We start from the raw sequence: 55,510 nt of genomic DNA, 5'->3' as shown, positions 1-55,510 counted from the left end.
GGCCGGGTCGAGGGGGTACGTACGGTTGGCGGGCCAGGGCAGCCGGGCGCGGGCCTCGCGCATGACGTCGTCCTGGTCGGCGCCGCGGACCATGTCGGTGTCGGTCCAACTGAGGTAGCCGACGCCGACCTTGACGCCCTTGTGCCCGACCTCGGCGCGCAGGCAGTGGGCGAAGCTCTCGACGCCCGCCTTGCTGGCGCAGTACGCGGTCATCATCGGCGCGGGGGTGATGGCGGCGAGGGAGGCGATCTGCAGCAGGTAGCCCTTCGACTGGAGCAGGGCCGGCAAGAAGGCCCGCGCGGTGGTGACGCTGCCGAGCAGATTCACCTGTACGACGCGCTCGAAGTCCCGTGCGTCGCTCTCCAGGAAAGGGCCGCCCGTGGCGACGCCCGCGTTGGCGACGACGACGTCCACCGCTCCGAACCGCTCGACCACCTCGGCGGCGACCGAGGCCATGGCATCGTGGTCGGTGACGTCCGCCGTCCAGTACGCGGCCTGCGGGCCGATCCCCTCGGCGACGGCCTTGAGCTCGTCCGGCTCCAGGCCCACCAGCGCGAGCCTGGCCCCCCGCGCGGCGAGTTTGCCGGCGAGGAGTGCGCCGACGCCGCGGGCGGCGCCGGTGACGACGACGACCTGGCCGTTCAGTGATCTGCTCATGCGGTCGTCTCCTCCGCCTTGGCGGTCTCGGCGGTCTGGGCCGTCTTGGCGGTCAGGTGGTCGCGGACGAGGGTCCGTACGACGGCGGCGAACGCGGCCGGGGCCTCGATGGGCGTCATGTGGCCCCGTCCGTCCAGCTCGGTCAGGCCGACGCAGTTGGCGAGCCGGGTGACCATGTCGTGGCCGTGGGCAGGCGGGGTGAGCTTGTCGGCGGTGCCGACGAGGACGGCGGTGGGGGCACGGAGGGCGGCGATGCCGGCGTCGAGGTTCAGCTCGGACAGCACCCGTCCCCAGGCCGACCGGGGGCGGCGGGCGCAGGCGTGCACGATGCGGGCTGTCGCGGCGACCTGCTCCCGGGTCGAACTCTTCGCCATCACGCCGTACTTGAAGGCCGCCCGGGTCAGCGCCGTCTGCGGCCCCAGCGGCAGCGCCGACAGCAGCAGGAACCGCTGGAAGGCCCGGCGCACCCGCGCCGAACGCACTCTCGGCGGCAACACGTTCGCCACCTCGAGCAACCGCCCGCTGCCGGTGTTGGCGAGCAGCACGGCGGCCGTACGGTCCTGGATCGCGGGCCGGTCGCCGCCCGCCATCACCGTCATGCCGCCCATGGAGTGGCCGACCAGCACGGCCTGTTCGTCCTCGCCGAGGAAGGTGTCGACCACCGCCGCGAGGTCGTCGGCCAGCGCCTCCGTGCTGTAGCCGCCGCGCCCGGGGGTCTCGCTGCGGCCGTGGCCGCGCTGGTCGTACGCCACGACCCGGAACTCTCCGGCGAGTTCATGGATGACCGGGGCCCAGAAGGAGGTCTTGCAGGTCCAGCCGTGGATGAGCACGACGGTCGGCGCGCCCTCCGGACCGTACTCCTCGACATTGATCCGGGTGCCGTCCGCCGACCGTACGAAGTCCGTACGGCGCGCTGCCGGAAGGTCGTAGACGGTGGTCGTCGCGGTCACGAGGCCACCTCCGCCGGGGACGCCGGGGCGGCCGGGGACGCGGGGGCGCTCGCGGGTGCCGTGCGCAGCAATTCGTACTCCTCCAGTTTCAGCCGCCGCGTCGCGCGCCGGAATTCCGCCGTCGTGCCGGGCCAGGCCGTGGTGTTGCGGCCGTTCGAGTCCAGGTACCAGCTCTTGCAGCCACCGGTCGTCCACACCGTGCGGGCCATGCGGCGCTGCATCTCGGTATTCCAGGACCGTACGGCGGCCGGCTTCGCGTCGAGGGCGTACGCGCCCGTGGTGTCGAGCGCCCGCAGATATTCGGCGACGTAGTTCAGCGAGGCCTCGATCATGAGGATCATCGAGCTGTTGCCGAGCCCCGAGTTCGGACCGATGATCAGCAGAAGGTTGGGGAAGCCGTCGACCGTGCAGCCGCGCAGCGCCGCCATCCCGTCCTTCCAGTGCTCGGCCAGCGAGCGGCCGTCGGCGCCGATGACACGGTCGCCGATCGGCATGTCGGTGACATGGAAGCCGGTGCCGAAGACGATCGCGTCGACCTCGCGCTCGGTGCCGTCGGCCATGACGATGGTCGAGCCGCGCACCTCCTTCAGGCCGGAGGCGACCAGCTCGGTGTTGGGCTGGGCGAGCGCGGGATAGTAGTCGTTGGACAGCAGGATCCGCTTGCACCCGATCGTGTAGTCGGGCGTCAGCTTGGCCCGCAGCTCCGGGTCCTTGATCGACCGGCGCATATTGCTCTTCGCGAGCTGCTCGGCCGCCTTCATCAGCTTCGGCCGCTTCACGAACGCCCCGACCTGGTACTCCCGTACGAGCCACAGCAGCCCGCGCCGCGCCTTCGCCGTTGCCGGGATCTGGTGGTGCAGCCACTGCTCGGCCTTGTTGATCCCCCGGTCCATCTTGGGCATCACCCACGGCGGCGTGCGCTGCACGACGGTCAGCGACTTCACGTCGGGCTGGATCGACGGCACGATCTGGATCGCCGACGCCCCGGTGCCGACCATGGCCACGCGCTTGCCCTTGAGGTCGTAGTCGTGATCCCAGCGGGAGGAGTGGAAGACGGCGCCGGGGAAGCTGTCCAGGCCGTGGATGTCGGGCAGCTTGGGGTCGGAGAGCGGCCCGGTGGCGGAGATGACGAGGTCGGCGGTCAGCTCGCCCTGCGCCGTGCGCAACCGCCAGAGCCGCGCCTCGTCGTCCCAGCGGGCCTGCTGGACCTCGGAGTTGAAGCGGATGTGCGGCCGAAGCCCGAAGGTGTCGGTGACCCGCTCCAGGTAGTCGCGGATGTGCTGCTGGCCGGAGAAGGCGCGCGGCCACTGAGCGTTCGGCGCGAAGGAGAAGGAGTAGAGGTGCGACGGCACATCGCACGCGCACCCCGGGTAGCTGTTGTCCCGCCATGTGCCGCCGACCGCGTCCGCCCGCTCCAGTACGACGAAGTCCGTCACGCCTTCGCGGCGCAGCCGCACCGCCGCACCCAGTCCGCCGAACCCCGACCCGATCACCGCCACCCGCACGTGTTCGCTGCGCTCGTCCATCCCGCCGCTCCCATGACGACTCCGCCAGTAATCACTGGCACGATTGGAGCGTAAGCCAACCCGGTTACCAGCGGTAGAGCTCGCGCGAAAGTCGAACACGTAGGCTTCGACTGTGGCGAAGGACGACGTAACCGAACAGCCCGCGGCCCGCGAATACCGCATGGAAGAGCTGGCCCAGGCGGCCGGCGTACCCGTGCGAACCGTGCGCTTCTACCGCGAGCGCAAGCTGCTCCCGCCGCCCCGCCGCGAGGGCCGCATCGCCTGGTACGACGACCACCACCTCGCCCGGCTCCGCACCATCACCGGCCTCCTCGACCGCGGCCACACCCTCGGCGGCATCGCCGAGCTGATGGCCGCCGCCGAGAGAGGCCGCAACGTCGCCGAGGTCCTCGGCCTGGACGCCGTCACCCCCTGGTCGGAGGAGAGCCGGGTCCGGCTCACCCCGGAAGCGCTCGCCGACTACTACGCGGACCAGGCCACCGCGGACAACCTCGCGACCGCCCTCGGCATCGGCTACATCGCGGTCGACGGCGACGACGTCGTCCACGTCAGCCGCCGCCTCCTGGAGGCCTCCTCCGCCCTCGTCAAGGAGGGCATCCCCCTCGCCGACGTCCTCGCCGCCGGCCGCGAGATGCGCGGCCGCCTCGACTCCCTCGCCGACCTCTTCGTCGACCTCGCCCGCGTCCACGTCCTCCCCGGCGCGGATCTTGCCGACGCCATCGCCCGCCTCCGGCCCCTCGTCAAGGACATCGTCGAAGCGGAGCTGGCGCTGGCCATGGACCGCCGCATGCGCGAAGAGCTCGCCAAAGCCGCCGCCGACGGCTGACCGCACCCCGCCCCTGGGCTGCGCCCCTGGACCCCACTGGGGGCTCCGCCCCCAGGTCCTCAAAGGCCGGACGCCCTGCGCCAACTTGCCTGACCACAGCGGTCTTTACGGGCTCCCTCGCATAGAGTGATCCCCGTTACGTACGCACCGCTGTTCCGGAGGGACAACCGAGATGGCAGCCGAAGGCGTGAGCACCACCGACATCCCCGGCGTGGATCCGACCAAGCCCAGCATCGCCCGCACGTACGACTATCTGCTCGGCGGCAAGGACAACTACGAGGTGGACCGGGCGCTCGCGGACCACTTCATCAAGGACCTTCCCGGGTCGCAGGCCATCGCCCACGACAACCGGGGCGTCCTGGTCCGCGCGGTGCGCGAGATCGTCGCCGGCACGCCCGTCCGGCAGTTCATCGACATGGGCAGCGGGCTCCCGACCTCGGACAACGTCCACCAGGTCGCCCAACGCCACGCGCCGGAGTCCCGGGTCGTCTACGTCGACAACGACCCCGTCGTCCTGGCCCACGGCCGCGCGCTGCTGGCGGAGAACGAGAACACCACGGTCTTCCAGGCCGACCTCCGCGACCCCGAGGCGATCTACGAGAGCCCGGACACCCGCGCGCTCATCGACTTCGAGCAGCCGGTCGCCATCATCCTCAGCGCGATCCTCCACCACCTCAACGACGACGAGGACCCGGCCGCACTCGTCCGCTACTGGTACGACCGCATCCCCTCCGGGAGTTACGTCTTCATCAGCCACTTCCGCAGCGAGAACGATCCCCGCAGCGCCCACATGCAGGAGGTCCTCCAGTCCTCCCTCGGCCGTGGCCGCTGGCGCACCGACGAGCAGATCACCGCCCTCTTCGGCGACCTCACCCTCCTGCCCCCCGGCCTCGTCCCCGCCGCCGAATGGCGTCCCACCGACGCTCCCCACGAACTCACCGTCTGGGAACGCCTCATCGCCGCCGGGCTATCCGTCAAGCCCTGACGCCCGCGGCTGCCTCGTCCAGCTTCGTACGCTGCTCTGCCGTCAGCTCCAGGTCCACCGCGGCCAGGCTCTCGTCGAGCTGGGCCACCGAGGAGGCGCCGACCAGTGGAATGACGGGGACTTCGCCGCCGATCAGCCAGGCCAGCACCACCTGGTTGGCCGTCGCCCCGGTCTCCTTGGCCACCTCCCGCAGGGCCGCCAGGCGCAGGGGCGTGCCCGCGTGGTCGAAGTCGGGGCCGAGCGGCTTGTCGGCGCGTACGTACGCGCCGCTCAGCAGCGGCGTGTACGTGACCAGCGCGAGCCCCGGGTCATCCGAGTCGGGACCGCCGGAACGGTCGTCGGGGTCGACCAGGACCCCTCGATGCTCGCCGAGGCCCGGCACCGCCTGGCCGCCGAGCACCCTCAGGCCGAGCTCCGCGAAGGCGACGCCCATGCGCTGCCGGTGGAGGACGGCACCGTCGACCGGGCGCGCGTCGACCGGGTTCTGATGCATGTGGCCGACCCCGGACGCGTGCTCGGCGAACTGCGGCGCGTGGCCCGTCCCAGCGCTGTGATCGGCTTGGCCGAACCCGACTGGGACCCCCTGGTCATCGACGCCGAGGACCTCGACACCAGCCGGGCCTTCACCCGCTACACGACGACCAGGGCCGTACGGAATGCCACCATCGGCCGCCGACTGGCGCGCCTGGCCGAGCAGTCCGGGTTCGCGGTCCGGGCTGTCGAGGCGACGACCCCGGTCTTCCGCGACACGCACCTCGCCGACCGGATCCTCGGCCTGGGCCGCAACACCCGCAAGGCCATCGGCCGGCGACATGGACGACCGCCTCGGCCGGGCGTGGTTCGCTTCCCTGTCCAGCGGCCCCTTCCTCGCCTCCTTCAGCCTCTTCACGGTCGTCGCCCACCTCCCGGGGTGAAGCCGGGAGGTGGGCGGGGGCGGTACGCCTCAGGAGTGGTCGCCGCTGCGGCGACGGCGTACGAGGACGAGACCGACGCCGGCCGCGGTGGCGAGGAAGGCGCCGCCGATGAGGGCTTCGGATGTGTTGAAGCCGCCGGCGGAGCCGCCGAGGCCGCCCGGGATGGCGCCGGTGGGCGGGGGGGTGGTACCGGGAATCAGGGAGGGCGAGTCGTAGGGGGAAGGGGAGGAGAAGGGGGAGGGGGAGGTGTAGGCGGAAGAAGAGCCGTAGGGGGAAGGCGAGACGGGGGCGGCGGCGGAGGTGCCGCCCGCGATGGTGAGGGAGGTGTGGCCGGACTGGCCGTGGCAGGTGAAGTTGACGGTGTACTGGGCGCCGGCCCTGGCGGCGGAGGCCACACGGACGAGCTTGGGGTGGCCCGAGACGAGCTCGACGGTGTTGAAGACACCGGAGGAGGCGGTCACGGAGGGGACGTCGCATCCGGAGGAGCTGAGTTTGACGAGCCCGCCGGCCTTGACGGTGCCGGGGCTGACGGCGTATCTGAAGGAGGTGATGTTGTTGCCGGAGGGCGAGACGGCGGAGACGGCCGAGACGAAGGAGACGGCGGAGACGGCGGGCGAAGCGGCGAGGCCGAGGGCGGCCATGGCTATGAGAGCGACGGAAGCCGAGCGGACGGGACGCGAGCGGTGGCGGGAACACATGTGAGGAACCTCCAGTTATCGGGCCGAGTGCCCGTCACATGTGACGTTATGTCGGCTTTATGCCGATCGCGATCGGTCGCCGTTCAAATGGGTGAGGCCACAGGAAAGTTGCCGACCAGTTAACTGATGTTCGGTCAGCGCTCCTCCCGCAGGGCGAAAGTGTCTGCATGGACACATCACGTTGGAGACGAGGCGTCGCGGCCGCAGCGGTCGTCGCCGCGATCGGCACCGCCGGAGTCGCCCTCCCGGCGACACCCGCCGTGGCGGACAGCAGTTCGGCGAGCAGTGCGGCCAGCACGGCCACGTACGACACCTGGGTGCAGGACGTCAGCGCGATCACCGACACCGCGCAGTCCTACATCGCGCAGCGCACCGCGAGCGCGTTCAGCAACGAGAAGCTCGCCATCGTGCTGGACATCGACAACACCTCGCTCGCCACGTACTTCAAGGGCGGCTATCCGACCCCGGCGACGCCGGGCGTGCTGAAGCTCGCGCAGTACGCGCACGCGCACGGGGTGAGCGTCTTCTTCGTCACCGCCCGGCCGGACTTCATCGAGCTGGCGACCGAATACAACCTCGACGAGGTGGGCTATCCGGTCGACGGGCTGTACGGCAGGTCGCTGATCGACCTCTTCGGCGAGGTGAGCGCCTTCAAGACGGCGCAGCGGGCGAAGATCGAGGCCAAGGGCTACACGATCATCGCGAACGTCGGCAACAACACCACCGACCTGACCGGCGGCCACGCCGAGCAGACGTACAAGCTGCCCGACTACGACGGGCTGCTCGACTAGGCACAGTCCCGGAGCTAGAGCGCTGCCCGGTTGCCCGTGTCCACCGCCTGGGTGGACGTGACCGCCCGGGCGGCGTCGGTCGTGACCTCGTCCGCCGTGAGGACGTAGCCGGTGGTGGCGTCGGTGGTGGAGCGGGCGAAGACGACGCCGTAGATCCTGCCGCTCTTCGTGAGCAGGGGCCCGCCGGAGTTGCCCGGGCGGACGGTGGAGCGGATCTGGTAGATGTCGCGGGTGACGGTGCCGTCGCCGTAGATGTCCTGGCCGTTGGCACGGATGCGGCCGGCGACGGTGGCGGCGCGGAGGTCGAGACCGCCGTTCTCGGGGTAGCCGGCGACCACGGCGCCGTCGCCGCGTGAGGCGGTGCCGGCGAAGTTCAGGGTGGGGGCGTGGAGGCCCGGGACGTCGAGGACGGCGACGTCCTTCTTGGGGTCGAACAGGACGACCTTGGCGGTGTACGTGCGGCCGGTGCCGCCGGTCTGGACGGTGGGCGCGTCCACTCCCGCCACGACGTGGGCGTTGGTCATGACGTGCTCGTCGGCGTAGACGAAGCCGCTGCCCTCCTGGCCCTGGTGGCGGCCCTCGACGTCGGCGATGCCCTCGATCTTGACGGTGCTGTCCTTGGCGGAGACCGTGGCGGCGGCCGTGACGTTGTCGCCGGAGGGCTGGGGGACGCCGTTGACGGGCTCGGACTCGAAGGGGTTGAAGACCTGCGGGAAGCCCGCCGCCGCGAGGGCTCCCGTAGCACGGCTGAACCAGGTCGGGGCCTGCGAGGGCATCGCGTCCTGGACGGCACCGAGGACCGCCGAGCCCCGGATGGCCTGGTTGAGGGTCACCGAGGCGGAGGAGACCAGCACGGTCGCCACGACCCAGGAGACCAGCAGCACGGCGACGACATTGGCGGCGGCGCCACCGATCCCGTCCACCCAGCGGGCCGGGCCCCAGTTCAGCCCTGCGCGCAGTTTCCAGGCGAGCCCGGCGGCGACGGCGTGCCCGGCGGCGGCCGGGAGGAGGACGGTGAGCAGGGCGACGAAGGTGGCCTGCGAGGTACCGGACTTCACATGCTCCAGGACGTACGGCAGGAGCCATACGCCGACCACCGCGCCGCCGAGGAAGCCGGCGAGGCATACGAAGCCGGCGACGAGGCCGCGGCGGTACCCGGTGATGGCGTAGGCCAGCACCGCGAGGAGGAGCAGCAGGTCGAGCAGGTTCAACGGAGGACCCTTTCCGGTACGCCCGCCACGGAAAACGCACATTAACCGACAATCGGTTCCCTTTTGTGATGCACGGCACTCGACACGGCTACACCGGCGACGCCGGCGCGCGACACGAAAGCGTCGAGGCCCGGTGGCCGATTCCATGATCGGAATCGGCCACCGGGCCTCATGTCCGCTCCGTACCCCGTCCCCACGGGTCGGTGCGGGCTACCACATGCCGCTCACATGTGGACTGCGGGTGCCGCGTCCGGGTCCGTCTGCGGGACGCCGCGCCGGTACAGCAGCACCGTAATCAGGGCGCCGGCGGCGAAGAAGCCTGCCGACCACCAGTAGGCGGTGGAGTAGCTCTCCAGGGCCGCGTTGGCCTGGACGAGCTTGTTGGTCGGGTCCTTGCCGACGCGGTAGTTCGTCGCGGCGCTGGCGGCAAGGGTGTTGAGCAGGGCGGTACCGATGGAGCCGCCGATCTGCTGCATGGTGTTGACGGAGGCGGAGGCGACTCCGGCGTCGTCGGGCGCCACACCGGCCGTGGCCAGGCTCATCGCGGGAGCCATGATCAGGCCGATACCGAAGCCGATGACGAGCAGCGGGGGCAGGACGTTCGCGGCGTAGGTGCTGCTCAGATCGAGGCCCGTGATCCAGACCAGGCCGACCGCCCCGAGGAGCATGCCCAGCGAAACAACGATCTTGGGGCTGATCCTCGTGAGCAGGAAGTTCGTGGAAGCGGTCGCGCTGACCATGAGCGCACCGACCATCGGGAGGAAGGCAAGGCCCGTCTGGATCGCGGAGAAGCCGAGGCTGAGCTGCAGGTAGTAGGTGAGGAACAGGAACACACCGAACATCCCGGCGCTGGCGATCAGCATGGCCGCGAAGGACGCGCCACGGTTCCGGTCGAGGAGCACGCGCAGCGGCAGCAGCGGGTGCGAGGCCTTGGTCTGCCACCAGGTGAAGACGGTCAGGAGCACCGCACCGGCGGCGAGGAAGCCCCAGGACAGCGGGGAGCTCCAGTCGTGGGACTCGGCGTTGGAGAATCCGTACACGATGCTGAAGAGGCCGGTGGTGACCAGGACCGTACCGGGCAGGTCGAGCTTGGCACTCGGGTCGCGAGGCGTGCGCTTGAGCAGCAGCGTGCCGCCGATGATGGCGAAGACGGCCAGGAAGAGGTTGACGTAGAGGGTCCAGCGCCAGTTCAGGTACTCGGTGAGGACGCCACCGAGCAGCAGGCCGATGGCCGCGCCGGAGCCGGCGATGGCGCCGAAGATACCGAAGGCCTTGGCGCGTTCCTTGGCGTCGGTGAACGTCGTGGTCAGCAGCGAGAGCGCGGCGGGCGCGAGCAGGGCGCCGAACAGGCCCTGGAGGGCGCGGCCCGCGACCAGCATCTCGAAGTTGGTGGCGGCGCCGGCCACGGCCGAGGCGATCGCGAAACCGCTCACGCCCACCAGGAAGGCGGGCTTGCGGCCGAAGAGGTCGGCGATCCGGCCGCCGAGCAGCAGGAGGCTGCCGAAGGCGAGCGAGTAGGCGGTGACGATCCAGGTGCGGTTGCCGTCGGAGAAGCCGAGGTCGGCCTGGGCGGACGGCAGGGCGATGTTCACGATGGTGGCGTCGAGCACGACCATCAGCTGGGCGAGGCCGATGATCGCGAGGATCCACCAGCGATGGCGGGAGCCGGTCTCGGAGGCAGGTGAGCCGGCCTGCCCGGTAGCCGCTGTGGCCTCTGCGGAGGCTGTCTGGGACATGGGGACGTACTCCAGTCGTGAGCTGAGAGCTGGGATGGGAGGCTGAAACGATTTCTGCGATACGAAACCGTTTCGTACGTGGGTAAGCCTAGGCCAGTCCTGAACGAAACGCAAGCGTTTCGATCGCGCCGCCCGGCCCGCCTCCCTAGAGTTGAGGAGGACCGAGGGAGGTACCCCGTGGGACAGCAGCAGAGCGGCAGCCCCGAGCACGCGATCCTGGCCCGGATCAGCGCGATGGTCGCCGACGAGAAAACCCTGCGAGACCTGCTCGCCGCCGGCGAGATCGACGGCGAGACCGAGCAGCAGCGGCTCGCTGCCCTGGAGCGCGAACTCGACCAGTGCTGGGACCTGTTGCGGCAGCGCCGCGCCAAGGCGGAGGTCGGCGAGGACCCCGGGGAGGCGCGGGTGCGGCCGTCCGACACGGTGGAGGGCTATCAGTCATGAAGCCGGAAGTGACCGACGCGCCCGACGCGAAGCGCTACGAGGCGCGCGTCGACGGCAAGTTGGCCGGCGTCGCCACGTACATCCGTACGCCTGAGGTGATCGCCTTCCTGCACACCGAGGTCGAGCCGGAGTACGAGGGCCAGGGGATCGGCTCGGCGATCGCGCGCACCGCGCTGGACGAGGCCCGGTCGCGGGGGCAGCGGGTGCTGGCGGCGTGTCCCTTCATCGCGGGCTGGATCGCCCACCACCCGGACTACCAGGACCTGGAGTACCAGCCGCGCAGCACGGTCAGCGACTGACGGTCAGCGACCGACCCCGAGGGCGGGGAGGACGATGGCGTCTATGTACGCGTGCAGGAAGTCGGGGTCGACCGGTTTGTCGTCGAGCAGCGGCCGCCCTAGGAACGCGCCGATCATCACGTAGAAGATGAAGTCCATCGCCTTCCGGTCGGCCGCGACCTCGCCGCGCTCGACCGCCCGGGCCATCATGCGGCGGAAGGCGGCGGTCTCCGGATCGACCAGGGCGTCGCGCAGCGCCTGGTGGAGATCGGGGTTCTGCGCCGAGGCGTGCGCCAGTGCGCGCATCACGGCGGTGTCACCATCGCCGTGGTCGGCGGCGCCCCGGGCCAGCTCGTGCAGGTCCGTGACGATGGAACCGGTGTCGATGTCCTCGGCATGCACCGGCTTGCAGGCGCGCAGCGCGGTGGCGACCAGCTCCGGCTTGCCCTTCCACTGACGGTAGAGGGTGGCCTTGCTGGAGTGCGTACGGGCCGCGACGGCGTCCATGGTCAGGGCTTCGTAGCCGACCTCGCGGAGCAGATCGATGACGGCGGTGTAGAGCTCCTGCTCCCGCTCCGGGGTCAGGCGGGTGCGGCGCGCGGTGGCCGGGGCTTGGGTGGTCATGCTCACCCCTTCGTCATCGAAACGATTGCGTACACCTAAGAGAATAGACCGCCGCCTGCCGGAACCCAAGTGTCCCGACAGACGGCAGTCGCATGTCCCGACAGGTGGCGGTCGCGCCGAAGGCTTAGCCGAGACCGGCCGTCAGCGTGATCGTCGTACCCGTAAGCGCCTGGCTGACCGGGCAGTTCGCCTTGGCATCCTCGGCGGCCTTGACGAAGTCGGCCTCGTCCAGACCCGGCACCTGGCCCTGTACGGTCAGGTGGATGCCGGTGATGCCCTCGCCGGGCTGGAAGGTGACCTCGGCCTCGGTGCGGAGGCTGGTCGGCGGGGTGCCGGCCTGGGCGAGGCCGTGCGACAGGGCCATGGAGAAGCAGCTCGAGTGCGCGGCCGCGATCAGCTCCTCGGGGCTGGTCTTGCCGTTGGCCTCCTGCGAGCGGGAGGCCCACGTCACCGGGTACTCCCCGACTCCGGACGAGTCCAGGGTGACGACGCCCTTGCCTTCGAGCAGACTGCCTTCCCAGGCGGTGTGCGCAATGCGCTTGGTAGCCATGATGGATTGACTCCTCGTGTGTGCGGTCCTGCGTCCTGGCGCCAAGGGTCCAGTCTCGCTCAGTGGGCCCCGGTTCGCGATCGTTACGCGCCCGTTGCCACCCGGCGCGATTACCGCAGGCGTCAAACCTGTGTCACTCACACGGGTGGCCGTTGACGCGGATCGCCACAGACGGCCGTCGCCCCGCCTACTTTCGAGGCTCCAGACAGCGTCACAAACGCGTCAACACAAGGATGTGAGCCAGGTGGTGGAGGCTGTGCGGACGCCCATCCGCGCTTCGTGGCAGCGATGTCTCGCCCGTGGCCTCACCCCTGACCGGCTGGAGCTCCCGTACACCGACGAGCTCGACCTCACCGGCGACTTCGCCCGCGCCGCCCGACCGCCCCTCGACCGGTTGGAGGCGGCACTGTCCGGCACCCGGGTCAATGTCGCGCTCACCGACGACGCGGGCGTCATCCTGGACCGCCGGGCCGCACAGTCGTCCTTCCTCCACGCCCTGGAGAAGGTCGGATTCGCCCCTGGCTTCAGCTACCACGAGCGCGACGCGGGCACCAACGGCATGGGCACCGCCCTGGAGGAGCGGCGGCCGGTCCGGGTCGTCGGTCGCGAGCACTTCTGCGACCTGCTGAGCCACCTCACCTGCGTGGGCATCCCCGTACGCCACCCGGTCAGCGGCCGCATCCAGGGCGTCCTGGACCTCACCAGCGAGGCCGCCGACGCCCATCCCCTGATGACCGGCCTGGCCCACGAGGCCGCCCTCGCCATCGAACAGTCCCTCCTCGACCAGTGCTCCGACCGCGAACGCGCCCTGCTGCACGCCTTCCTGCGCGCGGACCGCCGCTTCCGCACCCCGGCCCTCCTCCTCGACGGCGACGGCACCCTCCAGCGGCTCGGCGTCCCGGCCGTCGTCACCGGGCGCGACGAGATCCTGCTCACCGACGCCGCCGCCGGGCTGATCTCCGACGGCCGCCGCGCCGCGCTCGAAGTGCCGCTGTCCTACGGGCGTACGGCGATGCTGCTCTGCCGCCCGGTCGCCACCGCGTACGGCGAGTCCGGCGCCGTCGTCGAGGTGAGCCTGCCGTACGAGGCCGGACCGCACAGCATCGCGATCGGCTCGGCCACGCCCGGGGAAGGGGACGCGGGCGGCTCCAGCAGCGACGACGCCGGGCAGCTGCTCGTCGGCGAGCCCGGGGTCAGCAAGCTCGCGGTGGCCGCTCGGCGCCGGCTGGAGCTGCTCTGCGATGTCGGGGCGCTGATCGGCACCACGCTCGACGTGACCCGCACCGCCGAGGAGCTGGCCGAGGCCGCCGTGCCGCGCTTCGCCGACCGGGCGACGGTGGACCTCTTCGAGCCGGTGCTGCGCGGTGAGCAGCCCGGCGTGGCGGGCATAGGCCTGATGCACGCGGCGCCACCGACGTCCGCCGGGGGTACCGTCCGCTTCCACCCGGCCGCCCCGCAGGCCCGCGCCCTCGCCCTGGGCGCCCCCGTCCTGGCCGACGGAGACCGGCTGATCGCCGTACCGCTGCGGGCCCGCGAGACACTGCTCGGGGTCGCGAGCTTCGAACGGAACGTCAGCGCCGGGGAGTTCGGGCCCTTCGAGGAGGACGACCTCGCGCTGGCCCAGGAGCTGGGCGCCCGGACCGCCGTCGCCATCGACAACGCCCGGCTCTTCACCCGCGAACACCACCTCGCCCTGGAGCTGCAGCGCAGCCTGCTCCCACAGGCCCTGCCCGAGCAGCACGCCGTCGAGGCCGCGTACCGCTATCAGCCCGCCCGAGGTCAGGTCGGCGGCGACTGGTTCGACGTCATCCCGCTGTCCGGCGCCCGCGTCGCCCTCGTCGTCGGCGACGTGGCGGGGCACGGTCTGCACGCCGCCGCCGCGATGGGCCGGCTGCGTACCGCCGTCCACAACTTCTCCGCGCTCGACCTGCCGCCCGACGAGCTCCTCGGCCAGCTCGACGACCTCGCCGACCGTCTCGACGGCGGCCCGGGGGGCGTCGGCAGCCTCGTCGGCGCCACCTGTTTGTACGCGGTATACGATCCCGTCTCGCGCCGCTGCACCATGGCCCGCGCGGGGCATCCATCGCCGGCCCTGGTCCTGCCCGACGGCCGCGTCGAGATCCCCGACCTGCCCGCCGGGCCACCGCTCGGGGCGGGCGGACTGTCCTTCGAAACCGCCGAGTTCGAGCTTCCGGAGGGCAGCGACCTCGTCCTGTTCACCGACGGCCTCATCGGCGGCGCCGACGGCCGCGACCCCGACACCGGCATGCGCGTCCTCCAGCACGTGCTCAGCGGCGCCGGCCGGACCTCGCCGCGTACGGCCCGTACGGCCGACGAGCTCTGCGCCGCCGTCGAGAAAGCCCTGCTCCCCTCGCCCTCCGTCGCCTCCGACGACGTCGCCCTGCTCGTCGCCCGCACCCGTACGCTCGACGCCCGCCGCGTCGCCTGCTGGGACGTCCCCGACGACCCCGCCGCCGTCTCCGACCTGCGCGCCGCCATCATCCGCCGGCTCACCGACTGGGGCCTGGAAGACCTGGCCTTCACCACCGAGCTCATCGCCAGCGAACTCATCACCAACGCAATCCGGCACGCCGACGGCCCCGTCCAGGCCCGCCTCCTACGCGACCGCGCCCTCGTCTTCGAAGTCTCCGACGGCAGCGGCACCTCCCCCCGCCTCCGCCGCGCCGCCACCACCGACGAAGGCGGCCGCGGCATCTTCCTCGTCGCCCAACTCAGCGCCCGCTGGGGCACCCGCCACACCGCCCGCGGCAAAGTCATCTGGACGGAACAGCCCATTCCGGGCTGCACGGCGTGACAGGCAGACCCGTGCCCCCGGCCAATCGCGCCGCTCGGCCCCGGGGGGGCCGGGGCGCCGCCGCGCTCCTGCTGGGTGGGTGGCTGGGGCCGCGTTGGCGCCTGCCGGCGGGTGGCCGGGCCCCTTTCTTTTCTGCGCCTCTCGCGCCGCTCGGCCCCGGGTGCCTCTCGGGCTTCGAGCCGCTGCGCCGGACTCTCCCCCAGCCGCCAGGCTGGGGGAGAGTCCGGTTTCGGGAAGGGGCGGGGTGGGGGAAGACCCGGGCCGCCCGGCGTCAGCTGAGCGCGCGGGCTTCCGCGACGGGCGCCCCCGGGCCCAGTGGGGCCGAGGCACCCGCAGGGATCCGTACCGTGAAGACGGTCCGCCCCGGCACGCTCTCCGCCGCGATGATGCCGCCGTGGGCCTCGACGATCGCGGCGGCGATCGCGAGCCCGAGCCCCGACCCGGCCCCGGACCCCGCGCCCAGGCCAACGCCGCGCGAGCGAGACGCGTCGCCCCTGCTGAACCGCTCGAAGACCGCGGGAAGCAGCTCCGCCGGAATGCCGGGCCCGTCGTCCTCGACCCGCACCACACACTCGGCACCGACTTCCGCGACCTCGGCCACGATCGCGGTGCCGGGCGGCGTGTGCGTACGGGCGTTGGCCAGCAGATTGGCGACGGCCTGACGGATCCTCGCCTCGTCGCCCATGACGACGGCAGGCCCGGAGGGCAACCGCACGTGCCAGCGGTGCCCGTCGCCCTCCGCCGCGCGGGCGTCCCAGACGGCCTCGGCGACGAGCGACGTCAGGTCGACCTCGCCGGACTCCAGCGGACGCCCCTCGTCGAGCCGTGCAAGCAGCAGCAGGTCCTCGACCAGCCCCGTCATACGCGAGGCCTCCGAGGCGACCCGCTGCCAGGCGCGCGCGAGGTCGATGGCCGAGCCGCCGCGGTTGGCGAGCTCGGCATAGCCGGCGATGGAGGCGAGCGGCGTGCGCAGTTCGTGGCTGGCGTCGGCGAGGAAGCGCCGCATGCGGGCCTCGCTCTGCTGCCGTACGGCCAGCGACGCCTCGACGTGCTCGATCATGCGGTTGAGGGCGGCCCCGACCTGGCCGGCCTCGCTGCCCGGGTCAGTATCGGGCTCCGGCACCCGGGTGAGAGCGGCGACCTCGCCGCGGCCCAGCGGGGAGCGGGAGACCTCGACGGCGGTGGCGGCGACCCGGCCCAGCGGCCGCAGTTGGCGCCGGATGACCACGGCACAGGCGCACCCGGCGACCACGAGGGCCGCCGCCGCGGCGACCGCCTCGGCGGCGACGAGCTTGTCGATGAAGTCATGCTCGGCGGCGAGCGGCAGCCCCGTGAGGACGGGCACGCTGGTGTCGGCGAGGCGGACCACGCGGTAGGCGCCCAGGCCCGGGATCGTACGGGTGCGGACGGCGCCGTCGGCCGGGACGGCTGCCAGTGCGGCGGTCTGCGCGGCGGTCAGCGTCTGCAGGCCGGTTTCCGTGACGACCTCGGCCGCGCTGATCGTGCCGTTGGAGCGGTAGCGGGCGGCGAGGGTGCCGACGGCCTGGCCGCGCTTGTCGAGGAAGCCCAGATCCGTGTCGTCGTCGGCAACGGAGCGGTTCTGCATACCGCCCTGACTGCGCGCGGCGGCGTTCCCGACCCGCGAGTCGAGGCCGTCCATCACCAAGCGGCGCCCGGCCAGGATCGTGGTCAGGGCCATCGCCGCGCACACCACGACGAGGGTCGCGCTGATCAGGACGAGCAGCCGGACCCGTAGGGACGAGATGCGCAGTCTCACGTCCGCTCCTCGGGGCATTTGACGGCGCAGCCGACCCCGCGCACCGTGTGGATCATCGGAACGAAGGTGTCGCTCCACACCGTGCCCAGGATCTGCGCCTTGCTCAGCACCTGGCGCGGGTTGCTCATCGGATACCGCACCGGGGCTGCCGCGCCGATACGCCGCGGCAGCGCGCTGAACGGCTGCCGGCCGGCCTCGGAGGCGGCCGGAGGCAGCAGCTCCGTGATTCCGTTCTCGTCATTGATGACGAGAACGCGTACGGACTCAGCAAGTGCGGGCATTTCGCCATCCTGGATGAGGAGTTTGGGCGTGCGCTTCGGGCCCGCTGTGTGTTTGCTGAGGGTATGGAGCAATCGGAAACCGCTATGGACACCCACGACGTCTATGACGTCTACGACGTCATCGTGATCGGCGGCGGCCCGACCGGCGAGAACCTCGCCGACCGGACCCGGGCCGCCGGACTGACCACGGCCCTCGTGGAGAGCGAGCTGGTCGGCGGCGAGTGCTCGTACTGGGCGTGTATGCCCAGCAAGGCACTGCTGCGGCCCGCCGCGGCCCTGGCGGAGGCGGCCTCGGTGGCCGGCTCACGGGAGTCGGTCGCCGACCGCCGTCTCGACGCGGCGGCGGTGCTCGCCCGGCGCGACGAGTTCGCCTCGCACTGGAAGGACGCCGGCCAGGTGAAGTGGCTGGAATCCGTCGGCGTCGACCTCGTACGAGGCCGGGGCCGGCTCGACGGTCCCCGCCGCGTCGCCGTGGAGACCCCCGAGGGCGGCTGCCGGGTGCTCACCGCCCGGCACGCGGTCGCGGTCTGCACCGGCACCCGCGCCTTGCTGCCCGACCTGCCGGGCCTCGACACCGCCCACCCCTGGACCAGCCGCGACGCCACCAGCTCCCCCGAAGTGCCGGGCCGGCTCGTGGTCGTCGGCGGTGGTGTCGTCGGCGTCGAGATGGCCACCGCCTGGCGCGCACTCGGCTCCGAGGTCACCCTCCTGGTGCGGGGCGACGGACTGCTCCCCCGCTGGGAGCCCTTCGCCGGCGAGTTGGTGGCCGGGGGCCTGCGGGAGGCCGGCGTCGATGTCCGTACCGGCGTCTCCGTCACCGGCGTGAGCCGGGCCTCGGAGTTCGACCCGGTGACGGCCGACCTGTCGGACGGCTCCCAACTCACCGCCGACGAGATCCTCTTCGCCACCGGGCGCGCCCCCAGCACGGATGATCTGGGCCTGGAGACGGTGGGCCTGCGGCCCGGCTCCTGGCTCGACGTCGACGACACCTGCGCCGTCACCGGCGTCCCCGGCGGCTGGCTCTACTGCGCCGGAGACACCAACCACCGCGCCCTCCTCACCCACCAGGGCAAATACCAGGGCCGCATCGCCGGTGCCGTCATCGCCGCCCGTGCCTCCGGCGCTCCCCTCGACACCGCCCCCTGGGGCGCCCACTCCGCCACCGCCGACATCGCCGCCGTCCCCCAGGTCGTCTTCACCCAGCCCGAAGCCGCGTCGGTCGGCCTCACCGCCGACGCGGCTGCCCGTGCCGGGCAGGCCGTACGCGTCGTCGACTACGACCTCGGCAGGGTCGCCGGCGCGTCCCTGTACGCCGACAACTACCGCGGCCACGCCCGCGCCATCATCGACCCCGACCGCGACGTCCTTCTCGGACTCACCCTCGTCGGCCCCGCCGTCGGCGAGCTCCTCCACGCCGCCACCATCGCCATCACCGGCCAAGTCCCCATCCCCCGCCTCTGGCACGCCGTCCCCGCGTACCCCACCATCAGCGAGATCTGGCTCCGCCTCCTGGAGACCTACCGCGGCTGACCCCGCCATGCCGGCAGGGGGCTCTCCCCCACCCCGCCCGAAACCAGGGGAAAGGTAACGCACAGGGAGTTCACGCGGCCGGGTATCCTTCCCCCCACGTTGTCCAGCCGCACCTCCCGAGAAGCGGAGGTGCCGTCATGTGCCGAGCATGTACGTGTCACGAAGAACACGGATGCCCGGTGTGCCGTGGCTGGGGAGAGGTCATCGAGCTGGATGACGACCGGCTGGTACCCGGGTCGGGCGGACCCAGGTACCGACCGTGTCCACGGTGCGGGCCGGCGCCCCTGGTGGTGAAGGCGCCGACCCAACGCGTGGCCTAGACGCTGGGAGGTGCCCCCACCCCCAGACTCCGTCTGGGAGGTGCCCCCATCTCGCTTCGCTCCCCACTGGGGGAGGGTCCAGAGGGCGGAGCTAACGCGCCGCCCCCGCGCTAACGCCTCTCACCCCTCCGCGTTGAGGTGGGGCATCACCCGGTCCAGCCAGCGCGGGATCCACCAGGCCCAGCGTCCGAGCAGCGTCATCACCGCCGGCACCAGCAGCAGTCGTACGATCGTCGCGTCGATGAGCACACTCACCGCCAGCGCCAGCCCCAGCATCTTGACGACGATGTTGTCGCTGAGGATGAAGGCCGCGAAGACGCTCGCCATGATCAGCGCCGCGCAGCTGATCACCCGGGCCGTGATCTCCAACGCGTGCGCGACGCTGCCCGTGCTGTCGTGCGTACGCAGCCACGCCTCCTGCACCCGGGCCAGCAGGAAGACCTCGTAGTCCATGCTCAGACCGAAGACGATGGCGAACATCATCATCGGTACGTAGCTCTCGATCGGCACCTTCCCCGACACCCCCAGCCCGGGTCCGCCCCAGCCCCACTGGAAGACCGCGACCACGACACCGTAGGACGCCCCGATCGAGAGCAGATTGAGTACGGCTGCCTTCACAGCGACGAGCAGCCCCCGGAAGACGACCAGGATGATGATGAAGGCCAGCGCGACCACCACCGCGATGATCAGCGGCAGCCGGCTGGAGACGATGTCGAGGAAGTCGATCTGCGCGGCCGTCGTCCCGGTCACAAAGCCCTTGGCCGCCGTGCCGGACACCGCCTGCGGCAGCACGTCGTCCTTGAGGTGGTTGACCAGGTCCGTCGTGCTCTCGTCCTGCGGCGCGCCCTTGGGGATGACCGTGGAGGTGAGTACGTCGCCGTCGCCGGTGGCTTGGAGGGGGCTGACGCCGGCGACGTCGGCGAGCCCTTTGAGGGCCTTGGTCACGTTGCCGGACAGCGCGGACCGGTCGGCCGCGGGCACCTTGCTCTGGTCGATGACGACGGTCAACGGCCCGTTGGAGCCGGGCCCGAAGCCCTGCGACATCAGGTCGTACGCGCGCCGGTCGGTGAAGCTCGTCGGGTCGGCGCCGTCCCCGATGTGCCCGAGCCGCATCGAGAACAGCGGAATGGCCAGCACCACCACCGCGAACACCCCGCCCGCCAGGAACCGCCACGGCCGGCGCGCGACGCGCAGCGCGTACCGGTGCCAGGTGCCCTGCACCTCCTCCCCCGGCGCGGCGTCGGTCTCCGCGACCGGTCTGCGTACGTGGTAGCGGTCGACCCACCGCCCGATCAGGCCGAGCAGCGCCGGCGCCAGTGTGAGCGCGCCCACCACCGCCGTGATCACGGTGACCGCGGCAGCGAGGCCCAGCTTGCTGATGAACGTCACCCCGGACACCGACAGCCCGGCCAGCGCGATGATGACCGTGCAGCCCGACACCACGACGGCCCGGCCACTGGTGGCCACCGCCCGGCCCGCGGCGACCGCCGGGGCGTCGCCGTCCATGAGCAGCTGGCGGTGCCGGGTGAGCAGGAACAGGGCGTAGTCGATGCCCACGCCGAGGCCGATCATCGTGGCGAGCGTCGGCGACACGCTCGCGAAGGTCAGGGCCGCCGCCAGCAGACTCAGCAGACTGAGCCCGATGACGACGCTGACCAGCGCCGTCAGCAGCGGAAGCCCTGCCGCGATCACACTCCCGAAGCCGATCAGCAGCACGATGACCGCCACCACGAAACCGATCGCCTCGCTCCTCAGGTCCGAGGCCTTCGGCCGCGCCAGCTCACCCAGCGTGCCGCCGTACTCGACCTCCACCCCGGCCTTCCGCAGCGGCGCCACCGCATCATGGACCTGGTCGATGTAGGCCGGGCCGAGGGTGGAGGGGTTGGCGTCGAACCGTACGGTGCTGTACCCGGTCTTCCCGTCCGACGACAGCGCCCCGGAGTTGCTCCGCAGTGGATTGGTCGCGCCCAGCACGTGCGGCAGCTTCTGCAGCGCCCCGACCGCCTGGTCGACCTGGTCCTTCACGTCCGTCAGCGGCGCCTTGGGGTCGTGCATGACGATCTGCGCGCTCTGGCCGCCCGTGTTCGGCGAGTGCTCCTTGTGTACGTTGAAGCCCGTGTTGGACTGCGTACCCGGCAGCGTGAAGTCGTCGGAGTACGTTCCGCCGAACGCCTGCTGCGCCCCCTGAAGCCCGCCCAGCGCCACGAGCCACAGCACGATCACCACGACTCCGTGCCGGGCGCACCACTCGCCGAGGCGCCGCAGCCACCCCTGTCCGTCGGAGCTCATAATTCTGACGGTATGTCACACACTCCGCCCGCGCCCCGCGCTGCTCCGCCGGACGGGTAGGGTGCGCACCCATGGCCACCTGGCAGCGCACCCTCGACCGCGCGGGCATCACCGACCCCCGACTCCGCGACGACTACACCCGCGCCCGCCGCGCCGTCGCCGCGTTCGAGCGCGGCCCGTACGTCGCCGTACGCCTGCTGCTCCCCGACTCCGTCGTCCCGCACGTCATCGCCGCCACACCGTCGGGCCCACTGCCGAGCGCCGACGGCTCGGCGCCGTGTTGTTGCCCTTGAAGCGCTCACAGACGGCGAGCTCTGCTCGTGTCGCCGACGATCGTCACGCCCGAAATCCTCGCCGTGTCGGTGACGGGCTTGGAGGCGGTGGCGGACGGCCGGGCGGTGGCCGCGCCGCCCTTACACGCGGCCCAGCGCAGCCAGCGCCTCCCGCACCTGCCCGGCAGGATCCTCGCCCACCGGCCGCAGAACGACCGTGCCCGCCCCCGCATCCCACAGGCTCCGGATCCGCTCCGCCGCCGTCGCGACCGGGCCCGCCGCCAGGAACACCTCGTGGGCCGGGACCTTCAGCCAGCCCATGTACTCCTCGACGATCGGCGCCGTGGCCGCCGCGACTCGCTCCGGGTCGTCCCCGACGCACAGATGGGTAAAGACGACCACCTCATGCGCCGCTGCCCCAGCCTCACCCGCCCCCTTCCGGATGTGCCTGAGCGCAGCCTCAACCTCCCGCGGCCCTTGCCCCTCCGCGATGACCGTCCCGTCCGCCACCCGCCCCGACAGCTCCAGCGACCGGGGCCGTACGACCCCTGCCACCACTGGCGGAGCCGCCGCCGGCGGGTGCACCAGCCGTACGCCGTCGATGTGTACGACCTGCCCCTCCACCGTCAGGGTCTCCCCGCGCAGCAGCGCCTTGACGGCGCCGATCGTCTCCTCAAGCAGCGCCAGCTTGCGCGGCGTGGCCGCCCCCACCTGCGCCATCCACTGCGGCGCCCCGTGCCCGATGCCCGCGATCAGCCGCCCGGGGAACACCCGCTCCAGCATGGCCAGTTCCATCGCCAGCAACGCCGGGTTCCGCAACGGCGCCGGGGCGATCCCGATCCCCACCCGCAGCCGTTCCGTGGCCGCCAGCACGAGCGCCGCCGACGACATCGCCCCCGCCCACGCCAGGTCCTCCACCACCCACAGGTCGTCCACGCCGAGGTCCTCAACCTCCCGGGCGAACGGGGTGAGTTCCTCCGGCTGCCGGTCCCTGTCGAACATCACGCCGATACGGCCCTGCTGTGAACGATCACTCGACATGCCGTCAGCCTAGACCGAGACCGGCGTGCTGTCCCTAGCCCCCGAGAACGCCTCCGCCATTGGCGCGCGGCTCCGGAAAGGCACGCGACATCCCTTGATTTTGCCAAATTTTTTCCGTGCTTGCCATCAGTTCACTAGTGGAATTCTCCGAGGCGTTCATAGGATCGGCCAGCCGCAGGTGGGGGGAACGCACTTTCGGGCACCGGCCTTCCGTCCGCGACGTATGGATGACGCTGTGTCCTGCCTTCGAACGAGCACTGCTCCCCGTCTCCGCGCGACTTCGTTCTTTCATTGCAAGGAGACCCGAGTGTTCTCTGCCAAAAATCGTGGCAGGCACGGCAGACGGATGCGCATAGCCATCCCTGCCGCCGCCACCACGCTGGCCGTTGGTGTCATCGGCGCGTTTCTGACCACCTCTGCCAACGCCTCGCCGGCGCCGCTTCCGGCTCCCGGCAATACCGCAAGCGTCAGCGCCCCCTCGCAGGCGCAGCTGACGGCCCGTATCGACGGCGCGCTGAAGACCGACCCGCAGACGGCCGGGTCCGCGAGCACATCGATGTCGGCGAACAGCACAAATCCGAACGTCATCGGCGGTACCGACACCTCCATCTCCACGGCTCCGTGGATGGCGCAGCTCTGGTACTACGACGACAAGGGCACGACCGACACGAGCGACGACGTCGGCTTCTTCTGCGGCGGCACCGTGGTGTCGCCCACGAAGATCCTCACCGCCGCGCACTGCGTCAAGGGCGCCAACTGGAAGACATACGGGGCCGTCGTGACCGGCACCGACCAGCTGCCGACGACAAACTCGGACGGCACCACCAACCTGCACGGCGGCACCGTCAGTGGCGTGTGGCGGCAGTGGAACCATTCGTCCTTCAACGCGACCACCGTCGCCAACGACATCGCGGTCCTGACGCTGGCGAGCCCGGTCACCGCGAAGCCGCTCAAGCTCACCACCTCAAATGACACCGCGTCGTACACGGCCGGCACCACGGCCACCGTCTACGGCTGGGGCCGCACCAGCTCCACCAGTCAGGACATCTCGCAGACCCTGCAGTCGGCGACGCTGCCGATCAACTCCAACACCACCTGCGGCAGTTACTTCGGCAGTGACTTCATCGCCGGTGACATGGTCTGCGCGGGCCATCCGGCCACCGGCTCGGACACCGGCACCGTGACGCCGTGCAACGGCGACTCCGGCGGTCCGCTGGTCGTCGGCGGGAAGATCGTGGGCGTGGTCTCCTGGGGTGTCCAGGACTGTGTCTCCTCCGGCGCGTACAGCGTGTTCACCAAGGTGAGCACCTATGTCGGTGCGACCGAACCCCGGATCGACGACACGAACCTCAGCGCCGACAGCAAGGCCGACCTGTTCGTACGGCGCAGCTCGGACGGCACGGGCTACGAGTACGACTCCAAGGGCACGTCCTTCGCCGCCCGCCAGTCCCTCGGTAAGTGGAGCGGTCTGAACGTCATCCTGCAGGCGGACCTCAACCGGGACGACTACCAGGACTTCGTGGTACGCCGCAGTTCCGACGGGGCCATCCTGTGGGGGCACTACGTCCCCTCCAGCAATACCTTCACCTGGACGCAGATCTTCTCCAACTGGAAGACCCGCACCCGCATCGCCGCACCCGGCGACGTGACCGGTGACGCAATCCCCGACCTGCTCTCGGTGGACTCCGGCGGCGTGTTGTGGATCTACCCGGGCAAGGGCAACGGCACCTTCTCGGCTCGCATCGAGGTCGGCACGGGCTGGAACCAGTACAACTCCTTCAGCGCCCACGGCGACTTCACGGGTGACGGCAAGGCCGACCTGATCGTCCGCAAGAGCAGCAACTCGTACATGTACCTCTACAAGGGCACGGGCAAGGCTGGTTCCGGGGCGTTCTCCAGCCGTATCCACGTCCGCACCTGGTCCGGCTACAACGCGTTCGACGCGGTGGGCGACATCACCGGCGACGGCAAGGCCGACTTCGTCACCCGCACGCCGGGCGGCACCCTGTACCTGTACCCGGGCACAGGAAAAGCCACATCGGACATCTTCGGCAGTCGCATCACGATCGGCACGGGCTGGCAGCAGTACGGCATCTTCGGCTGACAGAACAGGCGACAGCGTCGCCACAAGCTCTCAGCACAGGGGTCCCCGCGCACCGGCAGGCACGGTGCGCGGGGACCCGCGGCATGCGGATCACCCCGCGTTACGCGAAGCAAGCTCGGCCCGGAGCTTCACGAGGATCCGCGCGGCGTGCTGGAGGCCGGCGGCTTCGCAGCGGCGGATGGCGGGGGTGAGGCGGGCGGTGGCGGCTTGGGGGGAGTCGAGGCCGTTGGCTTCGATGAGGGCGGCGACGCGGACTGCTTCGGCGCGGGGGGATTCGCCTTGGGGGCCGCCTTGGTCGTGGGCGGCGATGGCGCGTTCCATCTCGGCGAGAGCGTCGGGGAAGCGTTCGGCGGCGGCGAGGGCGCGGGCACGCTGGTAGTGCGTGGAACCGGCCTCGTACCAGTGGGCGAAGCCCTCCTCGTCCTCGGGGACGGCGGCGAGCACCTCGTCGGCCTCGGAGAGGTGGCCGAGGGCGGTGTCGAGGCCGTCGAGGCCGTCGTTGGCGATGACGAGGGCCGCGAACTGGCGCATCATCTCGCCGACGGGGCCGGGGTTGGGGGCCTTGGTGTGCGAGGCGACAGCACGGTCGTACGCAGTGCGGGCCGCGTCCCAGCGGTCCGTACGGGCCAGGGCGACGGCGGCTTCGGCGGCGGCGAGGGTGTGGGTGAACTGCTCGTCCCAGTCGGCGGAGGCGTCGGCGAGCAGCAGGAACTGCTCGGCGGAGGCCCGGTGTTCGTCCAACTCGCGCAGGCCGCGGGCAAGGTTGAGCCGGGCCTGGGCGACGAGCCGCTCGTCGACCGACGAGGCGGCGTCGTCCATGACCAAAGATTCGAGCACGGCCACGGCGTCGGCCTGCTGCCCGGAACGGCCGAGGACGTCGGCGAGTTCGAGGCGGATCTCAGCGGCGCCGTTGTCGTTTGCCTCCCTGTCGAAGCAGGCGGCCGCCTCGGACAGGTGGCGGACGGCGCCCGCCAGATCGTCGGTGTGGGAGGAGGCGTGGCCGAGCAGCGCGTGGGTGCGGGCGACGGGGAAGTGGGCGTCGCCGTACCGGGCGGCCCGGGCCATCGCCTGGCGCAGGTACTCGACGGCCTCCTCGCTGCGGTGCTGCTGCATCAGGACCTGGCCCAGCAGTGCTTCGGCCCGCTGGGCCCGCCACGGTGTGTCGTCGGCCTCAATGATGTCGAGGGCGGCGCGCAGTTCCGCCTCCGCCTCCTCGAGGTCGCCGATGCGGGCGGCGAGATCGGCGATGTACGTGTGTGCGGTGGCGGCCTGCTGGGGGACGTCGAGCCGGGCCGCCTCGGACAGCACGGCCGCGGTCAGGGCATCGAACCTCTCTCGCGCCGCCGCGGATATCTCGGGCAGTTCCGCTACGGCTTCGGCACGCGCGGCGAAGGCCCGGCACTGCAGCACCGTGAGGTATTTCCGGTGCGCCTCGGCGGCCTCGTCGGCCCCCGCCTCCTCGGTGGCTGCCAGCAGCTCCTCCGCCTCGCGCAGCACCGCGTCCAGCTCGGACCACGTGCCGGGGTCGCCGACGGCGAGGGTGGCGGCTTCCACCCCGAACTGCAGGGAGACCGAGGCGATACGGGCCCGGGCGACAAGCACGTGCCAGGGCAGGCCGGCCTGTTCGTAGAGCTCGGCCGCTTCCGTCATGGCCGCGTTGCCGTCCTCCACCCGGTCCGCCTCGTACGCGGTGAAGGCCCGCTGCTTGGCCAGGTCGGCCCGCAGTCCGCCCTCCGGGCCCACTTCGGGATCGTGTACGTGGTCGTCGGCGGCCACGCGTTCGGCGATCCGCGCCCACAGCGCGGAGGCGCCGGGGTGGCCGCCGTCCGACTGCTGCCGGGCCTGAGCCACGAGCTCGGCGAAGTCCTCCGTGATGTCCGGGGGAGCCGCCGGATGAGCCGCCGGGACCGCCGGAGCCACCGTCCCGGCCACCGGCGCCGTGCGCAGGCCGAGCGGCAGAGGCTCGGCGAGCAACGGCCGCTGGGCCAGCCGCTCGCGGAGACGGTCGCCGACGGCCGGGGTGCCGTTGCGGGCGTCGAAGGCCGCCGCCAGGGCCGCCGCGTCGGCGCCGACCCGGGCGAGCAGGGTCTCGGCGGTCCAGTTCCGGCCGAGCGGTCCGGCAACGGCGGTCGTGGCGTAACCGTCCTCGACCAGGCGGCTCAGCAACACCTGGACGCCGCCGAGGAAGCCGAGGAGCGAGAGCGGGGCACCGGTCACGTCGAACAGCGGCCGATTCTCGGCGAGGATCTCCAGCCCCCGCCCCTCGTTACGGGACAGGGCGCAGAACTCGAGGTGCAGACCTACCTCTTCGGCCATCCCGGCCTTGCCCCGGGCGAAGCGGTAGCCCACCAGGTGGTGCGAGCGGGCCTCGTCGGTGCGGCCGAGCCGCAGCAGCGGCGCCAGCGCGAAGGCCTGGCTCACGTACGGCTCCTCCGAGCAGCCCTCCCCGCCGTCGAGGACCGGGCGCCAGACGTCCAGCGCACGCCCATCGTCGCCGGCCCGGAGGTGGTGCAGTGCCCGGTGCCGGATCTCGCAGGCCTTGCAGTCGCTCATGGCGTCGCGCGGCCGGGTCACCCACAGGTCGTAGGCGGCGAAGTCGCCGGATCCGGTGTGGGCGGCGACCCGGTGGCGCATGGCGGCCACCGGCTGCATGCCGTGCCCGGCGTCGCGGTAGCGGTCCCGCATCTGGTCGGTCCAGCGCTGGATCGCGGTCAGCGGGATGTCGGGCACCTGGAGCAGCGAGGTCGTGACCCACTTGAAGCGCCAGAAGACCTGCCGGGACTCCCATTCACTGAAGGCCTCGGGTTTGCTGTCCCACACCTGCAGAATGCGGGCGAAGACCACCGGCGACTTGCGGTGCTCGCCGGTGTACTCGTACGCCTCCATCAGCTCCAGCAGCGCGGTCACCAGGGCATCCGGCGCCTCGAACTGCTCTGCCGCCTCAACCAGTTCCTCGGCGGTCACGGTGCGCGGCAGTCCGTACGGCCGCTCGTGGTTCTCGCGCAGCGCCTCGAAAACGGCTTCCGGGGTGTCCAGCATCACAGCTCCCCTTTTTCCTGGTCGTGCATGGCGTGGGTGAGGAGGCCGATGAAGGCCCGGTTGAGCAGCGCGCTCTCGGCGGCCCGCAGCGGGCGGCGGGTGAGCAGCAGGGCCTGCCCGTACAGCGCCTCGGCGGTGGTGACGGCCAGTCCGCGTTCGGTGATCGTGGCGGCGCGGCGCACCAGCGGGTTGAGGTGGTTGAGCACCAGTTGGGCGCGGGGCGTCTCGGACCGCAGGGAGCCGAGGATGTCGGCCCACAGCCCGTCGCTGCTCTCGGCCAGGCCGGCCCGGGTCCGCTCGTGGCGGGCCTCGCGGTTGTCCAGCAGCAGCGCGGGCGCAGTCACGGGCTGGAAGCTGCGCAGGACGACGTCGCACTCGTACGCGCCGATCGTCTCGCGCGCGATGCTGAGGAAGGCGGCGGCCGCGAGTTCGGCGGACGTGTCGACCGAGTCCAGGTGCGCGGTGACCGTGGCCGGGTCCAGGTCGGTGACGGTGGTGCCGGGCCGGATCTCGGGGAGCCGGTGCACCAGGTCCCGGTCGTAGGTGTAGCCGCCGTTCACGACGCCCAGGCCGGCGGCCGCCGCGATGGGCGCGACCTGGCGGAACTCCTCGACGCTGCGGGTGACCAGGACCGTGCGGTGGGTCCGGGCGAACTCCTCCAGCGTCACATTCCCGTCGGTGGTCTCGAACGGCAGCCAGGGCAGCAGCATCCGCAGCAGCTCGTCGTCGTACCGGGCCAGCGCCTTGACGGCCAGGTGGTGGCTGTCGATGAACCGGTGCAGCAGGGCCGGGTCGCTGGCGGCCAGCCCGGTGAGCCAGTCGCGGATGCGCACGCCGAGGGCGTCGCGGATCGCGGCCAGCGTCTCGTCCTCGTACAGCGCCTCGCGCGAGGCCGTCGGGCGCAGGCTGGTCGAGTCCACGACGCAGCGTACGAAGAACGCCCAGTCGGGCAGCAGTTCCGTCGCCTGATCGGACAGCAGCATGCCCTTGAGGTGTACGCGGTGCCCCGCCCGCTCCGACGGGCTGACGGCCGTCGGCAGTACGTACGCGACCCCGCGCAGACCCGCGACCGGCAGATCGAGGTCGATGGTGTCCAGCGGCGTGAAGCCGAAGGTCGTACGGCAGTGCTCGGCCAGCGCCTCCCGGCGCGCCAGCGGCGAGCCGTGGGCCTGCTCCCACGGCGGCGTGTCGTTGATCCGCGTGCTGGTGCCCTGTGGGTCGACGACGGTGACCTCGTGCCGCAGCAGTCCGCCGTAGTGCCTGGCGAGCGCGGTCACCTGGTCGGGGCGGGTCCACTGGGTGCCGTCGGCGCGCGGTGTCAGCGTCACGGTGGTGCCCGGCTCGGGCATGGCTTCGGGCGGCAGCGTACGGATGGTGTAGCTGCCGTCGGAGCGGCCGCGCCACTCCACGGCCGGAGCCCCGGGGGTGATCGCGTGCCGGCTGATGACGGTGATCTCGTCGGCCACGACGAAGCAGGCGAGCAGCCCGATCCCGAACTGCCCGATGAAGTCCCCACGGGCCGCCTCGAGTTCGCCCTCGGCGGCGCGCTTGGAGCTGCGTCCGATGGTGGCCAGGAAGCTGTGTACGTCGGCCTCGCTCAGGCCGATGCCGCTGTCGGTGACGGTGAGCGAGTCGCCGGTGCGTACGGTGATCCGGGCCGGGGCGCCGGGCTGTACGGCCTGCCGGGCGGTGATCGCGTCCACGGCGTTCTGCAGCAGCTCGCGCAGGTAGACGCGGGGGCTGGAGTAGAGGTGATGGGACAGCAGGTCCACCAGGCCGCGCAGGTCGACCTGGAATGTGTGAGCTGTTTGGGGCTGGGACACCTGAGGGGCCTTTTCGGTCAGTGGCGGGGCGGCGGCGGACTCAGCGTCCGGCATCGGAACGCAGGGCGCGGAACGGCACGGTCGGGTCGGCACCGTTGATGTACTGCCACGGGAACGGTGTGACGATCCCGCCGATGGCGGCGAAGAGTTCGGCCGCCGCCTTCTTCTCGCCCGCGAGCGAGAACGCCATCGCGAAGGTGTTGTACGTCTCGATCCAGCCGCGCGGCCGCCCGAAGTCCGGGTGCCAGATCGACCGCTCCGCGGCCTCCCGCAGCTGTTCCGCCACGTCGTCCTGGTACATGTACGAGTGGCCGGCGCCGTCCTCGTCCAGGTCGAGCCAGTGCTCCAGGTGCGCGATCGCGACCAGCTCCCCCAGCGCGCTGCCCTCGGGCGCGCTCAGCATCGACTCCCGGGCGAACGCGTGCATCTGCTCATGCGAGCCGCCCCACTTGTGGCACACCTGCTGCAACTGCTGCCGGTGCGCCCCCGGATGGCCCGGGCAGCGCCGCACGGACGCCTCGAAGCGCAACCGCGCGATCTCCGGCCCCACCTGCAGCCCCCGCCCTGCGACCTGCAGGAAGTACCAGGGCGCAACCCACTCCGGCTCACGCTCGGCGACGTCGTACAGCAGCTCCTCCGCCACCCGCAGCCGCTCGTGGAACACCTCGAACCGCTCCCGCGACACATGCTGGGCTCGCGCCCCCGTACGTGCCTCCCACGCCCACTCGATCTGCCGCGCGCCCGACGTCAGCACCGCGAGCGCCGACTCCGGCTCCGCCGCGATCGCCTCCGGTATCCACCCCTCGATCCCCGCGACCTTGACCGCATGCACCAGCAGCCACGTCCGGTCCCACCCATCGGGCACGGCCTCCAGCCGCCCCCGCATCCCCGCCCAGTCCTTCGCCTTCGCCGCCTTCCGCAACTCCGCCAGCTCCGGATCCCCCACCGCCGGATCCAACCGCGCCATCGGCCGCGGCCCCCACCGCTTCAACCAGGACGCCGACCCGCCGCCCTCCACACCACCACGCACCAATGCCACAACAACCCCCTCCTGGCCCACAGGACCCACACACCACACCCCGAAGACTGATTATCATGCCCGCCGGCCCCCGCCAGGTGCGGGGTGAGGTCGCGCTCGTAACTCAGCCGGACAAGACCCCCGCAGCCCGCGCGGCGCGCAGCCACTCCGGAAACTCGCTCATCAACGCCTTGTACAACTCCCCATCCGACACCGCCCGCGGATCCGCCCCCGCAGGGAAGAATCCCGCGTTGTCCACCACCCGCTTCGCCGGCGCCGGAAGATCGTCCAGCTTCCGCAGGAAGTCGAACTGCTTGTCCTCCGGGTCCCCGAAGCCGACGAACTGCCAGAAGATCGGCAACCGCGCAGCCGTGCACAGCACGTGCTCGGCGGCCGTACGGGAGGTGGGGCCGCCGTCGGTCTGGAAGACCACAAACGCGGGGTCGGTCGCGCCGGACGCGCCGTAATGGTCGATGACCGCCTGCATGGCCAGGTGGTAATTGGTACGCCCCAGATGGCCGTAACTCTCGTGCAGCTCGTTGATCCGGCCCTCGTAGTCCTCCAGCCCGATGCTGGCCACCCCATCGATCTCGGTCGAGAAGAACACCACCGGCACCCTGCCGTCGTCATCCAGGTTCACCGACAACCCCAGCACCTGCTCCGCCAAATGCTGCACCGCGCCGTCCTTGTAATGCCCCCGCATACTCCCCGACCGGTCAAGGACCAGATAGACAGCAGCCCGTTGCCCAGCCAACCCCGACTTCTCCAGCGACACCCTCGCCGTCTTGTAGAGGCTCACCAACCCCGGCGCCGCCGCCTGCACCTTCTCCAAACTGATGGCCGCCCCCTCCGGAACCGGCCTCGGGCGCTTGACGTAATCGATGGCCATTTCGCTCTCCGGAAGCAGTCGTCATGCGAGCGGGACGCCAGTACGGTACGCCCCACTCCGGCTGCCGCCAGTGTCAGAGCAGGGCTTTCCTGACGGCGGAACGGTTGGCGGCGGTGTAAGCGTGTTCGCGGTCCGGCCAGGCGATGCGGGCGGCGGTCTGCTCCCGCTCGGCGCCTTCGCGGGCACAGGCCACCCCCGAGCCACAGATCGCCGATGAGTCGGAGGCTCCGTAAACGCTCGCAACTGCAGGCGGCGAGCAGCTTCGGCGTCCGACCCACTCGGCGGGGAGCTTCCTACCGATGGGCGCAGTCACGCCTCAGGGCGGACTTCGTGACGGATCGCCGCGTCGGGGAGGTGCCCGGGTTCGAAGGTCGCCACCGCTACCCGGAATTCCGGGGCGAGCGCGCCCCAGAGTTCCTCCAGGAGCTCGTGCCGGTCCGCGGCTTCAGTGTGGGCCTCGATGAAGGGCTCGCCGGTGGTGACGTGGTGTCCGTCTGATCGGTAAGTGGTCATCAGGACGGTCTGGCCCGGTCCCAGGTCCCGGACGGCGAGGGTCAACACATTGGTCGTGATCCTGCCGGTGAGGCTACGGCGGGCGGCGCCGAACCAGGCGTCTCCCGGTGAACGCAGATCCGCGGCCACCGTGATCCGGGGCGCGAAGATCGGCGGGTCGGGCTCGTACTCCACTCGGTAGGCACCAATCCGGGATGGGGTCATAGGCTCGGCTTATGCCCATGCCGAGCCGTGTCAGTGACCTGGCCGCCTTCGATCTGCTGCTCTCCGTCGCGCGGCTGGGCAGCGTGGGCGCCGCCGCTCGTGCTCACGACGTCAGCCAGCCCGCCGCCAGCAGCCGCATCAGCACCCTGGAACAGCTGCTGGGCGTGCCCTTGCTGGAGCGCTCCCCGCGTGGTTCCCGGCTCACCGAGGAGGGCGCACTGGTCGCCGACTGGGCCCGTACGGCCATTGACGCCGCCATCGCGCTGGACGCGGGCATCACGTCCCTGCGCAAGACGCTGGAGAGCCGGCTGTCGGTCGCGGCCAGTCTGACGGTCGCCGAGTACCTCGTGCCCCATTGGCTCGCGGCCTTCCACGCCTCGGCCGCGAAGACCTCGGTCGCGCTGACGACCGGCAACTCCGACGATGTCGCCGCCGCCGTGCTGGCGGGCACTGCGGACCTCGGTTTCATCGAGGGTCCGGATGTGCCGGACGGCCTGCGCTCCCGTACGGTCGCCCGGGACACCCTGACGGTGATCGTGAGCCCTGGGCACCCGTGGGCGCGGAGGCGCTCCGGCATCACAACCGAGGAGCTGGCGGCCGCACCCCTGGTGAGCAGGGAGCACGGGTCCGGCACCAGGCGCTACCTGGAGCGCGCGCTACGGCGGACCACCGACAGCGTCCTCGCGGCGCCCATCCTGGAGCTGTCCTCCACCACGGCCATCAAGTCCGCCGTGGCCGAAGGCGTTGGCCCAGCGGTACTCAGCTCACTGGCCGTCACAGGTGAACTCGCCGACGGCAGGCTCGTGTCCGTCCCGGTGCTCGGCCTCGATCTCACCCGAGTGCTGCGCCTGGTGTTCCCGAAGGCGCGGCCACTGACCGGAGCCGCGAAGGAACTGGCCTCCATCGCCACCCGCGGCGGCACCCGGCCCTGACGTGCCGTACTGCCTGTCCGAGGCTCCGGGGGCCGGCGCGATGTGACAACAATAAGGTATAGACCTTTGCGCAAGTATTGACGCCCATCAGCCCCGGCACTTAAATCACGTCCTGAACTAAGCCGTGAGAGAAGCCCCCAGAGTGTCCTGCAGAGTCTTCTGCCATCTGTCAGGTGCACGCCTTCTCGCTGATCTCTGACGTCCCCACCAAGGAGTCCGGCATGTCGGCATCACCCCCCACCCGACGAATACGTCCCCTCGCTTTACTGGCCGCCGCCACCCTGCTGCTCTGCGGCTGGCTGCAGCAGGCCCCGTCCCAGCAGGCCGCGACCGCGCCTGACCTCGCCCCGGCAGCCGCCACCGCGACGTTCACCGACGACTTCAACGGTACGGCCGGCACTGCCGTCAGCAGCTCCAAGTGGCGCCCCGAGACCGGTGACAACGTCAACAACCACGAGCGCGAGTACTACACCAGCGGCACCAACAACGCCGCGCTCGACGGGCAGGGCAACCTGGTCATCACCGCCAAGAAGGAGAATCCGGCCAACTACCAGTGCTGGTACGGAACTTGCACGTACACCTCCTCCCGGCTGTCGACCGCGCAGACCTTCACCCAGGCATACGGGCACTTCGAGTCGCGCATGAAGCTGCCGCGCGGCCAGGGCATGTGGCCCGCGTTCTGGATGCTCGGCAACAACATCGGCACCGTCGGCTGGCCCAACAGCGGTGAGCTCGACATCATGGAGAACGTCGGCTACGAGCCCGGCACCATCCACGGCACCATCCACGGTCCCGGTTACTCCGGTTCGGGCGGCATCGGCGCCGGATACACCCTCCCGAACGGGCAGAGCTTCTCCGACGCCTTCCACACCTTCGCGGTGGACTGGTCGCCGAACTCCATCTCCTGGTCCGTCGACGGCATCGTCTACCAGACCCGCACCCCTGCGGACCTGGGCGGCAACACCTGGGTGTTCGACCACCCCTTCTACATCATCCTGAACCTCGCCGTCGGCGGTTACTGGCCCGGCGACCCGGACAGCAGCACGTCCTTCCCGCAGCAACTGGTCGTCGACTACGTGCACGTCACCACCAGCGACACCGCGGCCGTCGGCCACGCGATCACCGGAATCGGCGGCAAGTGCATCGACGTTGCCGGAGCCAACTCCGCCAACGGCACAGCGGTGCAGCTCTACGACTGCAACGGCTCCGCCGCGCAGCAGTGGACCGTCGGCTCCGACGGCACCCTGCGCGCCCTCGGCAAGTGCATGGACATCACCTCCGCAGGTACCGCAGACGGCAGTCAGGTCCAGCTCTACGACTGCAACGGCACCAACGCTCAGAAATGGACCGTCAGTTCTGCGAACGACATCGTCAACCCGGCGGCGAACAAGTGTCTTGACGCGTCCGGCAACAGCTCCGCCAACGGCACCAGGCTCCAGATCTGGACCTGCACCGGCGGCGCCAATCAGAAATGGACCGTGACCGGCTGATGAGAAAACTCACGACCTTCGTCGCCGCCGCCCTTGCCGCCGGCACCCTCGGCGCCCTCGGCGTCACCCAGGCCTCAGCCGCCGACCCGACGGGACCGATCACCGGCATCGGCGGGAAATGCATCGACATAGCCGGCGCGAGCACCACCAACGGCACAGCAGTGCAGCTCTACGACTGCAACGGCACCGGCGCACAGCAGTGGACCGTCGGCTCCGACGGCACCCTGCGCGCCCTCGGCAAGTGCATGGACATCACCTCCGCAGGCACTGCCGACGGCACCAAGATCCAGCTCTACGACTGCAACGGCACCAACGCGCAGAAGTGGACGATCAGTTCCGCGAAGGACATCGTCAACCCGGCGACGGGCAAGTGTCTTGACGCGACCGGCAACACCTCCGCCAACGGCACCAGGCTGCAGATCTGGTCCTGCAGCGGCGGCAGCAACCAGAAGTGGACCACGCCCACCGGCACCACCACGCCGCCCACCACCCCGCCGCCCACCAACGCGGTGCAGGCCGTGGCACCGTACATCTACAACGGCTGGGGCAACCCGCCGGACCCGACGACCATCATGTCGGCGACCGGCGTCAAGTGGTTCACCCTCGCCTTCGTGCTCAGCAACGGCACCTGCAACCCCCAGTGGGACGGCGGCCGTCCGCTGACCGGCGGCGTCGACCAGACCACCATCAACAAGATCCGGGCGGCCGGCGGCGACGTCGTCCCGTCCTTCGGCGGCTACAGCGGCAACAAGCTGGAGTCCTCCTGCACCAGCGCCTCCGCTCTCGCCGGCGCCTACCAGCAGGTCATCAACGCCTACGGGCTCAAGGCCATCGACATCGACATCGAGGCCGACGCCTACAGCAACTCCACCGTCCAGCAGCGCACCGTCGACGCCCTCAAGATCATCAAGACCAACAACCCGGGCATCGTCGAGTACGTCACCATCGGCACCGGCACGACCGGTCCCGACACCAGCCTGATCAACAAGGCCGCCGCCTCCGGGCTCACCGTCGACAGCTGGACCATCATGCCGTTCGACTTCGGCGCCGCCGGCCAGAACATGGGCAACCTCACCATGCAGGCCACCGACGGCCTGAAGAACGCCCTCAAGAGCGCCTACGGCTACACCGACGACACGGCATACCGCCACAGCGGCATCTCCTCGATGAACGGCATCACCGACGCCAACGAGACCGTCACCGTCGCTGACTTCCGCACCATCCTGAGCTACGCCCAGACCCACCACCTCGCCCGCCTGACCTTCTGGTCCGCCAACCGCGACCGCCCCTGCTCCGGCGCCTACCCCAACGACGACACCTGCTCCGGCGTCTCCCAGGCCGCCTGGGACTTCACCCGCACCTTCGCGGCCTACACCGGCTGACACCCCCGGGATAGTCCGCTCCCCGCTCCCCGGTCGCGCACCTGCGGCCGGGGAGCGTTGCGTTCAGCAGGCGCAGGCCGTTCCACAGGGGGGCACTCCGGCGCACCCACACCCCCGAAAGGGGACCGCCATGAGCTCGTCTCCGACCGCCCCGCTCGCACCCGAGGGCCCCGGCTCGGTCTCCCGGGTCGGCCGAACTGGTCGAGAACACGATGCGGCTCGTCCCCCACGACCTGGAAAGCCTGATCCTGCCCAACTGCGGCCACTACCCCGCCGAGGAGGCTCCCGAGGCGATGCTGGCCGCGCTGACCGCCTTCCTGGCCCCGTACCGGGAGCAATGATCGCCGCGGGGCAGGCACACCCGCTACTGCCCGGCCTGAGGCAGGTGGGCCTTGGCATCGTCATAGGTTGCCTCGCCGGCTGACTCGGCGGGGGCGTAGAAGAGGTTCAGCACACCCGTCTGGAAGGTCTCGGAGGAGACCAGCTTCAGCGGGACCGGTGCATCGCCCTCCTCGAACAGCCGCATCCCCTTGCGGACGGCGATCGGATGCACCAGGAGGTGCAGCTCGTCCAGCAGCCCCGCCGCCAGCAACTGACGGACGACGGAGACCGAGCCGCTCATGACGATGGGGCCGCCCCACTGCTCGTTCTTGAGTGCGGTGACCGCCTGATTGACATCGCCTCTGAGCTGCTCGGAGTTCCGCCACGTGAACTCGAGTTGCTGATTCGACACGACGATCTTCCGGGCATCACCCAGGGCCTTGGCGAAGGGTGCGTCCTCCCCGCCGGCCGCCTCCCGCTCGGGCCACGCCCCGGCGAAACTGTCGTACGTCTTCCGGCCGAGGATCAACGTGTCGGCCGCGCCGAGGGTGGCGTCTACGGCCGCGCCCATCTCGTCGTTGTAGTAGGGGAAGTGCCACTGGTCGGGCGCCTCCACGACGCCGTCGAGCGAGATGAACAGCTGTGCGGTGATCTTCCTCATGCTGGCCCTCCACAGAAGTCGCCGGTGTTTTTTCCTCCGCCAGTAGACGACGCGGGCCGGCAGGGCTCATCGGTGTCGCACCGCCAGAAGCGGACTGTCCCAGCCGAAGCGCGCCACGCCGTGGTGCCCGTCCACCCCGCCGGCAAGCCCGTCTCCGCACCCGTTTGGAAGCGCCTGGAATGCGCGTGAACAGCCGGGGTGCTGGAGTGTCGCTATCGGCTGACAACCGGTGGAGCGGGCGAGTCACCCGGCACACCACCGTGCACGTTCGAGAGGGAAAGCATGAGTGACGAACGGCTCCTCGCTCTGGAAGACGCGGCGCGCGACAGCGGTTGTCCGGCCAGTTTCTTCGCACGGCGGTCGTTCCTTCAGGGCACCGCCGCGGGCGTCGTCGCAGCGGCGGGCGGGAGCCTGCTGGACGGTGGTGAGGCCCTGGCCTAAGGCGAGGCCCTGGTGCCTTACATCAGCCCGCGGGGCGGCGGCTACTTCTTCGCCCTTCCGGGCGTGCGCGATGAGAAGGACTACTACGCCCGGGGGCTCTTGAGCTGACCGCTCGCTGCTCACAGACCGACGTTCTGCGATGTGTCCAGGAGGCGAGATGTACTTCCCCCGACGAACCCGAACCCCCAGCGCCGGCCGACAGCGCAGGAAAGCGCTCCGGCCGGTGCTGGGGATCGGCATCGGGCTCCTGCTGGCCTCCGGTACCGTCGCCGTGTGGCTCATGCCGGCGCCTTCCGCCGCCCGGCTGCCGAGCACCGGCGGTCGCGTGTACGTCACCAACCAGCAGGACAACACCGTCTCCGTGATCGATGCCCGAACCAACAAGGTCATCTCGACTGTCCCCGCGGGTACGGCTCCCGAAGGCATCGCCATCGCCCGGGACGGCAAGCACGCGTACATCGCCGACAACGGATCGGCCACCGTGTCAGTGCTCGACACCCGGACCAACAAGATCGTAACGACCATGAAGGTCGGCAAGAACCCCACCGGTGTCCGTCTCAGCCCGGACGGCACGTCCCTCTACGTCGCCAACGGGGGTTCGAACAACGTCTCGGTCCTCGACACCCGGACCAACCGGGTGACCGCGACCGTCCCGGTCGCCGTCTCCCCGGTGAGCGTGGCCATCAGCCGCGACGGCGCCACGGCCTACGTCGCCAACACCGGGTCGAAGAATCTGTCCGTCATCGACACCCGTACGCACCGGGTCACCCGGCAGCTCCCCGCAGGACGCTCGCCCGTAGGCGTCGCCGTAACCCCGGACGGCACGTCAGCCTACGTGGCCAACGAAACGGCAGCCGGCGTCACGGTGGTCGGAACCCGTACCGGCAAAGTCACGGCCACCGTGCCCGTCGGCGAGGGCCCCTTCGACGTAGGCATCGCACCGGACGGCTCGAAGGCCTACGTCGCTGTCCTCGGCCCCGGCAAAGTGTCCGTGATCGACACCCATACCCACCACGTCTCGGCGACCGTCGACATCGGCCCCCCAGGCACCGACCCCTTCAACGTGACGGCCACCTCCACCGCGGTCTACGTCACCAACCAGGGAGCAGGCACCCTCAGCGTCATCAACCCCAAGACCCTCAAAGTCGCCGCAACCGTCACCGTCGGCACGAGCCCGTACGGCGTGGCCGTGAGCCCGTGACAGCTTCGCTGCCGTACGCTACGAGTTGCTGTGGACCTGAGTGGATTCGAACCCCTGTCCCCCTGCACTTCCTCCAGCAGAACCGAGTACGGGGCACGTGCTCTGAGCTTGGGATCACCGGTACTTGAGTGGGCATACAGGCCAATATCTGCGAGAACGCCTCTTAGCAGTCGTCAGGGCAGCGCCGTGGGACTCGGGAAAACCCTTCGCAGGTCTACGTGACCTTGTTGGCCAAGTACGGGGTGGCCTACGAAGCCGTCTGCAACATCACCGCAACCCCGTTCGGCCCGACGAACCTAGCGGCGGCGTGCGGCACCGGATTCAAGGTGATTCCCGGTACGCCCGTCTGACTCCCCTCAGCCGCCATCGAGGCGTCTCCACTCCCCGGTGAGCGGGGTGCTGGGGTCGCCTCGCAGCGCCGGCGTGAGCCATTCAACGTACCGCGCGAGCGGCGTGCCGAGACTTTGGGCTCGCGCTGCTATGGGGCGAGAGATCGTGGGGCCGTACGCTGGTGCGCGCCTCTCGCGAAAGTGCCTACAACGCCCGACCGGCACGAATACCGCTACACCGCGCGAGAGAAGCGTCAGGGGGACTCAATTGCGCGACGAGGAGACACGCCATGGCGAAGCTGATCTATTCCGCGATCGCCTCGCTTGACGGATATGTCGAGGACGACCAGGGCAGGTTCGAGTGGGCGGCGCCCGATGAGGAGGTGCACGCGTTCGTCAACGGCCTCGAGCGCCCGATCGGCGTCTACCTCTACGGGCGGCGAATGTACGAGACGATGGTGTTCTGGGAGACCGTGGACACCGGCAGCGATCAGCCGGCGGTGACTCGGGACTTCGCGCACATCTGGCGGGCGGCCGAGAAGATCGTGTACTCCCGCACGCTTCAGACGGTGTCCAGCGCGAGAACGCGGATCGAACGCGATCTCGACATCGATGCGATTCACCGGCTCAAGGAGACCTCAGAATCGGACATCACCATCGGTGGTGCCGAGCTCGCTGGCCAGGCGATCGCCGCAGGTTTGGTCGACGAGCTCCACCTCCTTCTCGGACCGATCATCATCGGTGGCGGTAAGAGGGCGCTGCCGGGCAACGTCGATACCCAGCTCCAGCTGATCGGCGAGCGCCGATTCCGAAGCGGCGTCGTTCACCTCCACTACCGCATGAGCACCTGATCCGGGCGCCAACGCGACGCCGAGCATGGACACTCCCCTGGTCGCGATGAGGGTTCTGCACCGGACCGCGAGGTCGGCGGAGCGGCTTTGGGCGGGAGCTGCCATGGGGCGAGAGATCGGGGCCCGTAAGCTGTTGGCGACTCGGGCGGTCTGTGGACCTAGGTCATAGGCGGTCGCTGTAGTTGCTGTACCGCAAACGGCTCCGGAGGCCCCGTACGTCTCAGGCGTTGCTGCTGGTCAGGTCTCAATGGGCGCTCGCCGACGGGCTCGCCGTCCACGCATAGTCCACCGTCGGTGGCGGCTCAACGCGGCTTATGGCTGCGGGCCTTGGCTGCGATCGGGACTCTCTTCGCCATGCTGAACGATAAAGGTCCGGCTCCGCCCTGGCGGCCGTTCGTCGGCCCGCTGTGGCGACCTCTGCCCGGTGCGGACCTTCTCCTGCCACCGAGCCACCAAGCTGGCCTCGAAGCCCGCCAGCCGACGATCGAGGTCTGGCACGAGCTGATAGACGGCGTCGCCGACGTCGCCCGTGTCGGAGTCGGTAAGCAGCTCGCACACGGAGCACAGGGCCGGGTCGCGATAGAGCAGCGTCCCGTCCTCTGCCCAGCTGTTGAACTGGATCACCACACCGGGCCGCCCGCACCAGTCGCAGGGCTCCTGAGACCCCACCGTCGCCTCATCCATTGCCCAAAGGTATCGCGGCGGTCGAACCCTCTCGGTGCGAACTACGGGCGGGCCAGTCAGTGACTCAGGTCAGTCTATTCGGCCCTTACGGAAGCGGCGTCTCGCGAAGAGAGCCTGATCCGGCCTGTCTGCCAACTCCTTCGTCGAGCCGATCAACGACGAGCATCGCCACATCGTCCGCCAGGCGGTCTTCGGTATGGCGGATCAATTCCTGGTGCAGTTGTTCCAGGAACTCCGGCGGGGTGCAGGCGCGGCACGCCGCTTCCATGGCCTCGGGCAGGGCGAAGAATTCGTTGCCGCGATTGCGGGCTTCGATCACCCCATCGGTGTACAGCAGCAGACGGTCACCGGGTACGAACGGATAGCTCTTCGGCTTGGTGGGAGGACCGGTGACGAAGTCCTCCAGGCGTGCGGGTCGCTGCTCGCCGCCCTCGATGTGCACCCACGGATCGCGCGATGCAGATCCTCCGGCACAGCAAGATCGCGGTGACGACGGAGGTCTATACGCACGTGCCGTCCGAGGCGACGCGCAAGGCGCTGCGCAAGCTCGGCAAGCACCTGGGACAGCAAGATCAGAAGTAGTTGCTGTACTTCGCTGCTGTACGACGCCAAAAAGCCCCCGGCGGAGTGATCCGCCGGGGGCTTTGAGCTGCTGTGGTTGTGGACCTGAGGGGATTCGAACCCCTGACCCCCTCGATGCGAACGAGGTGCGCTACCGGACTGCGCCACAGGCCCTTGCAACGAGGAAAACTTTAGCATCTCCGGCGGGGTGGTCAGGCCAGGGGGTGCCGGGGGGCCGGGGAGGGGATTACTCGTTGGCGGCGCGGGGGCGGTCGGGGTTGGAGTACTGGTCGAAGAGGGGGGTGCCGCGGGGGGCGCGCTCGCGGGGGCGGGGGCGGGTTACGGGGGCGGTGGCGAAGGTGGGGCGGGGGGCAGGGACTTCCCAGGTGTCCTCGGAGGGGGCGCGCTGCTGGTCGACCCATTCGGCGTGGTCGGTCTGCTCGACGAGGGCGCGGCGGTCCGCAGCGGCGGGCTGCTCCGGTACGGGAATGGGCTCGGGCGCGGGCTCCGGGTGGGCGGGGCGGTCGCGGAGGCGCTGGGCGGCGGCGGCGGCGCGGCGCTGGTCGAGCTTGACCTCGAAGCGGCGGCGTTCCTGGGAGCGGAGGTGGCCGATGTAGAGGGTGAGCAGGACGGCCGGGACGGCCGGGGCCCAGAGGAGGGCGAGGCCGCCGACGGCCGCGACGATGGCGCCGGCAGTGAAGGCCAGGAAGAGGAGGGTGGTGGTGCGCCGGCGGCGGGCCAGGACCTTGGCCCGGGGGGTTGGGACCTTCACCTTCCGCTGCGCTTGCGCCGGGGAGGGGGACGGGGAAGAGGGCGGGGACTTGGCCTGGGTCGCGGGTACGGCCAGGGACCGGACGTCGACCGGCTCCTCCGGTTTCACGTCCAGCTGGTCCGGCTGCTTCTCGGCTGCCGGTTGTTCGTCGTCGTCCTCGTCGCGCGTCTTGGCGTACTTCCGCTCCATCGCCGCCCGTCCGGACAGAAGCCGGATGGCGGTGCTGAAGCGTTCCGTCGGACGGGCCTCGTTGAGCTCGTCCTGCCTACGGAGCCACATCGGCACCAAGTAGGCAGCCCAGGCCCCGACGATGACTGCGTAGATGAGGCCGCTGCTGCTCACGCTTCACACGGTAGGGGGACATGGCCAGGGCCATACGCAATTTGGCGCGGTGTGTCGCACGATCGGGCTGATACGCCGAAATTTTTTTGTGATTAGGGTCAGGGTCGAGCAATATTTCGAACGTTTATTTTATTTTTGCGGTGTGCCAGGTCGTGCCTGGTGCCAGCGGGTGAGGAGCCCTTCCGGGATCTCCTCGGCCGTGAGGGCGAAGACCAGATGGTCCCGCCAGGCGCCGTCGATATGGAGATAGCGGGGGCGAAGGCCCTCCTCGCGGAATCCGAGTTTTTCGACGACGCGGCGACTGGGGGCGTTCTCCGGCCGGATGCAGACCTCGATGCGGTGCAGGCCGACATGGCGGAAGGAATGGTCGACGGCGAGGGCGACGGCGGTGGGCATGACGCCGCGGCCGGCGACGGCCTCGTCGACCCAGTAGCCGATGTGGGCGGAGCACATGGAGCCCCAGGTGATGCCGGCGACGGTGAGCTGGCCGGCCAGGCGGCCCTGGTACTCGATGACGAAGGGCAGCATGCGGCCGGCGTGGGCCTCGGCGCGCAGGTGGCGGACCATCTGGCGGTAGGTGGGGCGCTGGGTGAGGTGGTCGGGCGGGGCGGGGGGCACGGTGGCTTCCCAGGGGCGCAGCCAGTCGCGGTTGCGGCGGTTCACCTCACGCCAGGCGCGCTGATCGCGCAGCTTTATGGGGCGGAGGAGGACGTCCCCGTCCGCCAGTTCGGCAGGCCAGGACCCGTTCAGCTTGGTCTCCCAGAGGTGTGCCCGGACGTGGGGTGGTCGCCGCCGCGGATCTGGTCGACGGCGTGGACGATGAGGGGGGCGAGTACGGCCAGGCCGTCCTTGACGCCGCCGGTGGACCCGGGAAGGTTCACCACCAGGGTGCGCCCGGCGACCCCGGCGACGCCACGCGAGAGGGCGGCGGTGGGGACCTTCTCCCGCCCGGCGGCGCGGATCGCCTCGGCGATGCCCGGGATCTCGTAATCCAGGACGCTCCGGGTGACCTCGGGTGTGCGGTCGGTGGGCGAGATGCCGGTGCCGCCGGTGGTGATCACGACGTCATACGAGGCGGCCACCGCCTCCCGCAGGGCGGCCTCGACCGGCTCGCCGTCGGGGACGACCCTCGGGCCGTCGACCGCGAAGCCGAGGTCTTGGAGGGCGGCCACGATGAGGGGGCCGCCACGGTCTTCGTACACGCCCGCCGAGGCCCGGTTCGACGCGGTGATCGCGAGGGCTTTCACGCGCGCCTCCACTCGCCGGACTTGCCGCCGGTCTTCTCCTCGACCCGTACGTCGGTGATGACGGCGGCCTTGTCGACGGCCTTGACCATGTCGATGACGGTGAGGGCGGCGACCGTGACGGCGGTCAGGGCCTCCATCTCGACGCCCGTACGGTCCGTGGTCTTCACGGTCGCGGCGATCTCGACAGCGTCGTCGGCGACCGCGAGGTCGACCTTGACGCCGGAGACGGCGAGCGGGTGGCAGAGCGGGATGAGGTCCGGGGTCCGCTTGGCGCCCATGATGCCAGCGATGCGGGCGGTGGCGAGGGCGTCGCCCTTGGGGACGCCCTCGCCACGCAGCAGCTCGATGACCCGGGGGGAGACGAGGACCCGGCCGGTGGCGCGGGCGGTGCGGGCGGTGACGTCCTTCCCGGAGACGTCGACCATGCGGGCCGCGCCGGCCTCGTCAAGGTGCGTGAGATGTCGTTGCTGCTCGGTCACCGGGCCACCGTACCGGCTCAGTCGAGCAGTACCACGTCCACCTCGGCGCCGTCCGCGACCTCGACCGAGTCCTCGGGGACGACGATCAGCGCGTTCGCGTGCGCCAGGGCCTTGACCAGGTGCGACCCGGCGCCGCCCACAGGGGTGACGCGCCCGTCCGCGTACCAGCCGCGCAGGAACTGCCGCTTGCCCTTGGGGGACGAGGTGACGCCGCCCTCGCAGACGGCGCGTACCGAGCAGCGGTGGACGGGCTCGACGCCCATGAGGGTGCGGATGGCGGGGCGTACGAAGAGCTCGAAGGAGACGTACGAGCTGACCGGATTGCCCGGGAGGGCCAGCAGGGGGACGCGGGCGGTACGGCTTTCGCCCTCGGTCTCGCGCTCGCCGCCGACGAAGCCGAAGCCCTGAGGCTTGCCGGGCTGCATGGCGAGCTTGCGGAAGTCGATCTGGTCGCCCAGCGCCTCCTTGACCACGTCGTACGCGCCCACGCTGACGCCGCCGCTGGTGACGAGGAGGTCGGCGCGGATGATCTGGTCCTCGATGGTGGTCCGGAGCGTCTCGGCATCGTCGACCACGGCGCCGACGCGGTAGGAGAGGGCGCCGGCGTCGCGGGCGGCGGCGGTGAGCATGAAGCTGTTGGAGTCGTGGATGGTGCCCGGGGCCAGCTCCTCACCGGGCGGGACCAGCTCGCTGCCGGTGGACATCACCACGACTCGGGGCCGGGGCCTGACCCGTACCGTCGCCCGGCCGACGGCGGCCAGCAGCGCGATCTGCGGCGGCCCGAGGACGGTGCCCGCCGCCAGCGCCAGCTCGCCGGCGGCGACATCGCTGCCCCGGGCTCGTACGTACTGCCCGGGGGCGGCCGGGCGGTGGACCCGGACCTCGGCGCCGACCGGCTCGGCGCTGGCGGCGCGCATGCCGATCGCCCGGGCCAGGGAACCCGTACCGCCGTCGGTCCACTCCACCGGGACCACGGCCTCGGCGCCGGGCGGCAGCGGGGCGCCGGTCATGATGCGGGCGGCCTCACCGGGGCCGACGGTGGGCAGCTCGCCGGCGCCGGCGGCGACGTCACCGATGACGGTGAGGACGGCCGGGTGCTCGTCGGTCGCGCCCTGGGTGTCGGTGGTGCGGACCGCGTAGCCGTCCATCGAGCTGTTCTCGAAGGGCGGCAGCGCGACCGGGACGGTGACGTCCTCGACGAGGACGCACCCTTGCGCATCGAGGAGTTGCAGCTCGATCGGCTCCAGCGGCCGGAGCTGCCGCAGGATGTTGTCGAGGTGTTCGGAAACCGACCAGACGCGGTCAGCCGTGCCACGCGCCGTACTGCTCAAGCTTGCATCTCCTCGTTGACATACTGGCGAAGCCAGGACCGGAAGTCCGGTCCCAGGTCATCACGTTCGCATGCCAGTCGGACAATCGCACGCAGATAGTCGCCCCGATCTCCGGTGTCATAGCGGCGGCCGTGGAAGACCACCCCGTGCACCGGCCCGTCCGGGCCGCCTTCCTGGGCGAGTTCGCGCAGCGCGTCGGTGAGCTGGATCTCGCCGCCGCGGCCGGGCTTGGTCTTGTTGAGGACGCCGAAGATCGCCGGGTCGAGTACGTAGCGGCCGATCACGGCGTACGAGGACGGGGCCTCGGCCGCGGCCGGCTTCTCGACCAGGTCCGTGATGCGGACCACGTCCTGGTCGGTGGTCGGGAGTATGGCGGCGGAGCCGTAGAGGTGGATCTGGCTCGGGTCGACCTCCATGAGGGCGATCACGCTGCCGCCGTGCTCCTCCTGGACCTCGATCATGCGGGAGAGCAGGGGGTCGCGCGGGTCGATCAGGTCGTCGCCGAGCAGGACCGCGAAGGGCTGGTCGCCCACGTGCGGCTCGGCGCACAGGACGGCGTGGCCGAGGCCGCGCGGGTCGCCCTGGCGGACGTAGTGCATGGTCGCGAGGTCGCTGGACTCCTGGACCTTGGCGAGGCGGGATTCGTCACCCTTGTGGGTGAGGGCCTGCTCAAGCTCGTAATTGCGGTCGAAGTGGTCCTCGAGCGGCCGCTTGTTCCGGCCGGTGATCATGAGGACGTCGGAGAGACCGGCCGAGACCGCTTCCTCGACGACGTACTGGATGGCGGGCTTGTCGACGACCGGGAGCATCTCCTTGGGCGTCGCCTTGGTGGCGGGCAGGAAGCGGGTGCCGAGGCCCGCGGCGGGGATGACAGCCTTGCTGATCCGAGTACGCGCGTGAGTCATGCTCTGCACCATAACCCGTGCGTATGAGGTGAAGATGAAGTTCCGGTTGTTTGATGTGGATAGGCGGGGATTGTGTGCCAAATGGGTGAGGACAACAATAACAAGTCCGTGTTGCGAGCTGATCTCCTCCGGGTGAGAGCCGCGTTGACGGCCGAGCAACAGGCGGTGGCCGAGCGGGCGATCGCGGAACGCGCGCTTGAACTGGAGGAATTGGCCGGGGCACGGACGGTGGCCGGGTACGTCTCGATCGGGAGCGAGCCGGGCACGCGGGCGTTGCTGGAGGTGCTCCGGGGGCGCGGAGAGCATGTGTTGCTACCGGTGCTCCTGGGGGACAACGATCTGGACTGGGCGGTTTACGGCGGCCCTGAGGGGCTGGAGCGGTCGGCGCGCGGCCTGTATCAGCCTGCCGGGCCGCGGCTGGGGGTGGACGCGGTCACGGAGGCGGACGTGGTGCTGCTTCCGGGGCTCGCGGTGGACGGTCGCGGGATGCGGCTGGGGCGGGGCGGGGGGTCGTACGACCGCGTGCTGGGCCGCTTGGAGGCGGCGGGGGCGGGGGCGGCGTTGATGATGCTGCTGTATGGGCACGAGGTGCTGGGGCGGGTACCGGCGGAGGCGCACGACCGTCCTGTCGACGCGGTGGTCACGCCGGAGGGCGTGACGCGCTTTCCGCGCGGGGGTGGCTCAGGTTGAGTGGCGGCTAACCGCCGGTGGCCGGGTTGTGCCAGCCCGTTCCTCCCCCAGCCTTCGGCCGGTGGGGGTGCCCCCGGCGAAGCCAGGGGGAGGACCCCCACCCAGCCGCCAGGCTGGGGGAGGACCCCCAGCGGAACGTTCTCCCACAACCCGGCGGAGCCTACGGCGTCAGCGCCAGCGTGTCCGACGTCGACGCTTCGACCTGTTTCTCGGAGAAGACCCATGGCAGGAGCTCGCCTCTTGCCCATTTGGTGGTCTGGTCGGAGTAGTGGGCGTTGTAGGCGTGGCCGGAGGCGCCGGTGAGGTTGATCCAGCGGGATTTGTCGAAGTCGGCGAGGGAGACGACCATCCGCATCGAGGGCACCCAGATGACATCGTAGCCGCCGGCGGCGTTCCAGCCGGTGGCGTTGACGGCCGCTTCGCCGCCGCTGAGGTTCCAGGGGCCGCGGTTGAGGAGCCACTTGACGATGCTGGGGCCGGAGGTGCCGAGCGTCTGGTTGGTGAGGTTCAGCTGGTGGAGGCGGCCCCAACTCCAGGTGTCGATGTCCTTGCCGAGCTTGGCGGTGAGCTCGTAGCGGGCGTCCTTCATGGCCTGGGCGAGGAGTTCATCGCGCGTGGTGCGGTGCTTGTCGCTGTTCTTGTCGTAGAAGGCCGTGGGGGACGAGATCCACCACTCGTTGGTCTTGTCGTTCAGGATCGAGCGGACCACCTCGAACCAGCGGTCGCCGCCGTCGGGCTGGGCCTGGTCGGGGGCGCGCTCGCCGCATTCACGTACGAGCTTGGCCTTGCCGTTGAGGTCGTCGACCGGGCCGGATTGGTCGGTGGCCGGGACGGTGAGGCACTGGCCTACGGGGCGTAGCTCCTTGGGGAGTTTGTTGCCGAAGGCGAGCTTGAGGACGTTGCGCCAGACCGCGTTGAAGTAGGCCGCGGCGGCGGAGTCGGAGTTCTGGTTGTAGTCCCAGGTCTCCAGGAGCTTCTGGGCCTGACGGACATAGTCGTTCTTGTCGTTCTTGATGGTGATCTTGGTCAGGATCGGCACGAGCAGCTTGGCGATCTCGCTGCTGCTGTCGTTCTGCATCTCCTGCATGTCGTCCATGGAGATGAGCCCACCGTCCTTGATCTTGGACTTGATGAGGTCGTTGATCCGCTGGCTGCGCGTGCCGTAACCCCAGTCCGCGGTGATCAGGTGGTGGTACTTCTGGTCGACGACGGCCTGGTTGGCGGTGACGATGTAGCCGCTCGGGGGGTCGTACTCACTCGGCATCTCGTTGTACGGGATGTAGCCCGTCCAGTTGTAGCTGGAGTCCCAGCCAGGGGCGGGGTAGCGGCCGTCGCCCTGGCCGCGGATGGGGACCTGGCCGGGGGCCTGGTAGCCGATGTGGCCCTTGGAGTCGGCGTAGATGAGGTTCTGGGACGGGACGGCGAAGTCCTTGGCCGCGGTGCGGAACTGGGTCCAGTCGGTGGACTTGTCGATCTCGAAGATCGCGTCCATGGTCTTGGAGGGGGTGAGCGCGGTCCACTTGAGCGAGACGGCGTAGCCGTTGCCGCGGTCTGGGGCTGAGCTGCCGACCGGGGCCTCTTCACCGACCTTGAGCAGCTCGGAGTCGCGGTCGGAGATCACGGGGCCGTTGTTGGTGCTTCGTACGGTGATGGTGTGGCTGGCGCCGCCGGCGACCTTGATGGTCTCCTTGCGGGTGGTGAACTTCTTCTGCTTGCCGTCGTAGAGGTATGTGTCGCTGGTGACCTTCTCCAGGTAGAGGTCGGTCACGTCGGCGCCCATGTTGGTCATGCCCCAGGCGATGTCCTGGTTGTGACCGATGACGACGCCGGGCATGCCGGAGAAGGTGTAGCCGGCGACGTCGAAGGGGCAGGCGGTGCTGACGGTTTTGCAGTGCAGGCCCATCTGGTACCAGAGCGACGGCATCTGAGGGGCCAGGTGCGGGTCGTTGGCGAGCATGGGTTTGCCGGTGGTGGTGTATTTGCCGGAGACGACCCAGGAGTTGGAGCCTATGCCGTTGCCGGACGGGCCGAGCAGGGACGGGATCTCGTCGAGGGTGTTGGAGAGCGCGGAGAGCTGCGACTGGACGTTCGAGGCGGCGGTGGAGGCGGACGTCGTGGTCGCGGTCGTGCCGGTGCCCGTCGTCCCGGTGGTGCCCGTCGTCCCGGTGGTGCCCGTGGAGCCGGTGCCGGTGGTGCTTCCGGTGGTGCCCGTGCCGCTCGTACCCGTGGTCGTGGTGCTGTCGACGATCGGGGCGTTCCGGCTGTACGGGTAGGCCGGGTACAGGTCGGAGATCTGCTTGGAGCTCAGGCGGCTGGTGAGCAGCGAACGGTCGATCTCGTCCTGCATGTTGCCGCGCAGGTCCCAGGCCATGGCCTTGAGCCAGGCGATCGAGTCGACGGGGGTCCACTTCTCGGGCTTGTAGTCGTTCTGGAAATTCAGCGCGGCGTACTCGACCGACAGCGAGGATCCGCTGTGGTTCGCCAAGTAGGCGTTGACGCCGTCGGAGTAGGCCTGGAGGTACTGCTTGGTCTTGGCCGAGAGCTGGTGGTCGTACTCCTCCTGCGCGACCTGGCGCCAGCCGAGCGTGCGCAGGAAGGCGTCGGTCTCGACCTGGCCGCTGCCGAACATCTCCGACAGCCGGCCCGAGGTCATGTGCCGGCGCACATCCATCTCGTAGAAGCGGTCCTGCGCCTGGACGAACCCCTGGGCACGGAACAGGTCCTCGGCGGTGTCGGCGTAGATCTGCGGGACGCCGCTACTGTCGCGCTTGACCTGGACGGGGCTGGAGAGGCCGGCGAGCTTCAACGTACCGGTGGTCTGCGGGAAGGACGCGCGGACGGTGTCGACGCTCCAGTACGACCCGTAGCCGATGCCCGCCACGAGCAGGATCACGAGCCCCATCACAAGGAGGCGCGTGCGGCGGGATTTCTTCTTGGCGGGCATCGATGTCCTTCGAGGGGCAGGGTGGACCGATTGCTGGGTCACACCATAGGCGTAGCGCCTGGGTGTCCCCTACGCGGAGTCACCGAGATCGCCCAAGTCTCAAGTGCAGGTAAAATATTAGGTAAGGCAACGAACTTCCAGCCGAACTTCGTGCCCCTCCCCTGTCCCGGCCCAGTGGAAGGACCATCTCCTGTCTGTCGACCGGCTCAACGAACTCCTGCTGGTGTGCGCGGCGGTACTGCTCATCGCGGTGGTCGCGGTGCGTCTTTCGTCGCGCAGCGGGTTGCCCAGTCTGCTCATCTACCTGGGCATCGGCGTCGCCATAGGGCAGGACGGGCTAGGGGTGCGCTTCGACAACGCCGAGCTGACCCAAGTGCTGGGATATGCGGCACTCGTGGTGATCCTGGGGGAGGGCGGTCTCGGCACGCACTGGCGGGAGATCAGGCCGGCGGTGCCGGCGGCGGCCGTTCTGGCGACGGTCGGCGTCGCGGTCAGCGTGGGCATCACAGCGGCTGCGGCGCACTATCTGGTGGACCTGGACTGGCGGCAGTCGCTCATCATCGGCGCGGTGGTGTCGTCCACGGACGCGGCGGCGGTCTTCTCGGTGCTGCGGCGGGTGCCGCTGCCTTCCCGGCTGACGGGTCTGCTGGAGGCGGAGTCGGGCTTCAATGACGCGCCGGTCGTCATTCTCGTCCTCGCCTTCTCCACCACCGGACACATCGACCACTGGTACGTCCTGCTCGGCGAGATCGTGCTGGAGTTGGCGATCGGCGCGGCGATCGGGCTGGCGCTCGGCTTCCTGGGCGCGTACGCGATGCGGCATCTGGCGCTGCCGGCCTCCGGTCTGTACCCGATCGCGGTCATGGCGATCACGGTGCTGGCATACGCGGGCGGGGCGCTGGCGCACGGCTCGGGCTTCCTGGCGGTGTACGTGGCCTCGCTGGTGCTGGGCAATGCCAAGCTGCCGCACGGGCCGGCGACGCGGGGCTTCGCGGAGGGTCTGGCGTGGATAGCCCAGATCGGCCTGTTCGTGCTGCTGGGGCTGCTGGTGACCCCGCATGAGCTGGGCGACGACCTCTGGCCGGCGGTGGTGGTCGGCCTGGTGCTGACGGCGTTGGCGCGGCCGGTGTCGGTGCTGCTGAGCCTGGCGCCCTTCCGTACGCCGTGGCGGGAGCAGGCGCTGGTGTCATGGGCGGGGCTGCGCGGGGCGGTGCCGATCGTGCTGGCGACGATCCCGATGGTGTCGGGAGTGGCGGAGAGCCGCCGGATCTTCAACATCGTCTTCCTGCTGGTGATCGTATACACCCTGGTTCAGGGTCCTACGCTGCCGTGGCTGGCGCGGCGGCTGCGGCTCGGCGACGCTGAGGCGGCTTCCGACCTGGGCATCGAGTCGGCCCCGCTGGAACGGCTGCGGGGGCATCTGCTGTCGGTCCAGATCCCCGAGGCCTCACGGATGCACGGCGTGGAGGTCAGCGAGCTGCGGCTGCCCGCCGGGGCCGGTGTGACGCTGGTCGTACGCGACGGGAAGAGCTTTGTGCCGCTGCCCACGACGGTGCTGCGCCGGGGGGACGAACTGCTCGTGGTGGCGACCGACCCGGTCCGCGACGAGACGGAGGCGCGACTGCGGGCGATCGGACGTGGCGGGAAACTCGCCACATGGCTGGGGACCGACGGCCGTGAGGACAGCGGAACACGCTAGGGTAGGTGGCTGTTGAAACGTGATGGAAACACCAACTCTGTCTGATGAAGAGCTGGCGCAACACCGCTTGGCGGCCGGGTAGCGACCCGGTATCTACCCCGGTACGGCGCGAGAGGACAGCTCTCGGCGCAGCCCCTGAAGTGCCGGGGCCCGCTACCAGGCGGCGGAAAGGCCCGGCCGTGGCATCCACGGTCACTCGTTCGCCCCGAGAGGGGTCCAAGCCCGGATACGGGCAACTGCTGCGCACGCCCGGCGCGTGGGGCTTCCTGCTGCCCGGCTTCGCGGCCCGGCAGCCCTTCGCGATGCTGACCATCGGCATCGTGCTGCTCGTCGAGCACACGACGGGCTCCTTCGGCATGGCGGGCGCGGTCGCCGCTGCAACGGGCGTCGCCATGGCGTTGTTCGCGCCGCAGAGCGGCAAGCTCGCCGACCGCTACGGGCAGGGCGCGGTGCTGGTGCCGGGTGTGCTGGTGCACGCGGCGTCGGTGGCGCTGCTGGCCGTGCTGGCGCTGGCGCACGCCCCGCTGTGGGCGCTGTTCGTGGCCGCGGTGCCGGCGGGTGCCTCAGTGCCGCAGGTCGGGCCGATGGTGCGGGCCCGGTGGGCGGCGACGCTGGACTCCGGATCACCGCTGATGCAGACCGCGGCGGCCTTCGAGTCGGTGACGGACGAGTTCACCTTCGTCATCGGCCCGGTGCTGGCCACCGCGCTGTGCGCCGGGGTGCACCCGGCGGCCGGTCTGGTCGCCGAGGCCTCGCTGACGCTGGCCGGCGGGCTGCTGTTCGCGGCTCAGCGCCGCACCCAGCCCGTACCGAACCGCGTCGCCGAGGAAGCCGGGGCCGACGGGGCCGCCCGCGAGAAGCGTGCCTCGGCGCTGACCGTCCCGGGTGTGCGGGTGCTGGCCGCGGCCTTCCTCGGCATCGGCGCGGTCTTCGGCGGCATGCAGGTCTCGCTGACCGCCTTCGCACATGAGGCCGGGCAACCGGGGATCAGCGGCGTGCTCTACGGGATCTTCGCGGCCGGCAACATGCTCGCCGGCATCGTCTGCGGTGCCATCGCCTGGAAGACCGGTCCCCGCCGCCGCCTGCTCGTCGGCTACGCCGCCCTGACTCTGGCCGCCTCGGCCCTGTGGGCCGTCCACTCGGTGCCGTTGATGGGCGCCGCCGGGCTGCTGGTCGGCCTGTGTATCGCTCCGGCGCTGATCACCGGCTTCACCCTGGTCGAGGGCCTGGTCCCGGCGACCGCCCGCACCGAGGCCTTCACCTGGCTCACCGGCTCGGTCGCCCTGGGGCAGGCCGCGGCGGTCACCGTCGCCGGTCAGCTGGCCGACGGTTTCGGTGCCAGTGCCGGGTTCGTGGTGCCCCTGGCGGGCACAGCCCTGGCCCTGGCCACGGTGGTCGCGCTGCGCGGCCGGCTCGCCCGGCGGCCCGCCGGCCGGGTCGTGGCCCGTGGGATCGGTCACCAAGTTCCGGCCACAGTGGACTGACGACGCGGAATGCTGCACTATTGACCGTCGTTAGCACTCACTGAGTGAGAGTGCCAGGAGGAGCAAGTGCCGACCTACCAGTACCAGTGCACCGATTGTGGCGAGGGCCTCGAGGTGGTGCAGAAGTTCACCGACGACGCGCTCACCGAGTGCCCGGCGTGCGACGGACGCCTGCGCAAGGTCTTCTCAGCGGTCGGCGTCGTCTTCAAGGGCTCCGGCTTCTACCGGACCGACAGCCGCAGCTCGTCGTCCGGCACCACCCCGGCGGCGAAGCCCGCCACTGCTGGCAGCAGCGACTCGAAGCCGTCGAGCACGCCGAGCAGCACCAGCTCCTCCAGCGCCGGGACCGGCTCGTCGACCGGCAGCTCGGCCGCCTGAGCCCCGTCACAGCCTGATTCTTCGTTCGGGCCCCGCCGATTCGTCCGGCGGGGCCCGAACGCGTGTCGTGACGGAAATCACAGTCGATGCTCCCTGGGTTGGTGGGGTGCGTGGGTCGGTTCGGTCGGTTCGGTCGGTTCGGTCGGTTCGGTCGGGTCAACGCGGGCGTCCAACCGCGTCAGGACGCAGACTGGAAGCATGCTGAGCGGGTGGGTCGTGGACCGGCCGGGGCGGATGGTGACGGAGCCCCTGGTAAAGGTGCGCCGCCCGGTGCCGGTGCCGGGGCCGGGTGAGTTGCTGCTGCGGGTCGAGGCGTGCGGGGTCTGCCGGACGGATCTGCACCTCGCCGAGGGCGACCTGCCGCCCCGGCGGCCCGAGACCGTACCCGGCCACGAGGTGGTCGGCCGGGTGATCGGCACCGGGCCCGGGGTCACCCGTTTCCGGGAGGGCGACCGGGCCGGGGTGGCCTGGCTGCGCGGCACCTGCGGGATCTGCCGCTACTGCACGGCCGGCCACGAGAACCTCTGCCCCGAATCCGTCTACACCGGCTGGGACGCCGACGGCGGCTTCGCCGACTACACGCTCGCACCCGAGGAGTACGCGTACGAGCTGCCGGATGGCCCGGACCCGGCCCAGCTGGCGCCGCTGCTCTGCGCGGGGATCATCGGCTACCGCGCACTGCGCCGCAGCGACCTGCCGCCTGGCGGGCGGCTCGGCATCTACGGCTTCGGGGCGTCGGCGCACCTGGCCGCGCAGGTCGCGATTGCCGAGGGTGCCACCGTCCATGTGCTGACCCGGTCGGAGCCGGCCCGGGTGCTCGCCCTGTCGCTGGGCGCGGCCTCGGCACGCGACGCGCGCGACGCGCCTCCGGAGCCGCTGGACTCGGCGATCCTCTTCGCGCCGGTGGGCGACCTGGTGCCCGTGGCGCTGGAGGCCCTGGACCGCGGCGGGACACTCGCGGTCGCCGGGATCCACCTCACCGACATCCCCGTGCTGAACTACCAGCGCCACCTCTTCCAGGAGCGTCAGCTGCGCAGCGTCACCTCCAACACCCGGCAGGACGGGCGGGAGTTCCTCGCACTGGCCGCCCGGATCGGGATCCGGGCCGTCGTCACCCCCTACTCGCTGAACCGGGCCGACCAGGCGCTCACCGATCTGGCCGAGGGCCGGGTCAACGGGGCGGCCGTGCTCATTGCTGACTCTCGCGTATGAGGCAGCCACTGACCCGGTCGGGGATGATGCGTATCCACAAGTCCCGCTTTCCCGCAGCTTCCTCCTCGGACGGTGTGACGCGCTCGGCCTTGCCGACGGCGAACACGCTCCACCCGGCGGCGATCGCCTCGTCGACCTGGTCGATCTCGAAGGCCACCTCGCTGCCCACGGCGGCGGCCGGGGCCTCGCCTGACTCGGTCCGATAGACGATCGCGCCGGCGATGACCGCGTAGTTGACCGGCAGGACCGCGGGGCCGTCGTCCGTGGCCAACGCGAGCCGTCCGACGCCGTGTTCGGCCAGGCGGTTCCAGCAGTCGGCCGGGTCCATCTCCTGCAGGACGGTCTGAGGGGGCGGCGCGAGGGCCTCCGCCGGATGCTCGGGGCCGACGCCGAGCAGCTGCCTCCCGGTCGTGCGGAGCGCGGCGGCGAGCCGCAGCAGCGCGCTCGACCCGATGGTGTCCGACTGCTCCTCCACGTACTGCACATAGCTCGGTGCCATGCCGGCCCGTGCCGCCACCTCCTCCAGCGTCAGTCCCAGCTGTTCGCGCCGCAGCGCCACCCGACGGCCGACGTCCCCAGGCTGGTGCGCCGTCCTGTGAGGCACGGTCTTGTGGGGCACGGTCATCACCTCCGCCTCCGCGTATCGAACGAATGTCTGTTACCAGCAGAGCACCCGAGCGGCGGCTTGACCAGAGTCGCCCCATAATGTCTATCGAACGGGTGACCGACTTATCCACAACCAGCGAGTTATCCACAGGCGGTGGGCGGCTCGCTGCGGGATGTCCGGGCCGTGGGGCATGGTGGAGATCAGTCAGCCGAGCGGCAGGGACAGGGGGTGGTCGCGTTGCCTGAGAGCAGCGTGGGTCGAGTGGGTGTGGCGGGGACTCTCCCCCAGCCTGGTGGCTGGGCGGTGCCCCCACCGCCGTGTGGGGTGCCGGTCTTCGGGCCCATCCGGGCGGGCGGCGGGCGGCACCGATTCCGCCGGGCGGTCCGGACCCGGCGCAGGGCGCTGGCGGCGGGCCTGGCGGTCACCGCGGCGGCCCTCGCGGCCTCCGCGCCGCGTGGGGAC

51 protein-coding genes, 1 tRNA gene and 2 pseudogenes (1 of these 54 cut by a window edge) are annotated in these 55,510 nt (G+C 70.6%); 24 read left to right on the top strand and 30 right to left on the bottom strand.

Annotated elements, in window-relative coordinates; translation table 11 throughout:
- The 3 genes in view from EFK10_RS15880 to EFK10_RS15870 are tightly spaced (each overlapping or abutting the next) and all read right to left on the bottom strand, a layout consistent with a single transcriptional unit that may run on beyond the window.
- On the bottom strand, positions 1–657 hold the 5' portion of the coding sequence (locus EFK10_RS15880; protein ID WP_127356342.1) for an SDR family oxidoreductase. Its footprint begins 231 nt before the window's first position; only the first 657 of its 888 coding nucleotides appear in the window; it begins with the start codon at positions 655–657; the stop codon falls past the left edge of the window.
- Positions 654–1,607, bottom strand: coding sequence for an alpha/beta fold hydrolase (locus EFK10_RS15875; protein ID WP_127356341.1), 954 nt, complete (start codon positions 1,605–1,607; stop codon positions 654–656). The genes EFK10_RS15880 and EFK10_RS15875 overlap by 4 nt, the downstream gene beginning before the upstream one ends.
- Positions 1,604–3,133, bottom strand: coding sequence for a flavin-containing monooxygenase (locus EFK10_RS15870; protein WP_127356340.1), 1,530 nt, complete (start codon positions 3,131–3,133; stop codon positions 1,604–1,606). The genes EFK10_RS15875 and EFK10_RS15870 overlap by 4 nt, the downstream gene beginning before the upstream one ends.
- Positions 3,134–3,245: 112 nt before the next feature.
- On the opposite strand from EFK10_RS15870, the gene EFK10_RS15865 reads away from it, so the two are divergent.
- Both EFK10_RS15865 and EFK10_RS15860 read left to right on the top strand, forming a co-directional pair.
- On the top strand, positions 3,246–3,959 hold the full coding sequence (locus EFK10_RS15865; protein ID WP_322973342.1) for a MerR family transcriptional regulator: 714 nt from the start codon (positions 3,246–3,248) through the stop codon (positions 3,957–3,959).
- 172 nt (positions 3,960–4,131) lie between these two features.
- The gene (locus EFK10_RS15860; RefSeq protein ID WP_127356339.1) at positions 4,132–4,944 is read left to right on the top strand and encodes an SAM-dependent methyltransferase; all 813 of its coding nucleotides are present in this window, start codon (positions 4,132–4,134) and stop codon (positions 4,942–4,944) included.
- Here EFK10_RS15860 and EFK10_RS48695 read toward each other — a convergent pair.
- Positions 4,934–5,257 (bottom strand): annotated as a pseudogene (locus tag EFK10_RS48695) (aldo/keto reductase); the annotation flags it as partial. The gene EFK10_RS15860 and the pseudogene EFK10_RS48695 sit on opposite strands and share 11 nt — an antisense overlap.
- Before the next feature lie 48 nt (positions 5,258–5,305).
- Here EFK10_RS48695 and EFK10_RS50255 point away from each other — a divergent pair.
- Positions 5,306–5,458, top strand: a pseudogene (locus EFK10_RS50255) (methyltransferase domain-containing protein); the annotation flags it as partial.
- A 429-nt stretch (positions 5,459–5,887) separates the two neighbouring features.
- On the opposite strand, the gene EFK10_RS47435 reads toward EFK10_RS50255, so the two are convergent.
- Complete coding sequence (locus tag EFK10_RS47435; protein WP_164836018.1) at positions 5,888–6,499, bottom strand: hypothetical protein; 612 nt, start codon at positions 6,497–6,499, stop codon at positions 5,888–5,890.
- 224 nt (positions 6,500–6,723) lie between these two features.
- On the opposite strand from EFK10_RS47435, the gene EFK10_RS15840 reads away from it, so the two are divergent.
- Entirely contained in the window at positions 6,724–7,347 is a 624-nt protein-coding gene (locus EFK10_RS15840) for an HAD family acid phosphatase (RefSeq protein WP_127356335.1), read from the top strand.
- A gap of 14 nt (positions 7,348–7,361) precedes the next feature.
- Here the strand turns inward: EFK10_RS15840 and EFK10_RS15835 are convergent, their stop codons facing one another.
- Positions 7,362–8,558: a MarP family serine protease gene (locus EFK10_RS15835; RefSeq protein WP_127356334.1), complete on the bottom strand. Its 1,197-nt coding sequence runs from the start codon at positions 8,556–8,558 to the stop codon at positions 7,362–7,364.
- Positions 8,559–8,782: 224 nt separating this feature from the next.
- Positions 8,783–10,294: an MFS transporter gene (locus EFK10_RS15830; protein ID WP_127356333.1), complete on the bottom strand. Its 1,512-nt coding sequence runs from the start codon at positions 10,292–10,294 to the stop codon at positions 8,783–8,785.
- Between the two features lie 177 nt (positions 10,295–10,471).
- On the opposite strand from EFK10_RS15830, the gene EFK10_RS15825 reads away from it, so the two are divergent.
- Entirely contained in the window at positions 10,472–10,738 is a 267-nt protein-coding gene (locus EFK10_RS15825) for a DUF2630 family protein (protein WP_127356332.1), read from the top strand.
- On the top strand, positions 10,735–11,037 hold the full coding sequence (locus EFK10_RS15820; RefSeq protein WP_127356331.1) for a GNAT family N-acetyltransferase: 303 nt from the start codon (positions 10,735–10,737) through the stop codon (positions 11,035–11,037). The genes EFK10_RS15825 and EFK10_RS15820 overlap by 4 nt, the downstream gene beginning before the upstream one ends.
- Before the next feature lie 3 nt (positions 11,038–11,040).
- On the opposite strand, the gene EFK10_RS15815 is transcribed toward EFK10_RS15820, so the two are convergent.
- The gene (locus EFK10_RS15815) at positions 11,041–11,640 is read right to left on the bottom strand and encodes a TetR/AcrR family transcriptional regulator (protein ID WP_127356330.1); all 600 of its coding nucleotides are present in this window, start codon (positions 11,638–11,640) and stop codon (positions 11,041–11,043) included.
- Between the two features lie 124 nt (positions 11,641–11,764).
- Entirely contained in the window at positions 11,765–12,190 is a 426-nt protein-coding gene (locus EFK10_RS15810; RefSeq protein WP_127356329.1) for an OsmC family protein, read from the bottom strand.
- A gap of 244 nt (positions 12,191–12,434) precedes the next feature.
- Between EFK10_RS15810 and EFK10_RS15805 the strand changes: the two genes are divergently transcribed.
- Positions 12,435–15,005: a SpoIIE family protein phosphatase gene (locus tag EFK10_RS15805; protein ID WP_240677244.1), complete on the top strand. Its 2,571-nt coding sequence runs from the start codon at positions 12,435–12,437 to the stop codon at positions 15,003–15,005.
- A 271-nt stretch (positions 15,006–15,276) separates the two neighbouring features.
- On the opposite strand, the gene EFK10_RS15800 is transcribed toward EFK10_RS15805, so the two are convergent.
- The gene (locus tag EFK10_RS15800) at positions 15,277–16,800 is read right to left on the bottom strand and encodes a sensor histidine kinase (RefSeq protein WP_127356328.1); all 1,524 of its coding nucleotides are present in this window, start codon (positions 16,798–16,800) and stop codon (positions 15,277–15,279) included.
- Positions 16,779–17,063, bottom strand: a complete 285-nt coding sequence (locus EFK10_RS48690; protein WP_206305467.1) for a helix-turn-helix domain-containing protein — start codon at positions 17,061–17,063, stop codon at positions 16,779–16,781. Before EFK10_RS48690 ends, EFK10_RS15800 begins: the two co-directional genes overlap by 22 nt.
- A gap of 63 nt (positions 17,064–17,126) precedes the next feature.
- Between EFK10_RS48690 and EFK10_RS15790 the strand changes: the two genes are divergently transcribed.
- Complete coding sequence (locus tag EFK10_RS15790; RefSeq protein WP_240677243.1) at positions 17,127–18,593, top strand: dihydrolipoyl dehydrogenase family protein; 1,467 nt, start codon at positions 17,127–17,129, stop codon at positions 18,591–18,593.
- 440 nt (positions 18,594–19,033) lie between these two features.
- Here EFK10_RS15790 and EFK10_RS15785 read toward each other — a convergent pair whose 3' ends face one another.
- A complete protein-coding gene (locus EFK10_RS15785) occupies positions 19,034–21,202 on the bottom strand; it encodes an MMPL family transporter (protein ID WP_127356327.1) in 2,169 nt (722 codons plus the stop codon).
- A 71-nt stretch (positions 21,203–21,273) separates the two neighbouring features.
- Here EFK10_RS15785 and EFK10_RS15780 point away from each other — a divergent pair, with 71 nt between their 5' ends.
- Positions 21,274–21,495: a hypothetical protein gene (locus EFK10_RS15780; protein ID WP_127356326.1), complete on the top strand. Its 222-nt coding sequence runs from the start codon at positions 21,274–21,276 to the stop codon at positions 21,493–21,495.
- Positions 21,496–21,615: 120 nt separating this feature from the next.
- On the opposite strand, the gene EFK10_RS15775 is transcribed toward EFK10_RS15780, so the two are convergent.
- Entirely contained in the window at positions 21,616–22,515 is a 900-nt protein-coding gene (locus EFK10_RS15775) for an LLM class flavin-dependent oxidoreductase (protein ID WP_127356325.1), read from the bottom strand.
- 346 nt (positions 22,516–22,861) lie between these two features.
- On the opposite strand from EFK10_RS15775, the gene EFK10_RS15770 reads away from it, so the two are divergent.
- Positions 22,862–24,619, top strand: a complete 1,758-nt coding sequence (locus EFK10_RS15770) for a trypsin-like serine protease (protein WP_127356324.1) — start codon at positions 22,862–22,864, stop codon at positions 24,617–24,619.
- Between the two features lie 90 nt (positions 24,620–24,709).
- On the opposite strand, the gene EFK10_RS15765 is transcribed toward EFK10_RS15770, so the two are convergent.
- The 5 genes from EFK10_RS15765 to EFK10_RS15745 form a co-directional block, all read right to left on the bottom strand.
- A complete protein-coding gene (locus tag EFK10_RS15765; RefSeq protein WP_127356323.1) occupies positions 24,710–27,658 on the bottom strand; it encodes a tetratricopeptide repeat protein in 2,949 nt (982 codons plus the stop codon).
- Complete coding sequence (locus EFK10_RS15760) at positions 27,658–29,535, bottom strand: HSP90 family protein (protein ID WP_407647085.1); 1,878 nt, start codon at positions 29,533–29,535, stop codon at positions 27,658–27,660. Before EFK10_RS15760 ends, EFK10_RS15765 begins: the two co-directional genes overlap by 1 nt.
- Positions 29,522–30,448: a hypothetical protein gene (locus EFK10_RS15755; RefSeq protein WP_240677242.1), complete on the bottom strand. Its 927-nt coding sequence runs from the start codon at positions 30,446–30,448 to the stop codon at positions 29,522–29,524. The genes EFK10_RS15760 and EFK10_RS15755 overlap by 14 nt, the downstream gene beginning before the upstream one ends.
- Before the next feature lie 175 nt (positions 30,449–30,623).
- A complete protein-coding gene (locus EFK10_RS15750; protein WP_127356322.1) occupies positions 30,624–31,388 on the bottom strand; it encodes a vWA domain-containing protein in 765 nt (254 codons plus the stop codon).
- Positions 31,389–31,697: 309 nt separating this feature from the next.
- Positions 31,698–32,105, bottom strand: coding sequence for a hypothetical protein (locus tag EFK10_RS15745; protein ID WP_127356321.1), 408 nt, complete (start codon positions 32,103–32,105; stop codon positions 31,698–31,700).
- A gap of 11 nt (positions 32,106–32,116) precedes the next feature.
- Here EFK10_RS15745 and EFK10_RS15740 point away from each other — a divergent pair, with 11 nt between their 5' ends.
- The 4 genes from EFK10_RS15740 to EFK10_RS15725 all read left to right on the top strand — a co-directional run bounded on the left by EFK10_RS15740 (position 32,117) and on the right by EFK10_RS15725 (position 36,250).
- On the top strand, positions 32,117–33,037 hold the full coding sequence (locus EFK10_RS15740; RefSeq protein ID WP_206305466.1) for a LysR family transcriptional regulator: 921 nt from the start codon (positions 32,117–32,119) through the stop codon (positions 33,035–33,037).
- A 221-nt stretch (positions 33,038–33,258) separates the two neighbouring features.
- Positions 33,259–34,527 (top strand): glycoside hydrolase family 16 protein, encoded by a 1,269-nt coding sequence (locus EFK10_RS15735; RefSeq protein ID WP_127356320.1) that lies wholly within the window; start codon positions 33,259–33,261, stop codon positions 34,525–34,527.
- A complete protein-coding gene (locus EFK10_RS15730; protein ID WP_127356319.1) occupies positions 34,527–35,909 on the top strand; it encodes a chitinase in 1,383 nt (460 codons plus the stop codon). Before EFK10_RS15735 ends, EFK10_RS15730 begins: the two co-directional genes overlap by 1 nt.
- Positions 35,910–36,121: 212 nt before the next feature.
- A complete protein-coding gene (locus EFK10_RS15725) occupies positions 36,122–36,250 on the top strand; it encodes an alpha/beta fold hydrolase (RefSeq protein ID WP_240677241.1) in 129 nt (42 codons plus the stop codon).
- A 23-nt stretch (positions 36,251–36,273) separates the two neighbouring features.
- On the opposite strand, the gene EFK10_RS15720 is transcribed toward EFK10_RS15725, so the two are convergent.
- Entirely contained in the window at positions 36,274–36,891 is a 618-nt protein-coding gene (locus EFK10_RS15720) for a dihydrofolate reductase family protein (RefSeq protein ID WP_127356318.1), read from the bottom strand.
- Positions 36,892–37,173: 282 nt separating this feature from the next.
- Here EFK10_RS15720 and EFK10_RS15715 point away from each other — a divergent pair, with 282 nt between their 5' ends.
- The 4 genes from EFK10_RS15715 (at position 37,174) to EFK10_RS15705 (ending at position 39,713) form a co-directional block, all read left to right on the top strand.
- Positions 37,174–37,332 carry a twin-arginine translocation signal domain-containing protein gene (locus EFK10_RS15715; protein WP_127356317.1) on the top strand — a complete coding sequence of 53 codons (159 nt, stop codon included), beginning with the start codon at positions 37,174–37,176 and terminating at the stop codon, positions 37,330–37,332.
- A gap of 157 nt (positions 37,333–37,489) precedes the next feature.
- Entirely contained in the window at positions 37,490–38,533 is a 1,044-nt protein-coding gene (locus EFK10_RS15710; protein ID WP_164836017.1) for a YVTN family beta-propeller repeat protein, read from the top strand.
- Between the two features lie 218 nt (positions 38,534–38,751).
- Complete coding sequence (locus EFK10_RS52085) at positions 38,752–38,883, top strand: hypothetical protein (RefSeq protein WP_265737518.1); 132 nt, start codon at positions 38,752–38,754, stop codon at positions 38,881–38,883.
- Positions 38,884–39,152: 269 nt separating this feature from the next.
- Positions 39,153–39,713: a dihydrofolate reductase family protein gene (locus EFK10_RS15705; RefSeq protein WP_127356315.1), complete on the top strand. Its 561-nt coding sequence runs from the start codon at positions 39,153–39,155 to the stop codon at positions 39,711–39,713.
- Positions 39,714–40,025: 312 nt separating this feature from the next.
- Here the strand turns inward: EFK10_RS15705 and EFK10_RS15700 are convergent, their stop codons facing one another.
- Together EFK10_RS15700 and EFK10_RS48685 are read right to left on the bottom strand one after the other, a co-directional pair.
- Entirely contained in the window at positions 40,026–40,397 is a 372-nt protein-coding gene (locus EFK10_RS15700) for a hypothetical protein (protein ID WP_127356314.1), read from the bottom strand.
- An 85-nt stretch (positions 40,398–40,482) separates the two neighbouring features.
- Complete coding sequence (locus EFK10_RS48685; RefSeq protein ID WP_206305465.1) at positions 40,483–40,839, bottom strand: PP2C family protein-serine/threonine phosphatase; 357 nt, start codon at positions 40,837–40,839, stop codon at positions 40,483–40,485.
- 14 nt (positions 40,840–40,853) lie between these two features.
- Here EFK10_RS48685 and EFK10_RS48680 point away from each other — a divergent pair, with 14 nt between their 5' ends.
- Entirely contained in the window at positions 40,854–40,979 is a 126-nt protein-coding gene (locus EFK10_RS48680) for an integrase (RefSeq protein ID WP_206305464.1), read from the top strand.
- Between the two features lie 79 nt (positions 40,980–41,058).
- Here EFK10_RS48680 and EFK10_RS15690 read toward each other — a convergent pair.
- From EFK10_RS15690 to galU, 7 genes are all read right to left on the bottom strand, one after another.
- Positions 41,059–41,132, bottom strand: a tRNA-Ala gene (locus EFK10_RS15690).
- Positions 41,133–41,205: 73 nt separating this feature from the next.
- Positions 41,206–42,072 (bottom strand): divisome protein SepX/GlpR, encoded by an 867-nt coding sequence (gene sepX, locus EFK10_RS15685; protein WP_127356312.1) that lies wholly within the window; start codon positions 42,070–42,072, stop codon positions 41,206–41,208.
- A gap of 129 nt (positions 42,073–42,201) precedes the next feature.
- Positions 42,202–42,822 carry a GNAT family N-acetyltransferase gene (locus EFK10_RS15680; protein WP_127356311.1) on the bottom strand — a complete coding sequence of 207 codons (621 nt, stop codon included), beginning with the start codon at positions 42,820–42,822 and terminating at the stop codon, positions 42,202–42,204.
- Positions 42,819–43,319: a MogA/MoaB family molybdenum cofactor biosynthesis protein gene (locus tag EFK10_RS15675; RefSeq protein ID WP_206305463.1), complete on the bottom strand. Its 501-nt coding sequence runs from the start codon at positions 43,317–43,319 to the stop codon at positions 42,819–42,821. Before EFK10_RS15675 ends, EFK10_RS15680 begins: the two co-directional genes overlap by 4 nt.
- Positions 43,316–43,744 carry a cyclic pyranopterin monophosphate synthase MoaC gene (gene moaC / locus EFK10_RS15670; RefSeq protein WP_240677247.1) on the bottom strand — a complete coding sequence of 143 codons (429 nt, stop codon included), beginning with the start codon at positions 43,742–43,744 and terminating at the stop codon, positions 43,316–43,318. Before moaC ends, EFK10_RS15675 begins: the two co-directional genes overlap by 4 nt.
- A 71-nt stretch (positions 43,745–43,815) precedes the next feature.
- Entirely contained in the window at positions 43,816–45,129 is a 1,314-nt protein-coding gene (gene glp, locus EFK10_RS15665; protein WP_127356308.1) for a molybdotransferase-like divisome protein Glp, read from the bottom strand.
- Positions 45,126–46,034 (bottom strand): UTP--glucose-1-phosphate uridylyltransferase GalU, encoded by a 909-nt coding sequence (gene galU, locus EFK10_RS15660; protein WP_127356307.1) that lies wholly within the window; start codon positions 46,032–46,034, stop codon positions 45,126–45,128. Before galU ends, glp begins: the two co-directional genes overlap by 4 nt.
- 81 nt (positions 46,035–46,115) lie before the next feature.
- Between galU and EFK10_RS15655 the strand changes: the two genes are divergently transcribed.
- The gene (locus tag EFK10_RS15655; RefSeq protein WP_127356306.1) at positions 46,116–46,724 is read left to right on the top strand and encodes a 5-formyltetrahydrofolate cyclo-ligase; all 609 of its coding nucleotides are present in this window, start codon (positions 46,116–46,118) and stop codon (positions 46,722–46,724) included.
- 160 nt (positions 46,725–46,884) lie between these two features.
- Here the strand turns inward: EFK10_RS15655 and EFK10_RS15650 are convergent, their stop codons facing one another.
- Positions 46,885–49,668, bottom strand: a complete 2,784-nt coding sequence (locus EFK10_RS15650) for a penicillin acylase family protein (protein ID WP_127356305.1) — start codon at positions 49,666–49,668, stop codon at positions 46,885–46,887.
- 190 nt (positions 49,669–49,858) lie between these two features.
- Between EFK10_RS15650 and EFK10_RS15645 the strand changes: the two genes are divergently transcribed.
- The 4 genes from EFK10_RS15645 (at position 49,859) to EFK10_RS15630 (ending at position 54,441) form a co-directional block, all read left to right on the top strand.
- Entirely contained in the window at positions 49,859–51,367 is a 1,509-nt protein-coding gene (locus EFK10_RS15645) for a potassium/proton antiporter (RefSeq protein ID WP_127356304.1), read from the top strand.
- A gap of 179 nt (positions 51,368–51,546) precedes the next feature.
- On the top strand, positions 51,547–52,851 hold the full coding sequence (locus tag EFK10_RS15640; RefSeq protein WP_240677240.1) for an MFS transporter: 1,305 nt from the start codon (positions 51,547–51,549) through the stop codon (positions 52,849–52,851).
- A 66-nt stretch (positions 52,852–52,917) separates the two neighbouring features.
- Complete coding sequence (locus EFK10_RS15635) at positions 52,918–53,229, top strand: FmdB family zinc ribbon protein (RefSeq protein WP_127356302.1); 312 nt, start codon at positions 52,918–52,920, stop codon at positions 53,227–53,229.
- 198 nt (positions 53,230–53,427) lie between these two features.
- A complete protein-coding gene (locus EFK10_RS15630) occupies positions 53,428–54,441 on the top strand; it encodes a zinc-dependent alcohol dehydrogenase family protein (protein ID WP_127356301.1) in 1,014 nt (337 codons plus the stop codon).
- On the opposite strand, the gene EFK10_RS15625 is transcribed toward EFK10_RS15630, so the two are convergent.
- On the bottom strand, positions 54,419–55,066 hold the full coding sequence (locus EFK10_RS15625) for a helix-turn-helix domain-containing protein (protein ID WP_127356300.1): 648 nt from the start codon (positions 55,064–55,066) through the stop codon (positions 54,419–54,421). The two genes, EFK10_RS15630 and EFK10_RS15625, sit on opposite strands and share 23 nt — an antisense overlap.
- Positions 55,067–55,510 lie beyond the last annotated feature (444 nt).

Source organism: Streptomyces soli (assembly GCF_003999195.1).
Taxonomy (GTDB): Bacteria; Actinomycetota; Actinomycetes; order Streptomycetales; family Streptomycetaceae; genus Actinacidiphila; species Actinacidiphila soli.
Note: the sequence above shows the minus strand (reverse complement) of the source record. Positions and strands in the feature narration are given on the sequence as shown.

What these genes read in the sequence shown, in the direction of transcription:
- EFK10_RS15700 (WP_127356314.1), bottom strand. Translation starts at nt 40,397, where the DNA reads ATGGATGAGGCGACGGTGGGGTCTCAGGAGCCCTGCGACTGGTGCGGG.
- EFK10_RS15745 (WP_127356321.1), bottom strand. Translation starts at nt 32,105, where the DNA reads ATGACCCCATCCCGGATTGGTGCCTACCGAGTGGAGTACGAGCCCGAC.
- EFK10_RS15815 (WP_127356330.1), bottom strand. Translation starts at nt 11,640, where the DNA reads ATGACCACCCAAGCCCCGGCCACCGCGCGCCGCACCCGCCTGACCCCG.
- EFK10_RS15790 (WP_240677243.1), top strand. Translation starts at nt 17,127, where the DNA reads ATGGAGCAATCGGAAACCGCTATGGACACCCACGACGTCTATGACGTC.
- EFK10_RS15810 (WP_127356329.1), bottom strand. Translation starts at nt 12,190, where the DNA reads ATGGCTACCAAGCGCATTGCGCACACCGCCTGGGAAGGCAGTCTGCTC.
- EFK10_RS15870 (WP_127356340.1), bottom strand. Translation starts at nt 3,133, where the DNA reads ATGGACGAGCGCAGCGAACACGTGCGGGTGGCGGTGATCGGGTCGGGG.
- EFK10_RS15705 (WP_127356315.1), top strand. Translation starts at nt 39,153, where the DNA reads ATGGCGAAGCTGATCTATTCCGCGATCGCCTCGCTTGACGGATATGTC.
- EFK10_RS47435 (WP_164836018.1), bottom strand. Translation starts at nt 6,499, where the DNA reads ATGGCCGCCCTCGGCCTCGCCGCTTCGCCCGCCGTCTCCGCCGTCTCC.
- EFK10_RS15625 (WP_127356300.1), bottom strand. Translation starts at nt 55,066, where the DNA reads ATGACCGTGCCCCACAAGACCGTGCCTCACAGGACGGCGCACCAGCCT.
- EFK10_RS48690 (WP_206305467.1), bottom strand. Translation starts at nt 17,063, where the DNA reads ATGCCCGCACTTGCTGAGTCCGTACGCGTTCTCGTCATCAATGACGAG.
- EFK10_RS15760 (WP_407647085.1), bottom strand. Translation starts at nt 29,535, where the DNA reads ATGCCGGACGCTGAGTCCGCCGCCGCCCCGCCACTGACCGAAAAGGCC.
- EFK10_RS15840 (WP_127356335.1), top strand. Translation starts at nt 6,724, where the DNA reads ATGGACACATCACGTTGGAGACGAGGCGTCGCGGCCGCAGCGGTCGTC.
- EFK10_RS15775 (WP_127356325.1), bottom strand. Translation starts at nt 22,515, where the DNA reads ATGTCGAGTGATCGTTCACAGCAGGGCCGTATCGGCGTGATGTTCGAC.
- EFK10_RS15765 (WP_127356323.1), bottom strand. Translation starts at nt 27,658, where the DNA reads ATGCTGGACACCCCGGAAGCCGTTTTCGAGGCGCTGCGCGAGAACCAC.
- EFK10_RS15735 (WP_127356320.1), top strand. Translation starts at nt 33,259, where the DNA reads ATGTCGGCATCACCCCCCACCCGACGAATACGTCCCCTCGCTTTACTG.
- EFK10_RS48680 (WP_206305464.1), top strand. Translation starts at nt 40,854, where the DNA reads ATGCAGATCCTCCGGCACAGCAAGATCGCGGTGACGACGGAGGTCTAT.
- EFK10_RS15785 (WP_127356327.1), bottom strand. Translation starts at nt 21,202, where the DNA reads ATGAGCTCCGACGGACAGGGGTGGCTGCGGCGCCTCGGCGAGTGGTGC.
- EFK10_RS15725 (WP_240677241.1), top strand. Translation starts at nt 36,122, where the DNA reads ATGCGGCTCGTCCCCCACGACCTGGAAAGCCTGATCCTGCCCAACTGC.
- EFK10_RS15780 (WP_127356326.1), top strand. Translation starts at nt 21,274, where the DNA reads ATGGCCACCTGGCAGCGCACCCTCGACCGCGCGGGCATCACCGACCCC.
- EFK10_RS15750 (WP_127356322.1), bottom strand. Translation starts at nt 31,388, where the DNA reads ATGGCCATCGATTACGTCAAGCGCCCGAGGCCGGTTCCGGAGGGGGCG.
- EFK10_RS15630 (WP_127356301.1), top strand. Translation starts at nt 53,428, where the DNA reads ATGCTGAGCGGGTGGGTCGTGGACCGGCCGGGGCGGATGGTGACGGAG.
- EFK10_RS15755 (WP_240677242.1), bottom strand. Translation starts at nt 30,448, where the DNA reads ATGGCGCGGTTGGATCCGGCGGTGGGGGATCCGGAGCTGGCGGAGTTG.
- EFK10_RS15650 (WP_127356305.1), bottom strand. Translation starts at nt 49,668, where the DNA reads ATGCCCGCCAAGAAGAAATCCCGCCGCACGCGCCTCCTTGTGATGGGG.
- EFK10_RS15740 (WP_206305466.1), top strand. Translation starts at nt 32,117, where the DNA reads ATGCCCATGCCGAGCCGTGTCAGTGACCTGGCCGCCTTCGATCTGCTG.
- EFK10_RS15770 (WP_127356324.1), top strand. Translation starts at nt 22,862, where the DNA reads ATGCGCATAGCCATCCCTGCCGCCGCCACCACGCTGGCCGTTGGTGTC.
- EFK10_RS15720 (WP_127356318.1), bottom strand. Translation starts at nt 36,891, where the DNA reads ATGAGGAAGATCACCGCACAGCTGTTCATCTCGCTCGACGGCGTCGTG.
- EFK10_RS15860 (WP_127356339.1), top strand. Translation starts at nt 4,132, where the DNA reads ATGGCAGCCGAAGGCGTGAGCACCACCGACATCCCCGGCGTGGATCCG.
- EFK10_RS15800 (WP_127356328.1), bottom strand. Translation starts at nt 16,800, where the DNA reads ATGCCCCGAGGAGCGGACGTGAGACTGCGCATCTCGTCCCTACGGGTC.
- EFK10_RS15710 (WP_164836017.1), top strand. Translation starts at nt 37,490, where the DNA reads ATGTACTTCCCCCGACGAACCCGAACCCCCAGCGCCGGCCGACAGCGC.
- EFK10_RS15715 (WP_127356317.1), top strand. Translation starts at nt 37,174, where the DNA reads ATGAGTGACGAACGGCTCCTCGCTCTGGAAGACGCGGCGCGCGACAGC.
- EFK10_RS15830 (WP_127356333.1), bottom strand. Translation starts at nt 10,294, where the DNA reads ATGTCCCAGACAGCCTCCGCAGAGGCCACAGCGGCTACCGGGCAGGCC.
- EFK10_RS15655 (WP_127356306.1), top strand. Translation starts at nt 46,116, where the DNA reads ATGGGTGAGGACAACAATAACAAGTCCGTGTTGCGAGCTGATCTCCTC.
- EFK10_RS15730 (WP_127356319.1), top strand. Translation starts at nt 34,527, where the DNA reads ATGAGAAAACTCACGACCTTCGTCGCCGCCGCCCTTGCCGCCGGCACC.
- EFK10_RS15820 (WP_127356331.1), top strand. Translation starts at nt 10,735, where the DNA reads ATGAAGCCGGAAGTGACCGACGCGCCCGACGCGAAGCGCTACGAGGCG.
- galU (WP_127356307.1), bottom strand. Translation starts at nt 46,034, where the DNA reads ATGACTCACGCGCGTACTCGGATCAGCAAGGCTGTCATCCCCGCCGCG.
- moaC (WP_240677247.1), bottom strand. Translation starts at nt 43,744, where the DNA reads ATGGTCGACGTCTCCGGGAAGGACGTCACCGCCCGCACCGCCCGCGCC.